Source organism: Dyadobacter pollutisoli, from assembly GCF_026625565.1.
In the GTDB taxonomy this organism is placed as follows: Bacteria; Bacteroidota; Bacteroidia; order Cytophagales; family Spirosomataceae; genus Dyadobacter; species Dyadobacter pollutisoli.
In genome coordinates this window covers 6689214-6746884 of record NZ_CP112998.1, presented here as the reverse complement: position 1 = coordinate 6746884, position 57671 = coordinate 6689214, and the positions used below count along the sequence as shown (strand labels likewise).

Sequence of the window (57671 nt, the reverse complement as noted above, 5' to 3'; positions counted from 1 at the left end):
ATCGTCATTTTTAGTCATTGATCGTCATTTGTTGTCATGGATTGTCATTTGTTGTTTTTACAAAATTTGACAATAAGTGACCACACCTGACTATAAATGACCTGACAATAAATGACCAACCTGACCTTCCTTCTACTCCACTGCAATCACTGATATTTCTACATTCACATCCTTCGGCAGGCGCGCAACCTGTACGGTCTCACGGGCAGGAGGTTCTTTGGTGAAAAAGCTTCCGTAAATTTCATTCACGGACGTAAAATCATTCATATCCTTCAAAAATATGCTCGCTTTCACGACATTAGGAAAGCCCATGCCAGCTGCGCCCAGAATATGGCCAATATTTTGCATGACCAGGCCAGTCTCAGCTTTGATGTCGCCCGACTTCGATGCCTCTGCGGCGATCTGTCCTGAAACATAAACAGTTCCGTTTACTTTAACAGCCTGGCTGTAAGGTCCGATCGGTGCCGGCGCTTTATCTGAAAATATGATTTCCTTGGACATATGTTAAATGGGATTATCCGGTAAAATTACCAAATTATGGTGTTCCTACCGCCTTAATCGGCCTGAAAAAGTGCTTTCAGTTCGGTAGCTTCTGCGGCTTTCATACGCCCGGCCAGCACAAGTCGCAGCTGTCGACGACGAAGTGCGCTCAGAAACAGTTCTTTTTCCTCGTCCGTCTCGGGTTCCAATGCCGGAACTTCAATGGGCCGACCATTCTGGTCAACAGCTACAAATGTGTAAAAAGCCCTGTTGGTACTCACACGCTGGCCTGCCGGAATATCCTCAGCCCATACTTCCAGATATACTTCCATGGAGGAATTGAATGCCCTGGTTACCTTGGCCCGCATCGTGACAATGTTGCCTAACCTTATCGGTTCGGTGAAAGATACATTGTCCACAGATGCCGTCACGACGATGCGATTGGAATGCTTTTGTGCGGAAATGGCTGCGCAAATATCCATCCAGTGCAAAAGCCGCCCTCCCATCAGATTGTTAAGTGTATTGGTATCATTGGGAAGTACCATTTCGGTCATGGTTACTTCGGACTGGTGGGTTTTTTTCGGCTTCAACATCATCATGCATTCAAATGGATTAAAACTTTGGACAACGGGTTTTCCGTCTCTCAATGGCCTGCATTCTGTTCCCGATCAGGTAAGTCGCCCGAACCTGCAGGAACAGGTAACTGTCTTTGCTTTTTGCGCTGCCACGGTTCCATCCCGGTTGCCGGGGCTGCTCGCCTATTTCGGGGGCACGGTCAGAAAGCCTGCGCGCCAGATCATTTGGAAGTTGATCAGGGTTTGGATACACCGTACTAACATCGTCCAGGTAGTCGGAATTGACAAAATTATTACAAAGCTCGACCCCAAGGCTCAGGCGCTGGGATGTTTTAAATGAAACCCCTATACCTCCTGTGAACACCAGAGGCAGGCGACTGTACTTGATGCCCTCGGTCGTTAATGGGGCAAGGCTAACCCATTCATTATCAATTTTGGCTTTTGGATTCAATAAGGTAACCCCGGCTCCACCGAAAATGTAGGGATTGATAGGAGCCTGACGATTAAAAGAAAACAGATCGAACTGCAAGCCCAGGTTCAGATCAGGATTGAATGTCTTGAATGAAAGGTTATTCTGGAAATTTTTGGAATACTTCTGATCAGCGGATACCTGATAAAACCTCAGTTCTCCGCGCGCGCTCACATGCTCAGTCAGGCGATACTGCGCACCCAGGGAAATAGACGGCCCCAAACCAAGGTGCTTCATATTAACCCCATCAGCCAGGTCACCCGTATAATAAGCGATACCAAGACCAGCCGTAACGCTCAAAACCCCGAAAGGATTGGTATAGCGGCTGCCGAACTTGTTCCTACCCTGAGCAATGGCAGCGTTTTGGAAAAAAGTCAGAAGTAGCGCAATGGAAAGTATATATTTTCTGATCATAACGTGAGCCTTTGTCGTCTGTTGAACGTTGCAAGTTGTAAAAGAAACTGATTTATCCCAAATTGTGAAAGTTATCATGGGTTACTTAACACTTCGGGATATCCTGAGGCTACTACGATTAATGTGAATACAGCTCAGGAGAACGTTGCCCGCGTCACTACCTACCGGTACCAGGATTGCCAGTAACAAAAAAACGGACCCACAAAAATGCAGGTCCGTTTGACTTTCATGGTGAATATTAAATCATTAATCTCTTTTCACTGAACTAGCTCCCGAGGTGCTGGAATGAATGTCTTTTGCTCCGCCTGAGTACCGGATGCTGCTTGCACCGCTGGCCTCTGCATTGACGGTTGCACTCGCTACTACTGCTGCACTGCTTGCTCCCGAAGCATCGATGTTAACGGTTTTGCTTGAAAACTCCCTTCCTTTAAATGAGGATGCTCCTGACACTTCGCCTGTTAGTACGTCGCCTTGTCCAACCAAAGTCAGGGAAGATGCGCCCGACAAATCGAAGCTTACTTTGGGGGCTGATAGCGCCATTGTTACCCCGGAAGCACCGGAAACTTCAATATCCATGCTTTTCACACCGGTGAATTTCGAAACATTAGCCTTGCTTGCTCCCGAAAAGTCAACTCCTTCCAGCGCAGGCATTATGATATCGACATTCACCGTTTTTCTGTTCTTGTTCCAACCATTGCCTTTGTAACCCAGGTGAAATGTTCCACCTTTTACAGACGACTCCAAATCATCCAGGTCTTCCTTGCGTCCGGAAGTAGTGATACTGAAGCCAGAACCTTGTTTTACTTCGATCTTGAATGCGCTGCCCATTGACAACTTGGTGAAACCGGAGGCCGAGAATTTGCGGGACTCCTGCGCATTTGCGTTCATTGACAATATTGCCAGCGTGAAAACCGCAGCGAAAAATACGAGTGACTTTTTCATGGTATTAATTAGATTTTTGAAAAGATGACAACACAATCTCAAAAGTTGCATGAGGTGCCACTATTCCTGTACATTAATTTTGCTGGCGCCGCTGGCGTGACGGTTCAGATTAGGTACCCTTCCAAGTTCGACCCTGGATGCACCGGATGCATCGACATCGGCATTCTGAATATTCATTTCGGTGGCTGTCACTTTACAGGCTCCGTGCGCGTCGAGATTAGCCGACTTGGCGGAACCTTTCAAAGTAGCTTTCGAAGCTCCCGAAACTCCAACAGTAAGCTGGTCCGTTTCTACATTGATCTCCGATTTCGATGCACCTGAAATATCTACATTCAACCTGGAAAGTCCTTTGAAGCCGGTAACCAGCGTTTTATTAGCGCCCGACAATGACAACGCTTCCACAGTCGGCATCGTGATCACCAGTCCGATCCGTTTCCATTTATTGCTGTCAAAAAGGCTGAACTCGGTCGAACGTTTTACTTTTAATGTACCATCTTCCACATATACTTTCAGGTCATCCACTTCCTGAGACTCCTCGCTGTCGGCAGTTACATTGTATTCGGTTCCCTGACGAATGATGATAGAGTATGCTCCGCCAATGTCTACTTTTTTGAAATCTCCAACAGGGAATTGTTTGCTATAGTTGCCACGCTCACCCAATTCGAGGTCGCTATTGTCGTCATACTCAAATGAGTATCCTGAATTATCCTGACTTTCCTCACTATCAGTACGTATGTATTTGGCAGGGATATTGGTACAGATCAATCCCGAATCACGGCGCATTTCCCAAATCAGGTTATTCCAGATAATGTCCGGGTTATTCCCAAGATCATAATGTTCGAGGTTTCGCTGATTAGTTTCCCAATGATTAAGGGAAAAATAAAAATCGCTTGTCATCACAAACTTTTTATTATAGGGAATGTTGACAGTCAGGTCAATGCGTTGGTCCCGGTAAGGTCCATGCCCAGCCAGCAATGGGCCTTCTTTAAAAAGAAACACTGAATCTTTGACATCAACATTATACACCAATCCCGATGCATTCTTTTCCGCTTCCTGGCGGCTTTTGCCACGTGCATGTAATGTTTTGTCAAGTTTAATGCTGTCAGTTGTCGTGCTATATCCCGCCAGTCTGATATCAACATCCACATACTCGTCGTCATCTCCGTAATTGTAATCGAGTGTAAGCGTGCCGACAGGTGCCCGATAAAATATGGTTTGTGCTACTTCTCCACGTTTTGCAAAATTGCGTTGATAGGAAACACCACCAATGGTGCTACCGATGATCCCTACGATCCATAGACCCAGCATCGTAAGCCACACTGATCCACCAACGATTTTTTTGTTGGACAAAAGCGTCAGACCCAGGATAAGGAATGTGATCAATGGGATAGCTGCTACCAGAATACCTGACAAAATCAAAACGCTCGGCAGTTCCTGGAAAATCAGAAAGGGAATAGGCAGATTATCAAAAGTTGTTGAATTAGTCAACCCCAATGCTACCCCTCCACCGATCACCAATGTGAGCAAGCCCAATACCGACATCGCTATCAAAAATGCTCCGATCAGAATTCTGACGATGGGACCCAGGCCCCTAAGCAGCTTCCCCAATGCTCCTATGACCAACGCAATGGCGCGGAAAGGGAAAAGCAACACTTTGGTAAGACCATGTTCTTCACCACCTTTTTCTTCCAGATTAAGGCTCTGCTTGATATTGGACTCAATATTGGAAAGCGTGATCGGCTCCCCCTGCATTTCCATTTTCTCAGTAAGCGTATTGGCAACCGGCGCAATGACCCACAATACAATGTATACCACAACTCCGGTTCCAAAAAGCAGGATAGATAAAACCCAAAGGAATCGTACTACGCCAAGGTCTACCCCGAAATAAGAGGCTACACCCGCTGCTACACCGCCCACTACTTTACGGTCCGGATCACGGTAAAATTTCTTGATCTTGGTGTCCTCTTCCAGTGTTGATGAACCGGGGAATGCTACCCACATGGCAATGTAAACCAATACCATAAACCCTGAAAACGGACCAAATTCATCCTCCATATTCAAGTCGAGCATTCCTGAACCAGCTGGCAAGCCTGCCACAGCGAAAAGAAACGCAAGCCGTACCCATATCGGATCAATGGTGAAGTAATGCGCCAGACCAGCTGCAACGCCTCCTAAAAGTTTTCTGCGTAAATCTCTGTAAAGTTTTTTCGGGGCTGTTGGCGGTGTTACCGGCTCGGTTTTCGGAGCGTTGTAAGTTGATGATGTAGCCGTTTCTGGTTGCGGTGCAGCAGCCTGTGCAGGAGCTGATTCCAATGGATCGGCCAGAATGTCTTCTGCCTGTTCAATGGCTTCAAAATCGGCTACTGTTCCCATTGCTGCGATCAGTTCATCCACATCAGAAAGTGAAATGACCTGCTTGTTTTCTGCCTTTTGCTTGTTGAAAAACCGCTCTGCAATCCTGCCTTCAATGTCGGACACGATTTCCTTGCTGTCGGCAAAAGAAGAAAAATACTTTTGTATCGAGGAAAGGTAGCTTTTCAGTTTTTCGTAACCGTCTTCCTCTATATGAAAGATGATACCACCTATATTAATGCTGATTGTCTTTTTCATGATTGAAATAATCGAATGTCTCTAAATGATCAGTTAGGGTCAGGAAGGTTCGTTGAAGCTGTTTTGCTCAATTCCTCTGTGCGATGAATCACCGTCTGTACAGATTCGGCCAGTTCAAACCATGTGGCCTGCATTGCATCCAGAAATATCTTCCCCTCATCCGTCAAAACATAGTATTTCCTTGGAGGGCCCGAAGACGACTCCACCCATTTATAATCCAGCCAGCCTGAGTTTTTTAACCTGGTAAGAAGAGGGTACAACGTCCCTTCCACCACCATGATGCGAGCGGACGTTAATTCATCCAACATATCCGAAGCGTATACTTCGCCCCTGGATATGATGTGCAGGATGCAGAATTCCAAAATTCCCTTCCGCATCTGCACTTGGGCATTTTCAATATTCATGTGGTTTCATGTGTTAATTTAAAGGAATAAGTTCATGGCTAACAGATAGAATCTAATACTCTAACAATACAAAGGTATACACAGGTACTTTGTGATGCAAGGTACCATGTTAAAAAAATATTCTACTTTGGATGAATGGTGATTTTTGCTAGCTGACCGGCGAAAAAGAACCGTCGACTTTTTGGTATCATTTTTTCAGCCATTATTATCAATAAAAAACCATCTTAACCTAGCTCATTTTGACACCGATACCGCAACTTTATATCATTGCAGCCATGAGTGAAAACCACGTAATCGGCATGCAGAACCATCTTCCCTGGCACCTCCCGGACGAGTGGGAGCATTTCAAAAAGGTGACGCATGGAAAGCCATTTTTAATGGGCAGAAAAAGTTTTGAAGCACCGGACGCATTGCATTCAACGTACCGAAATGTGATACTAACCTCTAATGCTCCTGATCATCCTGAACCCTCAACAGAATACGCAAAAGATATTTCCAGCGCACTTGCGTTACTTTCTGGCGAAAACGAAGTATTTATATTAGGTGGGGCCACTGTTTTTCGCGAAATGCTTCCCATGGTTCAAAAACTTTATTTAACTATTGTTCACGCGCAGATTGAAGGAGATGCTTTTTTCCCGGTTGTTGATCAAAAGGATTGGGAACTGACCAATACTGAATATCACGGAATTGACGATAACCACATTTATTCGTTTTCAATGAATGTGTACGTCAGAAAAACACCCGGCTGACAGGCTCTTTTAACCAGTGATAACATTACATGTATGCGCAGGATTTTTACACACACATTTTGCTTGATTTGCTTAACATTAGTACTTCCATTCTCACTCAAAGCGCAAAGGCTTTATGGGAACGAATGGATACAGCCCGATCAGGTTTATTTCAGGATACCGGTGTTCAAAACCGGGCTTTACAAGATCTCAACCCAGGAACTTGGTCAGTATGGCATTCCTATTCATGAAATTCCTGCTGCCAGTCTGCAGATGTTCCGCCGCGGGAAGGAATTGGCCATTGAGACCACTACCGATTATTCGGGTAAGTTGGGTAATGACGGTTACCTGATTTTTTTCGGAGAAAAGAATGATGGAGCTGCGGATTCGCTGCTCTACACGTCTCGGGCCGCCATGCCTCACTCCTACTACAGCCTGTATTCCGACACCGCCGCTTATTTTTTGACCTGGAAAATGGATGGCCAAGCTGGCAAAAGAATACCGGTCAATGAACCCGGAATGCAGCAGGACACGGTAGGGTACCATTTTGAAGAAGCATTTCAGCTTTTCAATTCACATTATCTACCCGGACCATTCTATCCTCCGGGCAGCAATTTCGAAAACGGTTCCGTACTCACTGCTTATGATACCGGTGAAGGCTGGACGGGACCGGAATTAAAGGAAAATCTGTCGTTTGAAATGTCCGTTCAGACTCAGAGTGTTAATATAAATCACTTTGAAAAAGCCAGAATTGAAATTCTGCTGGCAGGATGGTCACCGGGTCGTCACCTGTTTGAACTATGGACCGGTAGCATTGCAAAGCCGTTACGCAAACTCGCCGATATTGATTTTGTCGATTATAATACTCCCGTTGTCAAAGCTGAACTGCGCCCTTCTGATGTTGAAAAGGATAGTAAAGTAAATTTTACACTGATACCAATTGACAAAGGAGGCCATATTTCAGTTTCGTATTTAAAGCTGAGGTATCCACAGAAATCATCCATTGAGAACGATCTGACTCAAAAAACTTACTATTTCAATGTCGGGAAAAGAAGCTTTTGGAAGATAAAAAATGATGGCAGCGTCCAGTTCTACGATTGCTCCGATCCATTGAACGCTAAAAAGCTTAGCTACAATGAATCCGGGATCGAAATTAATGGTGCTGCAAAGGTACTAGCTGTGAGAGAGGCAATGAATGTGCATTCATGCCAGCCGGTACAATTTAGAAATATTGACTCACTATCCGTTGATTATCTAATGATTACGCATCCGCCAATGCGCCTCTCGGTGCAGGGTTCGGATCCCGTCGCAGACTATGCAAGTTATAGAGCTTCCACGGCCGGAGGAGGCTACAAACCGTTGGTTATTCATAGCTCCGAAGTATATAATGCGTTCAATTATGGTGATCCCGGGCCGCAGGGCATCAAAAATATGATCGCCTGGTTGCATCAGAAAGGTAATTTGAAATTCGTCTTTCTCATTGGAAGGTCCATTGATCCACAGAAAGCCAGAAAATTGGCCGATGCAGCACAGGTTGATATGGTACCCAATGCAGGCTGGCCCGGTTCAGACATTGCACTTGCTATGAATACCAACCCGGATTCCACAGAATGGCCGACAGTACCGATCGGGAGAGTTAATGCCGAGAATGCTCAGCAAGTGCATGACTATCTGCAAAAAGTAAAGGCAATGGAGGCAGAACCTTCCTATTCACCCTGGCGGAAAAACATTTTGCATTTGAGCGGCGGCCGGTCACGGGACGAGCTTGCATTGTTTAAAAGCTATATAAACTCATTTGAACAAAAGTTACAAAACACACCACTAGCCGCGTCGGTCAAAACGATTTCCAAAGAAACGGATGATCCGGTTGAAAAGCTGCCGGTTTATGAGCCTGTCAACAAAGGTGTTGCATTAATGACGCTTTTTGGGCATTCCGGCCTGGATGTGACGGACATCGACATTGGACTGGCCAGTGATCCCGTGTCCCGGTATCAGAATCACCCATACTATCCTGCCGTCATAGTGAATGGCTGCGCCTCCGGGAGTATTTTTTATTCAACAAAAACCCTGAGCAGCGACTGGATATTTGCGCCCAAAAGTGGGGCGGTACTCTTTCTCGCTCATACATTTAATGGTGTCTCTACTTCATTGAAACGCTATACTCACATTTTTTACGAAGTTCTGGCCGATTCTGCATTCACCAGCGCTCCTTTCGGTAGCATTCAACAAGAGGCAATCAGACGCAACATGCTGCGAGATCCTGATATACTCGATAAAATCACGGTTCAGCAAATGACCCTCCACGGTGATCCCGCTATCAGGATTTTCCCGGCCCCGTTGCCTGACGCCGATGCGATTGATAGCTCAGTCATTGCTGATAACATTCCCCCAATCTTGATTGTGACGATCGATAAAAGACAGATAACCGATCATGAGTGTGTCTCGGATCGGCCGACTCTTGGTATCGAACTAATCGATAGCAATATCGCCGAGACCAAAAGCGACACTTCCGGAATCACGGTTTGGATGAAAAAGAAATGTCAGGGTTGTGGAGAGAAGAGGATTTACCTTCGCAATGCCAGTTGCAAAAATCTTTCCCCGGGACATTCATACCTGGAACTGACTTTACCTGAACCACTGGAAATTGGCAGTTATCACCTGACCGTTCAGGCAAGAGACCAGGATCGCAATTTTGCTCCTGACTATGAGATCAATTTCAGGGTTAGTGCTTCAAATTCAGTGACTAATGTAACTGTTTCTCCTAATCCATCGGGTGAATGGTTTCGATTCGCATTGGACTTTGAAGGTTTGAATATCAGCAGGAATATGACGCTGACCATTCACGATAGCTATGGGAGAAAAGTGAAAGAATCAGTTTTTAAGCCGCACATTGGCAAAAATGAATGGTACTGGATCCCGGAACAGTTACCGGCAGGGTTGTATTTTTATTCACTGCAACCTGATCCAAACAGCCATAATCAATCGTCACAAACTACGAAGGTCATGAAGGGTAAATTGATCCGCACGAAGTAAATAGTGCACTAAATTGGTCGCTTATGCTTTGCCACGTCTCCTTTCGCCTTCGCTGACATTTTCTTTCCGTAAAAACTTCTTATTTTTGCTGAATATAAAATAATTCAATCCCTTGAAAGAATACGGTAGTAACGTACAAAAACTTGCCGACCACATTGTAAAAATGGAGGATAAGGCAAAACGCAATCTTTACGCGCACATTCTGATTGAGCTCATGCGGCAAATTCACCCGAACATGAGAGACAACCAGGACTATACCAATAAACTCTGGGACGACCTGTATATAATTTCCGGTTTTCAATTAGATGTAGATAGCCCTTTTCCGCCACCTTCGAAAGAAGCTTTGGGCAAAAAACCACTTAAAGTAGGCTATAACCAACAAAACCTAATGTACCGCCACTACGGCCGGAACATTGATTTGCTGCTCGAAAAGGCAATCCAAACTGAAAATAAAGAGGATAAACTGGCCTTCGTATCTTACATTTTCCGCCTGATGCGGTCGTTCTTCAACACCTGGAATAAGGACAATCCGGAAGATAATGTGTTACTGGTGCAGCTTGAACAACTCAGTAAGGGCAAGCTAACCGAGGAAATTGATTATATCAGAAAGAATGGCCCGGTAGACGCTGCTCCGAAAGATCGTAACAACAATAATCAGGAGCGCAACCGTGGTAACCACATAGGCGGCGGGGGTTTCAAAGCGCAGTCCAACCACAATCCTGACCGGCAGGGCGGAAACAACCAGGGTAATTCCAACAACCGAAACAGGCCGAACAACAAATTCTCAGGCCGGAACAATAGCGGTAATAACAACAACAACCGTAATAACCGTAAGAAACCTGGAATCTAGCATCCAGGTTTAATTTTATCCAGTCAAACTGCCCCCAATTCTTATATGGCTTCATTTAAAATAACCGGAGATAAACGTCTCAAGGGTGAGATTGTACCACAAGGCGCCAAAAACGAAGCGCTGCAGATTATCTGTGCAGTACTTTTAACCAAGGAACCGGTCACAATTCATAATATTCCAAATATCCGTGACGTCAATCAGCTGATCAACCTGCTGGGTGACCTGGGTGTTCGTCGTACTCGTTTGAGCGAATCGTCCATTCGTTTCGAGGCAAGTGAAATCAACCTCGATTACCTGGAATCGGATTCTTTTAAACAAAAAGCTGCTGCGCTCCGCGGATCAGTAATGCTTTTGGGGCCTATGCTGGCACGCTTCCGTAAAGGCAGGATTCCACGACCAGGTGGCGACAAAATTGGCAGAAGAAGATTGGATACCCACTTTTTGGGATTTGAAAAACTCGGTGCAGAGTTCAGCTACGACGGAGAGGACGGCGGTTTTTATAAAGTCGATGCGGCCAATCTGAGAGGTGCGTATATGCTTCTGGATGAAGCTTCTGTAACCGGAACAGCCAATGTGCTTATGGCAGCTGTGATGGCAGAAGGTACCACTACCATTTATAATGCCGCTTGCGAGCCTTATTTGCAGCAATTATGCAAAATGCTTAACCGCATGGGCGCCAAAATTTCGGGGATCGCTTCTAACTTGCTTACAGTGGAAGGCGTTACCGAACTGCATGGAACGGAGCACACGATGCTGCCTGATATGATCGAGATCGGCAGCTTTATCGGTCTTGCAGCTATGACCCAGTCTGAGATAACCATTAAAGATTGCCAAATAGCACAGCTAGGCATCATTCCTGATGTTTTTCAACGTCTTGGGATCAAAATGGAATTCCGTGGTGACGATATCTTTATCCCCGCGCAAGAACATTACCGCATTGAAAACTACCTCGACGGCTCTACATTATCGGTAGCCGATGCACCCTGGCCAGGCTTTACGCCCGACTTGCTGAGCATCATCCTGGTTACGGCCACGCAGGCGCAGGGAACTGTACTGGTACATCAGAAAATGTTTGAAAGCCGTCTGTTCTTTGTAGATAAATTAATTGAAATGGGCGCTCAGATCATTCTTTGCGATCCGCACAGAGCTACTGTTATAGGACATAACCGCGAAACACAGCTTCGTGGAATTCGAATGACGTCGCCTGATATCCGCGCCGGAGTTGCATTGCTGATCGCAGCAATGTCCGCGAAAGGAGTAAGTATCATTGACAATATCGAGCAAATCGACCGCGGCTACCAAAACATCGATACCCGTTTGAATGCGATTGGTGCGGAGATTGTGAGGTTGTAATTAAATAGGTAGAAACCTGGCAAGTCTCAAAGACTTGCCAGGTTTTATTTTTACTACTTCTTCTTATAACTACACAAGCTGTTATCCGCCTTCACATAATACGACTTGTAATTCGTCGCTTTCGGATCCATGCAGCCTTTGAGATCCAGTATTTCCACTTTTCTGAATTCTACAGGGTGACTTTCGCTTTGCAGGGAAATAGAGCCATGATCTAACAGCTTTCCGGCAATGATGATCGATGGATCATTTCCGCTCACATTACCTCCGCCGAGTTGCGGTTTATTATATTCCAATACCATTTCTCCATTTGCAAAATGCTGGATCAGCGAGTCGCCCAGTACCAGCACCTCTGCTTTTACCCATTGATCACCATTATAAGTCTGGGATTTCGAATTCACACAATGTTGCGTGATCAATTTACCATTCATTACCACATTGGTTCCGGGAGTACATAGGTTGCATGTCGTGCGAACCTTGTCATTACCGCCCAAAAGCTGAACCTCAATCGACGCAGGGAAATCCTGATCTTTACCCATTGTAGCCGCAGGCTGACCATGAACCATAATCCCGCTGTTACGCCAGGCCCATCCTTCGCCTTTCGGTGCCTGTTCTCCCACAAATCGATATTCCACTGAAATCCGGTAGTAGGAAAAGTCGCCTTTGTAAAAAATATGTCCATACTTCTGTTTGAAGTCGTCATACTTGTCATAGCGAACAACCATTTTGCCGTCTTCCACGCGGAAAGTATTGTTGTAGTTATCATTCAGGTCATATCCCCTGATCTTGATGTCCCAGCCGTCCAGGTTTTTGCCATTGAAGAGCTGCTTCCATTCTTGCTTGTCCGAATTCTTTTGTCCGATTGCAACCAGGCACAGCAGGCTGAAAAGGACCGTTAATTGTAATCTCATGAATAAGGTATGGTTAAAATGTAAACATTGGCCGGATTTTAGCTTTCTTACTTATCCAAGTCACTGTCAAAGTAAATATACTAGGAGAACAAAATCTAAAAAAAGCTTTACTTCGTACTTATTCAAATTTCTGCGTCATCTTGACAGCCTGCATCATTAAAGTCTTTACTATTTCATGAGTTTAAACATCAAGGAGAAAATAGCGGTATTCTGGTTCCGGCGCGATCTGCGGCTTCATGACAATGCCGGGCTTTACTATGCGCTACGGTCGGGGTATCCGGTTGTCCCTCTTTTTATTTTTGATAAAAACATTCTCGATGATCTTGAAAATAAGAAAGATAGCCGGGTAACATTCATTTATCAGGCTCTGGAAAGTCTGCGGGAAGAGCTTAAAGAAAACGGTTCAGACATACTCGTACATTATGGCTTTCCGACAGAAATATGGAGAAAGTTAAGTGATGAATACGACATTGCCGAAGTCTACACCAATACCGATTACGAACCTTATGCCACCGAAAGAGATCGGGAAGTTTTCAAAATTGTAAAGAAAAAAAAGACTGCTTTCAAAAGCTGCAAGGATCAGGTTATTTTTGAAAAAAAAGAGATTTTAACCGGACAAAACTCGCCGTACACCGTTTTTACACCATATAGTCGTTCCTGGAAAGAGAAAGTCAACGATTTCTATCTGTCGTCCTACCCTACCAAAAAGTATTTCAGACACTTTCTGAAATGGAAAGGAGCAGCTATGCCCTCACTGAAAGAAATGGGGTCTGAGAAAACTGAAATTGGTTTTCCTTCGGACAAGGTCAGCTCTGCATTGCTTAACCACTATCACGATCAGCGCGATTTCCCTGCAATGGAAGCAACCAGCCACATTGGTATCCATTTACGTTTTGGGACCGTCAGTATTCGTGAGCTGGCAAGAAAAGCAAAAGAGCACAGCGATACATTTCTCAACGAGCTGATCTGGCGGGATTTTTACCAGCAAATACTATGGAATTTCCCCCACGTCGGAACCGGAAAAGCTTTTCGCAGTGCCTATGATCACATTAAATGGCGGTACGATACAGATGATTTCAAAAAATGGTGTGAAGGAAAGACGGGCTACCCGCTGGTGGACGCCGGTATGCGACAGCTAAATGAAACCGGTTTTATGCACAACCGCGTGCGTATGGTCACGGCCAGTTTTTTAGCAAAGCATTTGCTGATCGACTGGCGATGGGGAGAGGCCTACTTCGCTGAAAAGCTTTTAGATTATGATCTGGCGGCCAATAATGGGGGATGGCAATGGGCAGCTGGCTCAGGAACGGACGCTGCCCCGTATTTCAGGATCTTTAACCCGGCTGCACAGGCCGAAAGATTTGATCCGAAAGGTGAATACATTAAAAAATGGGTACCGGAAATCGGTACGGATAAGTACCCAGAACCAATCGTCGATCACAAAATTGCTCGCGAGCGTTGTTTACGAGTCTACAAAGAGGCCCTGGATCAAAAGTAGGCTACTTACTTACCTCCGGCAATGACCGTCAGCATATCATCAGGTTGGAGATAGGTGTTGGCCATGAGGCGAATATCTTCACTGGTAGTCGCGTGGATCTGATCAATGTAGTGGTTGAAGAAATCTGAGGGTAATCCGTCGAGCAGCAATATTTTCTGGCGATCGGCTACTTCAAATGCAGTATTAAGCGAGCCGGCGAATTCTCCTGCCATAAAGTTTTTAACAGTGGTCAGTTCGTCTTCTCCTACCAGTTCAGTTTGCAGCTTACTGATTTCCTTTTTTATTTCATCGATGGTCTGCTGCGTAAATTCCTTTTTAACGTCGGTCCCGATCATGAAGTAACCCGCATTTCTCAATGTTACCAGATGAGAAGAAATGCCATAAGTAAGCCCTTTTTCCTCCCGAATGTTTTTCATCAAACGAGATCCAAAGTAGCCGCCCAGGATTTCATTGGTCACCAGCATTTTGAAGTAATCCTGATGGTGGCGATTGAACAATATCCGCCCCATTCTAATGGAAGACTGTACACTGTCCGGCCTGTCGACCAGCATTTCGGCTCCCTGATACGTTCCTGATGGAGCATATTGCGTTTCACTTGCCGTACCCTGAACCTGGTTTTTGCCTAATGTTTCATTTACGACTTTTACATCCTCCTCACTAACCTGGCCGGCCAATACTACCGTAAATTTACCTCCTTTGATGTATTGGTTATAATGCGCAAGAATGGCGTCGGGAGATAGCGTAGCAAGGTTATTTTCATCCTGGCTTTGCCCATAGGGGTGATCAGTTCCAAAAAGCTTAGCCCTGAATTCAGTAGTAGCCAGGTACGCATTCTTTTCTTTGCTAACCCTCAGATTCTGAATCGTAATATTTCTTAATTCCTGCAACTCCTTTTCGGGAAAAGCTGCATCCTGAATCAACTGACTTATCTGCGGCAAAACCTCCGGAAGAAAACGCGAAAGACAGTAAACGACAATTCCTATACGGTCGGAAGTATGGGTCATTTCTGTAAACGCCCCGATCTTGTCAAACGCTTCGCTGATCTCCTGGGATGTTTGCCAGTTGGTACCTTCCGGTAGCATTTTGATGGCAAAATAGGATGCGCCGATACTGTCTTCAAACCAGTTCCCGGCTTCAAAAATACATTCAAGCCTGATCACCGGCTGCTCACCAATATTGATCACGTGCAATGGAATGCCGTTATCAAGTGTGTAAGTTTTAGGCTCAGGTAAGTTAACAGAACGTATTATCTTGAAATCAGGGGCTATGGTACGGTCCAATGACATGTTGAGAGATCAGTATAAAAAAACGAATGACGTTGCAATAACGCCATTCGTTTTGAAAAAGTTAAATTTCTTGGTTCAGTTAGTTTTCCGTGTCACTCACGTCCAGTTTTTCAGCTTTGTTCAGACTAAGCGAAAGCGTGATACGCAATGTTTGGGCCAGCGGGCTATTTTGTGTAACAGGAAACAAATAAGCAAAGTCAACAGCATATTTATCCATGAAACGAGCACCTGCACCAGCAGTAAAGAACTTCTGATTTCCTTTATTTTTATTCTCGGCTGAATATCCTGCGCGTAATGCGAAGATATTGTTGTACCAGTACTCAGCACCAGCAGCAATTCCGATCTCCTGTATCTCTTCGCTGAATCCGTCCGGAGCATCTGAGAATGATCCAAACACACCTTTCAACAATGGTCTTTGATTATAATTAGTACCGTCTGGCGTTGGCACCATTAGTTTTCTTGCGTCAATTACGAAGTTAAAACGGTTGCGGCCATCGCCTGTGAATGATAATCCTGTACCTATTTTCAGGGTAGTCGGGATAAAGTTTTCAAACTCGGCACCTGAGCCGTAGTTGATCTTACCTCCCAGGTTGGAAAGTACCGCTCCCAACGACCATGTCAAGTCGCTGCCTGTATCGTCGTTTTTAAACTGTTTCTTATAGTAAGCGCTGATGTCACCCGCCGCAACACGTGCCGGTGCAATTGAAACACCATTGATCACCGAGGTTCCCGCAAGGTTGGAAGAAATGTATTTCAGCGTCAGACCCATTGAAAAGTTTTTTCCAAGCTGACGTGAGTACGTTCCGGCAAGAGCAAGCTCACGCGAGTTAAAGTATCCCATTTGAGTACCTACCGCATCACGGAGATCAAGCTCTCCATTATTCATATAATTAACTGAAAACGCAACGGCTTGTTTATCGCCTAACTTTTTGTAAGCAGTAAGGTATCCCATCCACATATCATCAACCAGGTTTCTCAACCATGGCGTATAAGAAGCTGATATACCGAAGTCTTTTGTATTATAAGGAAGCTTGGCAGCATTCCAGTAAGTAGAGTTAGCATCCGGGCTTAACGCAACCCCTGCTTCCCCCATTGCAGCGCCCCGGGCATCAGGAGCGAATGTTAAAAAAGATAGTGGTGCTGCTGGGATTCGTACGCTGTCCTGAGCTTGTGCCGAAAGTGTGCCTGATGTTAAAATAAATAGAGAAGATACTGCTACAAAAAAAAGTCTCATAGAAATTGGATTTGCGATAGGAAGTGCTTTGAATCAGCTTCTTTAAAGGGTCAAAAGTACAATGAAAGATAGTTATTACTAAAAAAATGATAAGTTTTATTATCCTAAGGAGAACGTATGAGCTTCCCGGATCGCTGGTCTACCGAATTATCTTTTAATGATCTGATCAACAACTGATATACGAGTAAAGTGTTGCCAGGGATCGAGTTTCCCAATTGTGAGGAATTTAAAGATTCCTTGATAATTGATTCACTGTTATAATATTGCCAGTTGAAAGTACCCAAACGCTTCCCGTTTTCAAGAAATATATTTAAAACTAATTCCAGATCCTCATTTACTCTATCGTGGCTGAGTTCAAATGACAGATTCTTATCGAATGGATTAGGAAAAATATTCAGAGCGTTGAGTTTAATCCCACGAGTTTTACCTACTAGAAAACCGAACGCAATTTCTGTATAGTTAGTATATGCGTCCCATACTTTTAGATGAATTACATATTTACCGGTCGGCAGATTTTCTAACGGATACGTGATCACTCCTGAGCGGTAATCGTCAAGATTGGCTGTAAAGTAATCATTCAGCGTAATGTTTAATGTATTGTTTAATGTTAAAGTAATGGCGTGACCAATACCTGCTTTGGATAAATTTATTCCGTTCTCGTCGCTGACGTGCATGATCAGTAAAGACGAGGGATCAACGGTATCGCCATCTTTAAATGATTCATTATTGAGAAATGCCGTCACCTGAGGCGGCGTTTTATCATTGCTCAGGCTCCCGCTGCCGCCCACAATCACATCCAGCTGCGTGCCTGCATCCATAGTACTATCGGATTCCACTGCATAAACATTCACCCTACCCACTCCTATCCTGTAATCAATATCTTTCGGCATCACAAACTCACACGTAAACAGGCCATTTACTACCCGTACGTTTCCATCAAACAATTTGCTGCGAAATTCGGAGTAGGTCTTCGGCGGATCCTCATTACCAAGCGTTTGAAATTCGGTTGGTTTATCGTAAACCGCAATGCGTGCAATGCCATTAAATACAGGATCTTTCAGTCCGCTTACGGGCTCATACACCTCTCCTTTAAGTGTCACTTTTTGCAATGCACGTAATGTGTCCGGTTTTTGCGCCCAGCGGACGGCCCTTTGCGCCAGGCCCAGCTTCATGGATGGGTCACCTAACAAAGTGAAATTTCTGTTGAGGCTCCCTACAAGCGATTTATTTTTAGTGTCCCTGAAATAATCACCCATTCTGCCGTTGCGACCTATTTTGATCAGGCTTTCGTAGAATGCTTTGCTCAATGTAAAGTTGGTGCTGGAATAGACCGGACGCGTTGTGCTTATTGCCCCGATGGCCGATCCCCGCGGGCTTAAAACCATAAGTTCTGCTCCTGACACAATTCCGGGATCGTCGTATCTCCCAAAATCGCAGGTCGCCGTAAATAAAAGCGGAAGATTGTTCATTCCCCGAGATGCCTGGATATCTGCCAGTGTGAGTATCTGCTCTTCTGCCCAGCCTGTCGTGCCACCGTGACCCGTATAATTAAGGATCAGGGTACCTTTATTAATGTTGTCACGAATCGCCGCATTGAGTCCAGGTGCTTTTTGTCCCAATGTGGTGGTAGTTTGAGGGAATTCATCCATAAACAACCGGGATGACAGGAAATAAGGCTGTATCAGCTTTGCCAGTTGGTCGGCGTGCTGCTGATGCACCGCGCCATCTCCGTCGTCGGCCACAAAACGGACCAGATTTTTCCAGCTTCCCGCAGATTGCCTTGACGCATAAAGAATCAATTTATCGACCACTACCTTCGCCTCAGCAGCTGACTTCACGGGTAAGCGACCAATCCCGATTTCTACGGTATGGTCTCCCGCCACCGACTCCGCCCAGGCTCCTTCGGTAGCTTCCATAAAACCATAATAGTCTTCCGACGAATAGGTCAGCACCGGATTGAGCGACTCTTTACTTTCGTAGACCGGCACCCAGTTCGCGCGTTGCTGCGGCGACTGATTTTGCATGATGTTTTTGTAGTCGTAAGTCGCATCTCCAAATAGCAACAGGTATTTCAGCTTGCCGGGTGTCTGTTGATAGAGTTGTCTTGTAAAATCGCGGATAGCCGTAATGTCCGGTCTGCCGGAAGCATACTCATTGTAAATATGATCCGTGGTGACCACCAAAGTTTCCAGACCATCATTTTCGCTTCGGAATGCACCAAGTCGTTTTGCTTCCGCTTCCCAGGCGGGCGCAGTCACGATCAGCAGGTCCGGTGTTTTAGAAGCTGCAATGTTCTGGTTATCGATACGCTGCCAGGAGACGGGTATATAGCCTTGTTCAGGTTTAAAACTAATGTACCTGCCTGTTTTTTTACCACCGGAAGCAGTAAAATCGAAAGCCCCGGTAGTATTCCGGGTTACTACAACCGAGGGTATCAAAGGATTGGAAATATTCCAAAGGTGAGCTCCTTCGATTGCATTACCGAACTGATAATGCAGCGTGTCAGCATTTTGGGGTATAAAATAATAAACCTGCTGCTGATCGTAAACGCGCAAGTACCTTTTCACCTGCAATCCCATGTAGTTCAGATAGGATTGCGCTGAATTCTGTCCATTTCGGTCGTAAGTTACCCCAACGGTAAAAAGTGTTGGCGGTGTCGCGGGAGCGGTGATAGCGTAGGTAGCTTCTGAGCGCAAGGCTTTGACGTCGTAGGTTTCGGGAGTGACAGTTCCAATGCTGCCTTCTCCGATCGCCTGCCCGTTGATCTGCCAGCGAAATTTTGTGGGTACCTGCGCTGAGCCAATGGCCGAGGTGCGCACGTTTATCCGCGAGGAAGGCACTACATCCGGCATGTTAACATCCAGATTAAAGACAGCTAGCCCTGACAAATATTCGCCCCACCATTCCCTTCCGGATTTCAGGAGGTTTGTTGCGTCTTTTTCATGATACCAGTAATCGTCATACTGATTGATCGTCGGCACATTTTTCCCGATCACAGTTGCAGCTTCCTCCACGCGCAGCCCACTCTCCTGCCCGAAAGTCAGAAAGTAGTAGCTGGTATCGCTGTAGCAATTGGTAATATGTTGTAATTCTTTCTTCTCAGCATCATAGGTAATAATATGTGGGCCTTCTGCGTAAAAATAAATGGCATCGCTTTGGTCAAATCTACCATCTTCCTCACCTTGTACCCATATTGCGTTTTCTGTCAATGCATTGGTATACCCTGCATTGTTCATTTGCGGCAACATACTTCCGCCATTCCCATAGATCCTGATTTGGCTGGGCGGAACGGTAGCTGCATCAATGCCCATTTTCTCTAAAAAAGCTGCGTCAATCCTGTGGATACCAGTTTGTGTAATAGCCATCTTGTACCAGTTTCCACCTGACAAAACTGATTTCTGGGCTTGTAAAGAAGAGCAAAGCAGGATTCCCAGACAGCTTAAAACTGAACGGATCATTGATTTCTGAAGATCAACATGCTTCAACCAATGCATGAGCTGGAATTGTGTAAAGACGCTGCGAAGCTTTGTCCGTGCAAAGGACGCGGGTTCTTCTCAAAATGCCCCTTGTGAACTGCCTGTTTTGAAAAACAAAGCTGGAACCTTCATTGAGCTGGACCAACGCCACCCTCCCGGAGTTCAATGCCTGCTCATCGTACCTTCTGATTGCATTAAAAAGTAATGTATCGCCTCCCGTGGACGCGGTCGGATTTTTAGAATAACGAAGCAAAGCGGCCAGGATATCTTCCGGAAAAATATTTTCATTCATCACCGGTTGTAAAAGCCGCTCAAATTCCCTTTTCCATTCGACGCCATGTGGAGCGACCCGCTTTTTGAAGCGACCTTTGTACAGATGATGCACCGCACAATGTGCAACCTCGTGGATGTAGGTAATCAGGAAATTATATGGATTTAAGTTTGCATTGACGGTGATCCGCGGAGTAGTACCTGGCTTTACCGTAAAGTCGCCCAGCCGGGTGCGGCGGGGACGTGAAAGAGAGAACTCGAATTTATATTGATAGTATAATTCTTCACAATAGGAACTTGCAGCCGTGGGGACCAGCAAGGCAAAGGATATATTTTTCATCCTTAAATAAAAAAAGAAAAGCTCTATTTTCATAGAGCTTTTCAAGATTTTCGACTTGTACGTCTGATTACTTAGTTGTGTCAGCAGCAGCTGAATCAGCAACAACTGAATCAACAGCAGCAGTATCAACTGCAGGAGTTTCAACAGTTACAGCAGTAGTATCAGCTGATTCGTCAGCAGGTTTGCTAGTACAAGCAGCGAAAGCTACCATCCCGGCAACAAACGCAAATGCAAAGAATTTTTTCATTTCTTGGGTGTAATTAAGGTTCGATGCAAAGGTAACATGATAAATTTGAATATTCCCAAATTTTGAGATTGTATTTTTCCAAGAACTTAAAATTTCCTTAGAAAACACCCAAATCCCTTTATTTTATCCAATAAATTCTACCATTGTTCTATTAAACACTTTCCAGTTTTCGATTGAAAGCTTTCACACAGGCTGCAACTTCCGGAAGCAGATCAGGATTTTGTTCTATTCCGTTACCTACTACTATCACATCGGCTCCGGCAGTAAGCGCCGCCTCTGCTTTTTCATAGGAATCGATCCCGCCGCCTACAATGATCGGTGTGTCGACACTGGCGCGAACTGCGGCGATGGTTTCAGGGCTTACCGGAAATTGTGCCCCGCTACCCGCGTCCAAAAATATATTTTTAAGGCCAAGAAACTCTCCGGCCAACGCGGTACACGCAGCGATACCCGGTTTGTCGCGGGGCAAAGGAACGGTATTGCTAATGTAAGATACGGTGGTAAGCCTGCCACTTTCGATGAGCATGTAGCCGGTAGGCAATACTTCAATCCCGCTTCTTTTGAGTAATGGAGCTGCTATCACATGCTGCCCGATCAGCAATTCAGCATTGCGGCCGGAGATCAGTGAAAGTAGCAGAATAGCATCCGCTGACGGATCTATATGCAGGCTGCTACCTGGAAAAAGAATGGCGGGAATATTGGTATGTTCATGAATCGCTGCTACGAGTTGATCGATGGCATAATTGGTGATCAGGCTTCCTCCTACGAAAAAGAAGTCTACACCTTGCCCAGCCGCATATTCAAGGAATTTCGGAAAAGTAGAAAAATTGATTTTATCAGGATCTAAGAGAACAGCAAACGATTTCCTTTTTTCTTCTTTTCTTGTCGAAAGGAGGTCTGCGATTTTATAATTCGCTGTTTTCATTCGGTTTTTCGTTCATCTGCAATAAAATGTTTTAGCTTCTGGCGTGCCCATCCCACAGCCAGTGTCCAGGCTAAACTTTGAACGGCTTGTCCAACCGCAAATTGGGTTTTCTTTTTTGAAATCTTGCCTTTTTGGGTGGGTATTATTGGCTCCTCAGATTTCTTTTTGTTCTTTGGTAAAACAGCGTTCATGACCAAAAAAGTAGTAGCAACCACCCCTCCTATCACCAGAGCCTGCTTTCCATACTCGGTTGCATCTTTTTTAAGATCACTCCATTGGGATTCAAGCTTGTCTCTATAAAGATCTGCGTCCTGCAGAAGTTCTTTTTTATCTTGATCCGTATCCGATGAAAACGGCTTTGTGATCTTTACGGAAGATTCTGGTGAAGAACTCATTTCATTACCTGTTTTAAATAGTGGCGTAAGAAATATTTAAAAGGAACCCAAAAATAGCAATTTGACGCAAAATTATGATTAATAATACACCGTCAGACACATTATTCTTCCTTAACCATTACAAACCGTACGATGATCCTGCGTATAAAACGTACGATCCCTTCTCGCCAGATAACGGTAATAACCAGCTTCAGAATAAATACGCCCAGTAGAATAACATATCCCAAATAGGCACTGTGAAGCCATTTATTCAGGAAAGTACCCAGTAAAATGACCACTAGTATCAGCACGGTCAATCCCAGACAAAGTAGGATCGCAGCGTAGATCGCCATCACGACCGCACGTTCTATCTTATCTCTTGTCTCAATTTTAAATAGATCGATACGAGTCTCGAAATATTTAAAAAGTGTGTCCTTGATTTCCTCTAATTGACTTAACATAAGCGGTAGCAATCAAATCATGTGTATGTATTTAAGGCCCCACAAAGGGTTGGTCTTACACACTAATCCAAAAACATACCAAGAATGGCAGAAACAACAGAAACGACCAGACCGAATAGCAAAGCGGGGATGAACCCGTTCACCGAAAATCCGTCGATCAGTGAGGACGCGAGGTAAATAATAAAGACATTGACTACGAAATAGAAGAGTCCCAGCGTGAGGATCGTAATGGGCAGCGCTAAAATCTGCAGAACGGGTTTCAGAAAAGTATTGAGTATTCCCAATACAATGGCAACAATGATGGCAGTGCCTGTGCTGGCAACCACAACCCCCGGAACAAGATTAGCCGCAACCAGGACTGCCAAAGTACTGATTACAAGACGTAGGAGTAATTTCATACGGTATCCGTTTTTATTGGTGACGGCTACGAAGTACGCTAATTACCTCATCTAAGTCAATGTTTTTTTGTTCGAGCAAGACCAAAAGGTGAAACAAAAGATCCGAAACCTCATTCTTGAAAAGATCATTGTCGTCATCCTTCGCTTCTATCACTACTTCCACAGCTTCCTCACCAACCTTTTGCGCAATCTTGTTGATCCCTCTTTTGAAAAGGCTGCTCGTGTACGACTCGTCGGAAGGGTTTAATTTTCTTTCTCGGATCACTTCCTTCTGCAGATAGTTGAGAAAAGAAGCTTCCCCGATTCGTGTATCCTGACTATTTTTTTCCCCAAAACAGGTATCGGAGCCCGTGTGGCATGTTGGTCCCGCCGGTGTAGCCTTAATCAGTATCGTATCTCCGTCACAGTCGGCGGTTATTCCGTTCACAAAAAGAAAGTTACCGGACGTTTCACCCTTCGTCCACAAACGTTGTTTGCTTCGGCTGAAGAATGTTACTGTGCCCTCCTTTTTGGTTTTGTCCAATGCTTCCGCATTCATATAACCCAACATCAGGACTTTGCTGGTATTAACATCCTGAATGATCGCTGGCACCAGCCCGTCGGCCGATTTATCAAAATCAATGGTTGAAAAGGTATCGCTCATTTTTAATAATTCATTTAGGCAAAGTTGCATTCTTTCCGGCTAATTCGTTTCATCACGTCGGCATTCTGTGTCAGATTCTTCTCCAAAAGTGCTTTTCGGCTTTACTAGCGCGTCATTCGAATCGGCAGGTTTTGCTCGTGCAGGTACTGTTTCAGATCGGGGATATCAATTTCCCGGAAGTGAAAAATACTGGCTGCAAGTCCCGCGTCGGCCTTTCCGGTCGTAAACACATCATAAAAATGTTCCATACTCCCCGCGCCTCCCGATGCGATCACCGGAATATTGGCATTGCCCGAAACAGTCGAAGTCAATTCCAATGCAAATCCGGCTTTCGTACCGTCAGTATCCATAGAAGTAAGCAAAATCTCACCTGCCCCGCGTTCCTCTACCTCTTTGGCCCAGGGGATAGTCCGTAACTTGGTAGGTTTCCTGCCCCCGTGCGTATGTACAATGTGCTCCTCCCCGTTATCCGTCGCGATGTAGCGGGTGTCTATGGCGACCACGATACATTGACTTCCAAATTCCAGCGACAGCTCATTGATCAGATCCGGATTTTTTACAGCTGCCGAATTAATTGAAACCTTGTCGGCTCCGGCATGCAGTAATGCAGAAACATCCGCAATGGACGAAATCCCGCCACCGACTGTAAACGGAATATTGATCGTATGGGCCACCCGGCGAACGAGGTCAATAAAAGTAGAGCGACCGTCAATGGTAGCCGTAATATCGAGGTACACCAGTTCATCGGCGCCATGTGCGGCATAAAGAGCGCCCAGCTCCACGGCATCCCCGGCATCCCGGAGATTTACGAAATTGACGCCTTTGACCGTCCGGCCATCCTTTACGTCCAGACAGGGAATTATCCTTTTTGTGAGCATATACTAAACTGTAAAACGTCGTAAATCGGCTAGACTAATCCTGTTTTCATAGATCGCCTTGCCAATGATCACACCATAAATATTCATTTCTGCCAGTTTCTCCACATCCTCTAATCCGCTGATTCCACCGCTGGCTATTATTTTAAGATCTGGGCATTTGTCCTGCATATTTTTATACAGGTCAAAAGAAGGGCCTTGCAGCAGACCGTCTTTCGCGACATCGGTGCTAATGGTGTATTTAACTCCTTTTTCCACCCACTTCTCCACGAAATCGTAAACCCAGATCTCCGTTCCCTCTTCCCAGCCGCTCACTGCTACCTTTTCCTTTTTGGCATCGGCTCCCAAAATGATCCTGTCTCCTCCGTAAACCGCAAGCCAGTTTTCGAAAACCTCCGGCTGCTTTACCGCAATACTACCCCCGGTCACCTGCTTGGCGCCGCTTTCAAAAACAACCTTCAGATCATCGTCCGATTGCACGCCACCGCCAAAGTCTATATGTAGTTTTGTTTTGGAAGCAATCCTTTCCAATACCTTCCAATTGATCACTTTTTTCGCCTTCGCTCCGTCCAGGTCCACCAAATGCAGCCGCTTGATGCCTGCATCTTCAAACTCCATCGCTACATCCACGGGGTTTTCGTTATATATGGTTTTCTGGCTGTAATCTCCCTGGGTAAGGCGTACACATTTCCCTTCGATCAGGTCAATGGCGGGTATAATTTCAATCATTGTCAATCAGTCGGTTAGCTCAAATTTTCAAAAAGTTCTCCATTATTTTCTGCCCGGCATCACCGCTTATTTCGCAATGGAACTGCGCTGCGTAAAAATTGTCTTTATGGAGCATTGCACTGAAAGGCTGTACATAATCACAGCTGGCTACGGTATAGTCGCAAACCGGTGCCGCGTAGCTATGTACAAAATAAACGTAGGCGTTGTCGGGAATATCGTTGGTCAATGCAGTTTTGTACCCTGAAATGTTATTCCAGCCCATATGTGGCACTTTTATTCCGGGCGCAGCAGGGAACCGTTTCACGTCTACGTCAAAGATGCCCATGCATTCAGTGTTATTTTCTTCGGAAAAACGGCACATTAGCTGCATACCAATGCATGTTCCAAAAAACGGCTGCTTCAATGACGGTATCACCTTGTCCAGACCCACTTTACGCAGATAATTCATGGTGGTACTGGCTTCTCCCACTCCCGGAAAAATGACTTTGTCGGCCGATCTGATCTCTGCCACGTCGTCGGTGTACAGGTAACTGGCCCCGATACGGTCCAGCGCGTACATCACCGACTGCACATTCCCTGCGTTATATTTGATTATTACGGTTTTCATTCAATATATGAGGTTTTGAAACCAGAATAAAAAAAGCCCGATTTAGAAAAATCGGGCTTCTGGGATACTATGTATTCAACCTTATTACAACACTACTTGCAAAAACACATCACCCAAGACGTCCGAAAGCCAGATGGCTATGATGAAAATGATGATATGTTTCAGCTCTTAACATGCCACAAATGTAAGCATAAATTGTAAAAGACGTAACGCACGATGGTAAAAAATACATTAAAATTTGCTTAGAAAATTATTTATATCTTGCGATTACAAAATGGCGTTATACCACCATGCGGAAATTCATTTCACAACTATTTTTTTTACTGATTACCTTGATCTCCTTTCCATCGCAGGCACAAACAGAGGACCTCGCGCGCCGGCTTTTTAATGTACATGAAACCTACCGCGAAGTTTCTCTTACCCAAAGACGCTTCAAGCAAAAAGATATACTACCCCTGATTTCCAAACGCCAGGGCAAGCCACTTTACCAGATTGAGCAAGTCGGCGAATCGTTCGAAGGACGCGCCATTCAGATGATCAAGGTCGGTACCGGCAAGAGAAAAGTATTGCTATGGTCCCAAATGCACGGTGACGAGCCTACTGCTACCATGGCTACCTTCGATATTTTCAATTTCCTGGAAGGCAAAAATGACGGCTTCGATAGTTTCCGCAAAGATTTATTAGAGAATACGACATTATATTTTGTTCCAATGCTCAATCCGGATGGTGCTGAACGCTACCAACGGCGGACCATGCAGGGGATTGATATGAACCGTGATGCAGCGGCACGGCAAACACCGGAAGCAGTTATTTTAAAAGGATTGGTGGATAAACTGAAACCTGACTTCGGCTTCAACTTGCATGACCAAAGCCCGCGCTATTCCGCAGGCCGCAGCCCCAAAGTGGCCACCATATCATTCCTTGCCACTTCCTACGATTACGAACTTTCGATCAATCCGGTGCGCGAACGCTCCATGCAGCTCATTGTTGGCATGAATAAAGTACTTCAAAAGTACATTCCCGGACAGGTAGCACGGTATAGCGACGATCACGAACCGCGAGGATTTGGCGATAATGTGCAGAAATGGGGTACAACACTAGTACTCATTGAATCGGGTGGCTATGTAGGTGACCCTGAAAAACAGTACATCCGCCAGCTGAACTTCATGGCTATTTTATCAGCTTTGGGAAAAATCTCCGACAATTCTTTGACCAAAGAAAACCGGGAAGAGTACTACGATATTCCCGAAAACGGACGATGGGTCTATGATCTGGTGGTACGCAATGCGACTGTCAAGCAATCCGGAAAGTCGTTTACCGCCGATCTTGGCATTAACCGGAGTGAGGTAAATTATGCCAATGCTTCCAAATTTTTCTATTACAGCAAAATCGAAGACTTTGGCGACCTGCATCCGCAGTACGGCAGCCAGGAGCTCGATGCTACCGGGCTGACCATTGAAAAAGGAAAAGTGCATCCTACCACCTACAAAAACGTTAGTGAGATTAGCAAGCTCAATGCGAAAAGCCTCCTGCGTGAGGGTTATACCTACGTGCGGCTGGCAGCGGATTCCAACACCCGCGCACTCGGACTTTACTTCACAACAGCACCTCTGCATGTGCTACGCGCAGGTCAGCCGGTGCCTACCGGAACACCGGGACTGGGTGCCACAGCCACCTTTATTCTCAAAAAAGCAGGTAAAGTAAAATATGCAGTCATCAACGGTTTTGTGCACGACCTCGACGATTTCGAAGCCGAAAAAGGACAAGGAATTATTGAATAAGTGCCTGATCTTTAACAAAAAAGCATTTTCCGAAATAACTGAGCCATAATATAGGCTTAACATTGGGGTAACATTGGCGATCTACTTTTGTGTCGAAAATAATTCTGACACAGAAAATGAATTTAAAAATTACCTCCATTTTTTTCCTCCTGTTAGCTTCAACGCTCGCCTTCGGCCAGACAGGATCCATTAAAGGCACTATCGTAGATTTTAAAACCAAAGAAGCGGTCATCGGTGCAAGTGTCGTTCTCAAAGGTTCGACTCCACCAATTGGAACAGCAACCGACATTGAAGGTAACTTCGAAATACAGAACATTAAAACAGGACCGCAGACGATCATTGTAAGTTACGTTTCTTACAAGGCCAAAGAGATCGCAGTTACGGTTTATCCCAATCAGGCCGTACTCATTAATACCACTATTGAAGAGGACGTTGCTAACCTTGAAGAGGTTAAGATCGTAGGCCAGCGCCAGTCTTTCACTGACGTTTCCGTCATCACCGAAATCAAGCAGGCTGAGCAGATTGCCGTAGGTATTTCAGCTCAGCAAATCCAGAAGTCACAAGATCGTGACGCTTCACAAGTTATACGCCGCGTACCAGGTGTTTCTATTCAAGACGACCGGTTTGTGATCATTCGCGGATTGAACGAGCGTTATAACACGGTAATGTTGAATGATGCGATCACGCCTTCTACCGAAGTAGACGTTAAATCATTTTCGTTTGACCTGATCCCAAGTACGGCCATCGATAGAATGATGATCTACAAATCCGGTGCTCCTGAACTTCCGGGTGAATTTGCGGGAGGTATCATTAAAATTTACACCAAAACGATTCCTGACGAAAACGGTTTTTCAATCAGTCTGAACACAGGATATCGCAGCAATACCACATTCCAGAAAGTGAATGATTACAAAGGAACTTCCCTGGATTGGTTGGGCTTTGGATCGGTTGACCGCATTCTTCCATCAAAATTCCCAAAGACCTCGACATTGCAGCGTGAGAACACACCTTCGGATGCTACGCTCAATGCTTTCCGCAAGCTTCCGGAGTTCTACGATGTACAGTCCAAATCTGTTACGCCAGATTTGAGAGGTTCAATCGGGTACAATCAGAAATTCCAGCTGGGAGATGCAAAACTGACGACATTCAATAATCTGAACTATTCCTCTACCCATCAGTTTTTACCAACTACCCAGTTTCGCTACCTAAGCTACGACAAGGACAAAAAGGCGTCTGAAATCCTTACTTCATACAAGGATGAGCTTTATCAGCAAAATGTAAGATTGGGACTGATGTCCAACTGGGCGTTGATTTTGAACCCTAATCACAAAATTGAGTTCAGAAACCTTTTCAACCAGCTGTCTACCAAAGAAACCAACTACCGCCAGGGTATCAATAATGACAATGGTACCGAAGTACGCAACTACGCCTTCCGTTACGAGTCTAAAAGCATTTATTCAGGACAGTTGGGCGGTACGCACGAGTTGGGCGCTAGAACCACATTGAAATGGCTTGGCGCATTCGGGTTTACCCACCGCGACGAACCTGACTACCGACGTTTTATTTCAAGCCGCACGATTGGAACTAATGATCCATTTAAAGTGGAATTGGTACCTGGTAGCAATGCAAGCTTAACAAGAGGTGCAAGATTTTACTCAACATTAGATGAATACACCAGCTCTTTCCGGGCGGACTTTGAACACCGTTTCAGAAGACGCGATTATGACGACGAAGAAAGCATGCAGATAAAACTTCGTGCAGGTGGTTACAGTGAATACAAAGACCGCTCATTCAAAGCACGCTGGTTTAACCTGACAAACTCAGGTGGCGTTTCACAGGAAGTATTGGATCAGGCTCCCGGCCAGCTTTTCGGGGCTCAAAACATCGGAGCGAATCAGCTATACTACGCTGAAAGAACCAACTTTGACGATAGATACAAGGCTCAGAATACTTTAATGGCAGGATATGTAGGCGCATACATTCCTTTCACCAAGAAATTCAATGCATCTGTCGGCTTGCGTGTTGAGCATAACGAGCAAAAATTACAAAGCCGCCAGAGAGGATCAGGAGATCGTGTAAAAGTTGACAACCCGATCCTGCGCTACCTACCTTCTGCCAACCTTGCTTTCAATTTTACAGAAAAATCATTGATCAGGCTGGCTTACTCGGTATCAGTGAACCGTCCGGAATTCAGAGAACTCGCTCCTTTTACTTATTATGACTTTAACTTCGACGTATCAAGGGTAGGTAACCCCAACCTGAAAACACCTTCGATCCAGAATCTGGATTTGCGCTACGAGTTCTATCCTAAGGATGGAGAATTGATCTCGGTTGCTGCTTTCTACAAACATTTCACAAACCCGATCGAGGCACGTATTCGCTATGCAGGTTCAGGAATCTCATTCTATGTGGATAATGCAGAATCTGCTTATACCACCGGTGCAGAAGTTGAATTCCGTAAATCATTGAAAGGAATTACGCCGGCATCTTTTGTAGATAACCTTACTATGGTTTTCAATGCCTCTGTAATCAAAAGTAATGTACTGACTGGTTTTGCAGGTCAGGAAAACGACCGCCAGCTACAAGGGCAATCGCCTTACCTGATCAATGCAGGGGTTTATTACAACGACGCTAACCGCGGATGGCAAGTGAATGCTCTTTATAATGTAGTAGGCCGCCGCATATTCCTGGTAGGAGATAAAGAATTACAACCAACAGTTTACGAGATGCCCCGCAATGTGATCGACTTGAACGTGATCAAAGCAGTGGGTGAACACCTCGAATTCAAACTGGGTATCCAGGATCTGCTCAACCAGCGTTTTCGCCTGATCCAGGATAGCAACCTCGACAAAAAGATTACCAATGCTGACGAAAGCTACCAGAGCTACCGCCGCGGAAGTTACTCGACCATTGGAGTTACTTACAAATTTTAATAGCAGACAAAGATTTTAAAACAGAATAATCAAACAATTGAATTTTATGAAAAAGGCAGGTAAACTTTTTGGCTTATTGATGCTAGGCTTGACCACGTTCGGGTACGTGTCGTGTACAAGTGACGACGATGACGAGGATCCTATCGTAGTAGTTCCAGTAGGCGAAATCAAAACGGTAACCGGGAAAATAACTACTAACACAACCTGGTCTGCAACCAACCAGTACCTATTATCAGGTTTTGTATATGTGGAAGCAGGCGCTACGCTTACGATCGAGCCAGGTACTATTATCAAAGGCGACAAGACTACAAAAGGATCCTTGATCGTTCAGCCTGGTGCGAAAATTATTGCTGTGGGTACAGCTGACAAGCCTATCATCTTCACATCTAACCAGGCGACCGGCGCTCGTAAGGCAGGTGACTGGGGAGGTTTGGTTTTGTTGGGTAAAGCACCCGTTAACAAGCCAAATGCAGTAATTGAAGGAGAAAACGTTTCTACTTTCGGTGGAACTGATGCTGCTGACAATTCGGGACAGCTTAAATATGTACGTATCGAATTTGCAGGAATTGCTTTCGAAACTGATAAAGAAATCAATGGATTGACTTTCGGCGGTGTAGGTTCCGGTACTGAGGTTGACTATGTTCAGGTTTCTTACAGCGGTGATGATTCATTCGAATGGTTCGGTGGAACGGTTAACGCAAAACACTTGATCGCATACCGCGGTCTGGATGACGATTTCGATACTGACAATGGTTTCAGCGGAAACGTACAATACGGATTTATCCTTCGCGACCCGGCTATCGCTGACCTTGCAGGTGATTCAAACGGATTTGAGTCTGACAATGATGCAGCGGGATCAACTGCTACACCACAAACTTCTGCAAAATTTGCCAACGTAACTGTTGCAATGGGCGAAGGTACTGTGAATGCTAAGTTCAACTCAGCTTTACGTCTGCGCAGAAACACATCTATTTCAGTTTATAACAGTGTATTCACTGGTGCATGGCCTCGTTCAGGTCTGCGTGTTGAAAACCCTACCACGATCGAAAACTTCACAAAAGGCACTTTGAAAGTTGACGGAACTGTACTTGCATTGACTGGAACTCCTGCACAAGGCGTACTGGAAGGAATTACCAATGCGCTGTTCATTCCGACAGGTAGCAAAAACAGCATTGCAGTAGTAGCAGACCTTAAATTGGCAACTGGATACAATTCTTTGACTGCTAAGCCAGGCGTTCTTCCTCAGGCAGGTTCTTCACTTCTGACTGGCGGCGTAACATTGCCAACAGGATTTGAAGCAAACACAGCTGTTGGTGCATTCGCAGCCACAGACTGGACTGACAAGTGGGCCAACTTCGATCCACAGAATACCAACTACGAAATCAAGAAATAAAAAGTCTTATATAATTGGTGTCAGAATTTAAAAAGGCCGGGGCTATGCTCCCGGTCTTTTTTGTTTGTCCACATATGGCCTTTGGCGACATCTTCATGCCTTTTGGCGCCCGGTATTGTTTTCCTCCAACGAAAAGAATATCTTCGGGTTCATGTTTTTTGTCTTGACAATTAATTTTGGCAGGATGCTACCTAATCTCTTATTACCACTAAATGTCCGAGTTCCAGGCGTACCTACAACTAGGTTTCAGTCACATTACCGATTCCAATGGCTATGACCATATCCTTTTTATCATGGCGCTTTGTACCGTATATACTTTAATTGACTGGAAAAAGGTGGTCATTCTGGTGACGGCCTTCACTATCGGGCATTCTATTACCCTCGCGCTGGCCACCATGGGGCTGGTAAGCATCAACCGTGACTGGATTGAACTTCTGATACCGGTTACCATCATGATCACGGCATCGCTCAATTTCTTTTACCAAATACCAAAAAGCTCTTTTAGCAAAAAAGAACAAACGTCCACGCTCAGGTATCCTCTGGCCATGTTTTTCGGGCTGATCCACGGACTCGGCTTTTCCAATTACCTTAAAACCCTGTTGGGTAAAGAAGCTCAAATATTCAACCCATTGCTAGGGTTCAATGTAGGATTGGAGCTGGGCCAGCTCATCATTGTGTTCATTATTTTGTCTGTCTCCTTCGTACTCATCGAGCTGATGCGCATTCAAAGGATCAACTGGATCAACATTCTGTCCGGTATCATATTTGGAATGGCCTTCTCCCTGATCCTGAACAACCCGTTTTTCCGCACACTGATGGGTATGTCTGTAAACTAAGAAAAAATCAATATCTCAATGATCTGCTAATTATGAAAAAAACACTTCTCCCTTTACTGACCCTGCTGATTTCCATGGCTTCTATGGCCCAGCAGCTGCCCGTTTCACCGAACTATAAGGCCAACGACCGCTTCGAACAGCTTGGCACAGTGCTTCCCACACCTAACTCTTACCGGGCAGCTTCCGGCGCTCCTGGCCGCGAATACTGGCAGCAGCGCGCGGATTACGACATTAAAGTAGAACTTGACGATGACAACCGTCGTATCATTGGTTCCGAGACCATTACTTTTTTCAATCAGTCGCCCGACGACCTGAAATACATCTGGCTGCAACTAGATCAGAACCTTTTCAAAAAAGACGGAATTGGCGCAATGTCCCGTACGGGCTCTGTGAATGCAAAAGGTATGAGCCCGGCGCAGTTACAGGCACTGAACAACGGCAGAGGTTCTAATCTGGACCCTAAAAAGGAATATGGCTATCAGATTGCAGCGGTAAAAGACAAAGCCGGAAAAGCATTGCCGTACACAATCAATGGTACCATGATGCGCATTGACCTGCCTGCGACATTGAAGCCCGGTACTTCTTTCGTTTTTGGAGTAGATTGGAGCTACTACATTACCGAATACTATGGTCGCAGCGGATATGAATATTTCCCGAAAGACGGTAACGCCAACTATTTCATCGCGCATTGGTTTCCACGTCTGGCACCTTACGACGATGTCAATGGCTGGAACCACAAGCAATTCCTTGGTCAGGGTGAGTTTGCATTGATTTTTGGAAATTACAAAGTAGCCATCACCGCCCCCGCCGACCACGTGGTAGCAGCCAGCGGCGAGTGCCAGAACTACGCACAAGTGCTGACTGCCGCTCAGAAGCAACGTCTGAAACAAGCCGAAACATCCAAAAACCCGGTATTGATCGTCACCCAGGCCGAAGCTGAGAAAGCAGAAAAACGCGAAAACAAAACGCCGGGTAAGAAAACCTGGATCTACAAAGCAGACAATGTACGTGACTTTGCATTCGCGAGCAGCCGGAAATTCATCTGGGATGCCATGCAAAGCGATGTGTACAAGGACGGCCGCAAGATCTGGTGTATGTCTATTTATCCAAAAGAAGGTAATCCGCTTTGGGAGCAATACTCGACACGCGCGGTGGCCCATACATTGAAATCATACGGCGCACGTACATTTGAATATCCTTATCCAGTGGCCATTTCCTGCCACGGCGTATCGGGCGGCGGTATGGAATATCCGATGATCAGCTTCAATGGAGGTCGTCCCGAAGAAGATGGTACATATAGCGAAGCAACAAAATATGGCATGATCGGTGTGATCATCCACGAAGTTGGCCACAATTTCTTCCCGATGATCGTCAACTCCGATGAGCGTCAATGGGCCTGGATGGACGAAGGCTTGAATACATTCTGTCAATATCTGGCAGAAAAAGAATGGGACTACAACTTCCCGACCCGCCGCGGCGAACCTAATATGATCACTGAATATATGTCGTCAGATAAATCGGTACTGAGCCCGATTATGGCTTCTGCGGAGAATGTGATCGGCCTTGGACCTAATGCTTACGGAAAACCTGCAACAGCATTGAATATTCTGCGTGAAACCGTTATGGGCCGCGAGTTGTTTGACCATGCTTTCAAAGAATATGCAACCAGATGGAGATTTAAAAGCCCTACCCCGTCCGATTTTTTTCGTACTATGGAAGATGCTTCGGGTGTAGACCTCGACTGGTTCTGGAAAGGATGGTTCTATGGCACCGAGCCTGTTGATCAGGATCTGGTAAGTGTGGACTGGTTTAGCATTGATACGCAAAACCCTGCCATTGAGAAAGAAATTGCACGCAAAGAAGCCGCTCGCAAAGCTGCAACAATGAGTAAAATGCAGGACGCCAAAACAAAAGGCGAGACTGTTGTAGCGCAGGATTCCACCATGGCTGATTTTTACAACCGCTACGACCCGTTCAAGGTCACTGAGGCTGACAAGCAGAAATATGATCAGTACCTATCCACCCTTTCGGAAGACGAGCGTCAATTGATTCAGGAAAACACTAATTTTTACACCATTTCAATAAAAAACAAAGGTGGCTTACCGATGCCTGTGATCGTGAAAATGGGTTTTGAAGACGGCACTGATTCTGTGGCCGTATATCCTGCTGAGATCTGGCGCTTCAACGATGCACAGGTTAATAAGGTAATATCTACCAAAAAGAAAGTGGTTCAATGGACATTGGATCCTTACTTCCAGATCGCCGATATCGACACCGAAAACAACGCTTTCCCAAGAATTGCGAAACCAACGCGTTTCCAGATCTTCAAACAGCAACAGACTCAAAAGGCACTAAATCCAATGCAACAGCAAGGTGCCGGAGCCGGCAAGATCAGCAGCGATCCGAAAAATTAGGACTATACCAGTTTAAAAAAACAGTTGCCTTTCTGAGCGAATCAGGAAGGCTTTTTTATGTAATTTCAAAATAGATGTTATGTAATTTCAAAGTAAAGTCTATGTAATTTAAAAATAAAAGTTATGTAATTTCAAAATTGAGTGTACATTTGTGACAGAATAATGAACTTATGAACTTCATAAACAGACACATAGCCGAATCCATTCAGATACAGCGCGACAAGTATCCAGTCATTGCTGTGACGGGCCCAAGACAGTCTGGCAAAACAACCTTATTAAAAACACTTTTCAACGACTACGAATATATTTCACTTGAAGATCCGAACAATAGAGCGTTCGCACAGGACGATCCCTTAGGATTTTTAAGCAGATACGGAAGCCGGATAATTTTGGATGAAGCGCAGCAAGCCCCGATCCTATTCTCCTACATTCAAACTCTTGTAGACATCAGCGGAAAAATGGGCCAGTTCGTACTTTCCGGTTCACAAAATTTTCACTTAATAAAGAACATCACGCAAAGCCTGGCTGGAAGAGTCGCGTTATTCAAGCTTTTACCTTTTGATTTTGACGAAATGAAATCAGATAATTTACTGGCAGAAGATTATTTGAGCGCGTGCATCAACGGCTTTTATCCCGCTATTTACGATCGTGATATCAACCCATCCGTTTTCTACGCCAATTACATGCAAACCTATGTAGAACGTGATGTGACAGAACTGGTTAACATTCGTGATACGAGACAATTCAGAACATTCCTAGGCCTCTGTGCGGCGAGGGTTGGACAATTGTTAAACTTGAATTCCTTAGCTAATGAATGTGGCATTTCACAACCCACAGCCAAGGCGTGGATCTCTATCCTTGAAAGCAGATACATACTTTTCCGGCTTCAACCTTTTTATCAAGACTTCAACAAGAGAGTTGTTAAAACTTCGAAGCTGTATTTCTACGATACAGGCCTGTTGTGCCACATTCTAGGTATAAGAAATGCGGAAGCATTGCGTGAAAGTCCATTAAGGGGAAATATATTTGAAAACATGGTCATCGCCGAGTACCAAAAGAAAAACGAGCATCAGTACCTGCATCAGGAGTACTGGTTTTGGCGGGATTCCAATGGACATGAAGTGGATATGCTGACACAAAACGGCAATGTATTTGATATCTTCGAAATAAAGGCCACTCAGACCATTATGACGGAACATTTCAAAGGAATGAATTTTTTCAGTGATATTGCCTTGAATAAAGTCGGAAAGAAAACCTTGATATACGGAGGTAATGAAGATCAGCAAAGAAGCCTTTATACGGTTTCAGGATGGAGAAATATTTAACAAACAAATTTAAAATCCTAATCCCCACAAAATGAAAATAGTAATCCTCGACGGCTACACACTAAATCCTGGTGACCTGGACTGGGCGCCGCTGCATCTGCTTGGGAACGTGACAGTATACGACAGATCCAAAGAAGATGAAATCGTAGAGCGAGCGGCCGATGCTGAGATTATTCTGGTCAATAAAGTAGTACTCTCGGAAAAGATCCTGGACCAGCTGCCCAATGTCAAATACATAGGCGTAATGGCCACAGGCTTTAACAACATTGACATTGCCGCTGCTCAAAAGCACAACATCACTGTTACCAATGTAAAAGCTTATGGCCCTGCTTCCGTGGCGCAACAGACATTTGCCTTGCTGCTCGCCCTCGTCAACCATGCCGAATTGCACAGCCAAAGCGTTTTCAACGGTGAATGGGTTTCCTCTCCCGATTTCTGCTACTGGAAAACTCCATTGACCGAACTGGCCGGAAAAACAATGGGACTCGTCGGTCTTGGTGATATCGGTTCGCAAGTCGCGAAAATTGCACTGGCCTTTGGAATGAAAGTCGTTGCTTACCGCAAAAACCCCGCTCAAACAGACAATGACGACATTAAAATGGTCACACTGGAAGCGCTTTTCAAAAGCAGTGATGTAGTCAGTTTTCATTGTCCTTTGACCGAAGAAACCAAAAATCTGATCAATGCGGAGCGGTTATCATGGATGAAACCCAATGCAGTTATCCTCAATACCGGCCGCGGACCATTGATCAACGAAGCAGACCTCGCAGAAGCATTGCACAATGGCAGCATTGCAGGAGCAGGTCTGGATGTTTTGTCGGTTGAGCCACCCAAACCAGACAATCCACTATTATCAGCACCGAACTGCATCATTACGCCACACGTAGCCTGGGCATCATTTGAAGCAAGAAAGCGGCTTCTCCAAATGGTAGCAGATAATCTGGAACATTTCATTGCAGGCAACCCGAAGAATATAGTGTCTTGATAATGTTGCAGATAAAGTGAAACATCAGCCCCCTTTTCTGGGCAAGACAGTTTAGCTACAAAATGATTATATTTGAGATAAAAAATAGAACAGATGCTCACAACGGTAGAAGGAATTTACGAAAACGGGCAGATCATCTTAAAAGAAAAACCCAAAGTAAATCATAAAGTTAAGGTCATCGTTACTTTCACTGATGAAGTGGCGGAGGATGAAAAGCAACCCAACAAGCCTCTCTCCACAAAACTCAGAGGAGCCTGGAAAGGTATTAACAAAGAAGACCAAAAGGACATTAAAACATATTTCGAAAATATCAGGAATGAATGGGAAAGAGATATCTGATCGACACCAACATTATTCCTAAATATCTGCAAGAAAGCCTCTCAGAGGACGGGCTAAGTCTAATAGATAACATCTTAGATAGCGGCGAGGCCCAAATATCGGTCATAACAAGGATCGAGCTCCTGGGGTTTTCACCTAATAGAGAAGATTTACTTCAATTCATTACCCAGTTTATAAGTGTAACGACTGAATATGAACTAACAGAACTGATTGTGCAAAAGACAATTGAGATAAGAAAATTATTCAAGGTCAAAATACCCGACGCCATCATTGCGGCAACCGCTCTCTGCCACAATTTGATTTTGCTATCAGACAATGATCCCGACTTTGGCAAGATCCTGCACTTGAAATACATCAATCCCAGAAAATACCAGGTTTAATCTGGAAACAGTAATCACTTCTTCCCCCAGTTTTTCTTCATCTTGGCGTAAGACTTCTTACTAACCGTTTTTTTGCTTTTTGGTCTGGATTTGCCTTTTTTCTTGCGGGCATTGATGTTGTTGACCAGGGAATTTTTGACGCCCAATTTATTTTTCTTCCTGCTGCCTTTTTTCGCTTTTGCCATTTCAATAAAGTTTAAGAAACGTCATTATCAATATCTGTGCCGCGTCAATAATCAACCGATCCGCATTAGATTCAGGTAGAAATGGTCTCAATTCTATTTTAAAAGAGAAAGTCTCCATTGCTTTCTCTTTTAAAAAGCTCCATACATGAAACCACAGCTAGCCCAAAAACGATGGTTCCGCATCATTCCGGTTGTTTTTGTCACATACAGCCTCGCGTACCTCGACAGGGCAAATTTTGGTTTTGCAGTAGCCGGCGGCATGGCCAAAGATCTTGACATTACCCCCAATACTTCCACATTACTGAGCTCATTATTCTTCCTGGGTTATTTCTTTTTCCAAATTCCCGGCGCACATTACGCAGCGACGCGCACAGCCAAAAAACTGATATTCATTTCACTGATCCTCTGGGGAGCACTCGCAGCTGCTACCGGGATGGTCAATGATACCACTTCGCTCATCGTGATCCGGTTTATGCTAGGCGTGGTAGAAAGTGCGGTAATGCCTGCTATGCTGATCCTTTTGAGCCAGTGGTTTACCAAAGAAGAACGCTCGCGGGCCAATACTTTCCTGATATTGGGAAATCCGGTTACGGTGCTCTGGATGTCGGTATTGTCCGGCTACCTCATCGATTCCATGGGCTGGCGGTGGATGTTTATTTTGCAGGGAGCGCCGGGCATTATCTGGGCATTTATCTGGTGGCGCCTGATCGACGAGCGTCCAATGAATGCAAACTGGCTTACGGAAGAAGAAAAACGCGCTGTGGAAGAAAAGCTTCAGGCAGAGCAAGCTGGCATCAAACCTGTTAAAAATTATGCAGAGGCTTTCAAATCCACGAAAGTGATCCTGCTATGTTTTCAATATTTACTATGGAGCGTCGGCGTTTATGGATTTGTAATGTGGCTGCCTTCCATTATCAAAGCGGCCCCCAATATGAGCATGGTGAATACGGGCTGGTTATCCGCCGTACCCTATCTTTTTGCTGTCATTGGAATGCTGGCTGCGTCCTATTTTTCAGACAAAACCGGCAATCGCAAAATATTCGTCTGGCCATTTTTATTGATCGCAGCCATATGCCTTTATGGAGCAGTATTCCTTGGGCCTGATAAGTTCTGGATCTCCTATGCGTTGCTGGTTGTAGCGGGAGGGGCGCTTTACACACCCTACGGCCCTTTCTTTGCAGCTATTGCTGAAATCTTGCCTAAAAATGTAGCTGGCGGCGCGATCGGGCTGATCAATAGTCTTGGCGCATTGGGTTCATTTGCAGGCTCCTACCTGGTAGGCTATCTCAATACCCAAACCGGGAATTTCAATGCTTCTTATACACTGATGGCGGTGGCGTTGGTACTTGCTACCATTATTTCCTTCGTCGTGATACCCACGCCTGTTCGTTCCACGCCCAAACCTGTGGATATCGGGCAATTATGACCATTCCCAACCAAGCATTTCGATGTTTTTGCTAACCTATGGTTATTTTATACAGGCCAGGTTCTTTATATCTTAATATCTAAACCCAAAGTGCATGAGAAAATTTGTAGTGCCGGTTCACCCCCGACACATTGCGTTACTGTTTTTTATTTTCCTGGGGCATTTCGTCACGGCCCAAAGTACCCCAAAAAGCCCATTTAACCTCAAAGACGGCGATCGTGTCGTATTCTTAGGTAACTCCATTTTCGAAAATGACTTTCAATACGGCTACCTGGAACTTGCGCTGACCACCCGCTTTTCTGACAAAGGCATTACATTCCGAAACCTCGGCTGGACCGGCGACAATGTATGGGGCGAGGCCCGTAGTACCTACACCAACCCTCCTACTCCCTACGAACATCTGATCGAAGACCTCACTAAGACGCAGCCAACAGTGGTATTTCTGGGATATGGCGGCGTAGAAGCACAGGAAGGACAGGCTGGTGTCGCCCATTTCAAAGAAGGGTTGAATAAATTGCTCGATAAAATCGATGAACTCGGTGCGAAAGCCGTGTTACTATCTACCATACCGGTAGTTTCCAGCGACACCTCTCAGCATATCGACAACAGAAATGCCGATCTTGAATTGTATTCCAAAGTCATTTCCGAAGTGGCAGCACAGCGTGGAAAACAGTTTATCGACATTTATAATCCAATCCTGAATACCAGCAAAAAGGAAACAATTGTCGAAAACACGGTTCATTTGAATGAACTGGGATATTACTATCTGGCAACGATCCTCGAAAAAGCCCTGGGCCTGGATGCAGCCAAAGCGACAACTGCCATCAATTTTGCAAAAGACAAATCGGAGGCATCAAATGCACGGATTGTGCCCTCTGACAAAGAAAGTACACTCGTAAAATTTATTGTTCAGGACAAGTACCTCCCTTTGCCTTCTCCCAAATCAGCGAGCTGGATCGTGGATAATGCAAGAATGGTAAGGATTTCCGGTCTGAAAAAAGGTTACTATACTTTGACATCAGAAAATAACGAGGTGGCTTCTGCTTCGGCTAAAGAATGGGAAACAGGTGTTGAAATCAGGCAAGGTCCGCAGTTCACCAAGTCCGAAGAAGTGCGGAATATGATCCTGAAAAAGAATGAGCTGCACTTTTTCCAGTACCGCCCATTGAACCAGACTTACATCATCGGTTTCCGCAGATACGAACAAGGACGCCACGTGAAAGGCCTGGAAGAGCAAAACCTGATCATCAAATGGCTTGAAGGACAAATCATACTCAACAGCGAGCCACAGGAGGTGGTTTATGAGTTGAGGAAATTGGAATAAAAACTTCGGCCGTCGGCAGTCAGACATCGGCAGAATGCTGAGAATATCAAAAATACTTAAACCCAAACGGCGTAATGCAATCGATAGCCGATTGCCGACCGCCGAAAGCCCAACATGAAAGCAACCAAGCTACTATACGGAGCATTGCTCCTGCCCATTATACTGCTGTCAACCTCTTCAAACAAGACACAGAACGTAAAAGAAGATCCGGATCCTGATGTTCAAAAGGAACTCGCCTCATTCAAAGTCGCGGAAGGTTTTGAAGTAACACTTTTCGCCTCCGACCCCATGGTCGCCAAACCGATCCAGATGAACTGGGACGCGGAAGGGCGTCTTTGGGTAGTGAGCAGTACGGTTTATCCACATTTGAAAACCGGCGAATCGGCCAATGACAAGATTTTTGTCCTCGAAGATACCGACGGCGATGGTAAGGCTGATAAGTCGACCATTTTTGCAGAAGGGCTGATTCAGCCGACCGGCATCTTGCCCGGTGACGGAGGCGTATATGTTGCCAATTCCACTGAAATCCTGCATTTCTCCGATACCGATGGCGATGGAAAAGCAGACAAGAAACGCCGGGTACTCAATGGCTTTGGAACAGGTGACACCCACCATTTGATCCACACATTCCGCTGGGGACCTGAGGGAAGAATGTACTTCAACCAGTCCATTTACATTTACAGCCACGTAGAAACGCCATTCGGCGTCAAGCGTCTCGAAGGCGGCGGTACCTGGGCGCTCAACACCCGCAACCTGGATATGGAAGTGTACCTGAAAGGACTTGTGAATCCCTGGGGCTTGCAGTTTGACCGCTGGGGACAATCCTTCCTGACCGACGGTGCAGGTGGAGAAGGTATCAATTACGGCTTTCCGGGCGCAACATTCGTGACTGCGCCGGGCGCCGCACGCATTATGCGGGGCCTGAATCCTGGTCAGCCAAAACATAGTGGTTTGGATGTGGTTTCGGGTAAACATTTGCCGGATGCATGGCAGGGAAGAATGATTACCAACGACTTCCGCGCCAACCGGATCAACAGTTTCAAGCTCGAAGAACAAGGTGCCGGTTACGCTTCCAAGCAGGCCGACGACCTGATGTGGACGGACAATGTAGCATTCCGCCCGGTGGATATTAATGTTGGCCCCGACGGCGCGATTTACGTGGCCGACTGGTACAATCCGATCATTCAGCATGGCGAAGTTGATTTTTACGATCCGCGCCGTGATCAGCAGCACGGCCGGATCTGGCGGATAGTTGCCAAAAACCGTCCATTAATTAAGAAACCACAACTAGCCAAAGCTACGACGCCGGAATTGTTAGAATCATTAAAACTGCCCGAAGAATGGACACGGCTGCAAGCCAAGCAGGTTTTGAAGTCGAAAGGAGCCAAAGAAGTAATCCCCGCCTTGCAAAAATGGGTAGCGGCTTTGGATAAGAATGATACAAATTACGAACACAATCTGCTCGAAGCATTATGGGTGTACCAAACAATGGAAACGGTTAATGAGCCGATTCTTTTAAATCTTTTGAATGCAAAAAGTCATAATGCCCGTGCTGCTGCATTGCGTGCGCTGGAATTATGGTATCCCAAAATTGCGAATGTACCTGCCTTGCTAGCAAAGGCTGTAAAAGACGAACATGCCCAGGTAAGGCTCGAAGCGGTGATCGCATTGAGAAAAACCAAGACGGCAGCTGCGGCCAAAACCGCATTACTGGCATTGGACGCTCAAATGGACGAATTTCTGGATTTTGCATTGTGGCAAACCATCCGCGAACTGGAACCGGTTTGGCTTGCAAAAGTGAAATCAGAACCTGAATTTCTGGGCGACGCCAAAAAGACGGCCTATGCATTGAAGTCGGCGACAGGTGCCGATGCGGCCACATTATTGGTGCAATTGTATCAAAAAGGCCAGGTTCCTGATGATTACCAAAGCGACGTGCTCACCTCTATCGCGGCCACGGGTAAGCCTGCTGATCTAAGTATGTTACTGGATCTGACACTTCAAAACAAGGATAAAAATACAGCTGCGCAGCTCGCGGCGCTGGAAAATGCAGCCCGGCAGCGAAATGTAAAGCCAGACCAGAACCCTGAACGCATTGCCACATTTATAGACAGCGATGATGAGGCAGTAAGCCTCGTCGCGATCCGTTTGGCAGGTTTGTGGAAGCTCGATCAGTTGAATGCAAAACTTACAGACCTGATTCAAACCGGAACACCGGAGACTAAAAAAGCCGCATTGGGAGCTTTGGCAGCAGTTGACAAAGCGAAAGCACAGAAATTAATGACAGACCTCACTAGCGCGAAAAACACACCGGAAGTACGGGTGATCGCCGCTGCTCAACTGGCAGCTGTTGATCCAAAAGCCGCAGCAGGCATCGCTACCGAGCTGATACGTACATTGCCCACAGGAACCGATCTGGCTGAGCTTTTTGTCGCATTTATAGCTACCAATCCAGGTGCAGCTGCATTGGGTGAAGCCATTGCCGCGAAAAAGATCCCGGAAGCAGCCGCCAAAACCGGTAGACAACTAGTTCGTTCCCGTGCGGGCTGGACTAGACAGAACATTGATGAAATGAAAATTCTTGTCAGTGCATTGGAAGCTTCCGGCGGATCATTACCGACTCAAAAAATGCCTCAGGACCTGAGCGATCAGCAAATTGCCAGTCTGGCCAAATTGGTAGCTGAAAAAGGTGATCCTGCCAAAGGCGAACTGATTTTCCGGAAGGCAGAATCCAGCTGCACGACTTGCCACGCGATAGGCGGAGCAGGCGGGCTGATCGGCCCTGATCTGAGCAGCTTGGGAACAAGCTCTCCTGCTGAAACCATTATCAAGTCGCTGCTGTACCCAAGCGCTTCTATCAAGGAAGGGTATGATTTGAAACGGGTTGTGAAAAAAGATGGCTCAGAAATGTTGGGCTACCTGGCTTCCGACGGTGCATCGGACGTGGTTATCCGCGATGTGACGGGCAAAGAGGTTTCCATCCCAAAAAGTCAGGTACAGGTCATGGAAAAAGTACCGGGCTCGCTAATGCCTCCGGGACTGACCGCTAGTCTGGATCAAACTGAGTTCATTAATTTGGTCGGTTTTTTGACAAAATTGGGTGAATCGGGAGATTACCGCGTTTCTAATACGCGGTTTGTGAGACGCTGGGAAACGACTCCGACCGATATTGCGCTCACTTTCAAGACGAAGCCTGACGTGCTGGTGGTTACGAGAAAGGACAAATCGAAAGTGACTTGGCAATCTGTTTACAGTAAAGTTTCGGGTGAGCTTCCATTAAATGAATTGCCCGAGATTACTGCTGTGTCCGGCAAGCGGTATAACGTTTTGCGATTTGATATTGAGGTATTAACAAAAGGAAACGTCTCGCTTGGCCTGAATGCTTCTGACGGAATAACCGCCTACACGGATTCAAAGACTTTGAAAATAGCCGACGGAACTATTACCACCGATCTTTCGCAAGGAATTCACAGCATTACGCTTTTGGTTGACAAAAGTGTTGTGAAGGCCGGCGGTTTAAAAGTGGAGCTGAAAGATGCAGCAGGCGGCGCGCAGACGAGGTTGAAGATGGGGAAATAAGGAGCACAAGACTTGGTAAGTCTTTAAGACTTGCCAAGTCTAACTAACAGTTGCATGCTGGGCCCTTTCTCGTTTTATAATTTCTGCATTGTAATTTCCTTAATATCCCGGTTAAGTCCTTTCCAGATCATTTTTCTGCTTTTAGGATCGAGCTCAATGGAATAATTTTCTCCTACCAAACCTGAATCGCGGAAGAAAAGGTCTTCTTTTTCCCAAATAATTGTACCGGCGGGAAATGCATATTCGAATAACATAAACGCCTGAGGGCCTTTTTTATCTACCAGCCTTCCAGCATTGGATAAAAGCCGGAACTGCACCGGATATGTTCTTCCCTGGAAAAGCACCTCACCCTTAACTACCGGATATCTCGCACTTTCCTGCCTTGAAACTGATTTGATGTCCAGGACGGCAAAGTCGGCGAAGGTGGTATCCTTGGTTACAGAGCCTGTCGGGTTTGGATATTTGATATCATATTCAACCTTAGCAAGGTTCCAGCGTCCGTTCAAATCCTTGGTGACCGTGTCCATTAACAGGACAGCGGCTTTGTCGAAATCGATCTTTTCGGGTGTTTCAATCCCAATTTCCGGTTCAATGTCCTTTTTAGTTTTACATTGAAACATGATAGAACCTGCTGCCAGGAGCAATGCAATGGAAACGTATTTATTTTTCATAAGGCTGGTCTTTGTGAACGGAAATGAACCAGCCCGAAGTTATAAAGCAAATATGTAACCGCAAATACATTATGATAGATTTCCCCAAAACTTAACATTGGGAAAATCTACCACTTGATTAAAAATACTGATCACGCGTTTTCATAAACGGCTGCGAATTTTTTCGCAAAGTCTTCCAGCTTATAATTTCCAAGAACCGGACGATTTTTCCAGTAATCTTCCTGCATTGTCCCATTGCGCAGCGCCTGGCCCATCTCCACATATAGTCCCGCAAAGCTCTCATTCAACCCCGCACCACGCATTCCTTCCAGCGCCTGCTCGTCGGTAAACGGAATCCAGGGAATGTTTTCTTTTCCAACAGCTTTACCAAGAATGGTTGCGATTTCACTCGGATGGCGCTCGTCGCTGGCAATGTAGGTGATCTTGTTTTCAGCTGGGCGGTTTAGCAATGCCTCTGTCGCGACCGCCGCGATATCATCAGTATCTGTCAAAACCAGCTTTTCGTCGCTGTCTCCAAAATTACTTCCGGCAATGCCAGCATGTTCGATCAATCCGGCCTGGCTGAACAGGTTGTTGAAGAAATAGGATGGGCGCAGGAAATTGGATTGTATACCTGGCAAGCTCAATAGTTTCTCTTCTAAATAACCCAGAGCGTCGATAGGGCCGGCACCCTGGCGCAAATGTGCCCCGATGCTGCTCAGAAGCACCACATATTTGATGCTGCTTCCAGTCAATGCTTCAATGTAATGGTCGGCTACCTGTAACTGGAACAGCTCATAGTTTTCGATCGCAAAGCTGCTTGGGATCATTAAATAGGCGATGTCCGCATTCTTGAATGTATCTTTCAAAAATGGTACGTCCTCTACCGAGCCAATGGCCGCATGTGCATCAAGAGCTTCAATTTCCGATTTTTTGTCAGCACTGCTGCTGATTACGGTTACGTCATGTCCGTCATTTACCAAATTCTTGATCACGGGTAAGCTGATATTTCCCAATGATCCTGTGATGATATATTTCATAATTGTTAGTTGTTTTTTGTTGGGTACAAAGCTATATTTGTACTTACTTTTAGACAAGTACTTACCCCAGAGTATGTATCATGACAAAGATCAAAGAAAACTCGACTTACAATAGCAATCGCGAGATTGTCATGCAGGAATGTCCGGTGACCTATGTGATGAATAAAATCGGCGGACATTGGAAACCGATCATCTTGTTTCATTTGCTATCGGGAAGCAAACGTTACTCGGAAATCAAGAAGGCAATGCCACATATCACCGAAAAGATGCTGATCCAGCATTTGAAACAACTGGAAAGCGATAATCTGCTCATCCGCGAGGCCAAACCGGTCGTACCTCCTTTCGTCACTTACACGTTGACCGAGGCGGGCAGCGAATTAGAGAAGGTAATTAATGCCATGGCCGAGTGGGCATTCAGGGATATGAAAAGAAATACAGCATTAGAAGTCACCTGCTAGTATATTTAGAACAAATCCTAACCCAACGACCTATGCGGCTCTCATTCTATGTTTTCTTGTTTTTATGCTTTGCTTCAAATGTTATCGCCCAAACGCCAGCTACCCTCACGTCCGACGGCGCCTGGTGCTGGTTCAGCGACCCGAGGGCGATTTATACCAAAGATGGACATGTCGTAACGGGCTGGGTAACCAAAACCGGCGACATCATTGCCGCTTCACTCAATCCGCAAAGTGGCAAAGTCGAGGAAAAGAGGCTATATACTAAACTGGAAGTAGACGACCACGACAATCCCGCATTTCTGGAACTACCCGATCAGCGGATTTTGACCCAATATACCTGGCACGGCGGTGGCAAAAATGGCATGGGCGTGATTCAAAACACGACTTCGGATAAAAACGACATTACTACTTTTTCAGACTCAATTGTTTTCAAACCACAGACGGCTGAGCTCCTCCAAAAGTTTAAACGAGAGACTTATACCTATGCTAACCCGTTCGTGCTGAGCGCGGAGAACAACAAAATTTACAGTTTTGGTCGCTGGATAGGATTTAAACCCAATTTCATTACATCAACTGATAATGGTAAAACGTGGTCGGACCCGAAGGTCGTGATCACGTCCAAAGAGCTCGACATTAATAACAGACCGTATGTGAAGTATTTTTCGGACGGTAAATCGAAAGTTCATTTGATCTTTACTGACGGACATCCACGAAACGAGCCGCTCAATTCTGTTTATTATTGTTATTATGAAAAAGACGCTTTCTGGCGGGCAGACGGCTCGAAGATTACTGATGTGGATCACCTTCCATTCAATCCCGGCGATGCATCAGTTATTTACAAAGCTACCCCCGAAACTGGCCGGGCGTGGATTTTCGACATTGTCATCAATCAAAAAGGACAACCGGTGGTCGCCTATACGCGTTACCCTACCAGTGAAAAGCACCAATATTTTTATGCTGTTTATGATGGAAAAAAGTGGAACGACCACCATTTGATCGACTCCGGAAAATGGTTTCCACAAACTCCGGAAGGTAAAGAAGAACGCGAAGAAAACTATTCCGGTGGTCTCACGATTGATCCGCTTGATCCGTCGGTCGTATACTTTTCGCACGAGATCAACAATGTATTTGAAATTTCAAAAGCCGAAACGAAAGACCTTGGCAAAAACTGGAAAATCACTCCCATTACCCGAAATTCCACCCTCGACAATGTGCGGCCGGTAATTCCAAGGTATAAAAAGAAGAGCGACACGAATGTATTGTTGTGGATGCAGAATAAGAAGTACGTGCATTACACAGATTATGATACTGGTATTTTGTGGAAGGTTTTGGTGAAGTGACGGAAGTATATTTGATCGGTTTTATGTTTTAATATTAAATCAAAGTCAAGTACACAAAACGAATCCTATACCATTATGTTCAAAAAATTATTGACGCTTTCACTCATTGTCGGAAGTGTTATTACTGCTCAGGCCCAGCAGTTCAAAGCGTTGCTATTCACTAAAACCGCTGGCTTTCACCACGTTTCTATTCATGAAGGTGTGGCGGGCATCAGGAACCTGGCCTCGAGACATAATTTTTCAGTTGACTGGCAGGAGAATGCAGACGTTTTTAATGAGAAAAGTCTGGCGAACTATCAGGTAGTAATTTTCCTGAATACAACCGGCGATATCCTGAATGACGCACAACAAGCGGCATTTGAAAAATACATTAAAAGTGGAAAAGGCTGGGTAGGGATCCACTCGGCCGCGGATACGGAATATGATTGGGCCTGGTATGGCAAAATGGTTGGTATGTATTTCAAAACCCACCCTGCACAGCAAACAGCATTTCTGGACGTGAAAGACAGCAACTTCCCGGGCTTGGAGCGTTTCCCAAAACGTTTGCTTTGGACGGATGAATGGTACGAATACAAAAAACCATACAATGCCGACGACCTGAAAATCCTGATCACATTGGACGAAAAATCATACGATCCGAAAACCAGCCAGGGCACTGGCATGGGGGCGGAACACCCAATGGCCTGGTATCACAACTACGACGGCGGCCGCGCATTTTATACGGGATTAGGACACATTGGACTGGTTTATTCTGACCAATCGTTCCTGGACCATTTGTACGGCGGGATTTATTGGGCTGCTACCGGGAAGGGTTTGAAGTAAAAAAACGGACTAGTTCGAAGCTAATGCTTCGGACAAACTATTCGCAGGCCTCCGGCCGGTCACACAAGCAGTAACATTATTGCTTAAATGACCGGCCGGAGGCCTGCGAATATCCGGCACGAAGGAAACCTTCGTACTAGTCTTGCATTTATTTCTTCACCTCAAACAACGCAATCGTATAATCGAGCAATGAAGTATTCCCAATCTTTCCGTGCCCAGGAATGACAACTTGCGTGTCGGGATATTTTGATTTTATTTTGGAGACCGTCGCCGTCCAGGCGTTGACATTAGCATCAGCCAGATTCCCTTTTGTCGCATTCAATTCTTTGATCAGACAGCCGCCAAACATTGCCTTCTCGCTTGGGAAATAGCCAATGACATTGTCACGCGTATGACCTTCACCATTGAATTCCGCAATCACTTTCCGCTCGCCCACTTTCAGTTCTAGCAGATCATTAAAGCCTTTCTGTGGGACCGGAAATTTCGCATTTGCAGCAGATGCGATCGTTTTATTGGTTGCATAGGAAAGTATCCCACGCTTGTGGAATGCATTCAAACCGGCAACGCAATCTTCATGAAAGTGCGTAGCGATAACCGCCTTCACTTTGCATTTTAAGGTATTTTCGACCCAATCGATCACCGCAGCCGAAGTGGAATCGTCGACGGGGGTGTCAAAAATAATCGCTTCCCCTTTATCAAAAACGATCATTCCATTGCAAGGCACCCGGCCGTAAGTTTCTGATTTGAAATAGCTAACGTGCCTGAAAACATGGCTTTTAACTTTCTCGATAATGAGATTGTTTGTTTCGAGGCCCTTGTCAGGATCTTGCGCAGAAGCAAAACCCGAAATGAGCATTAGAAAGCAAATGAAGTGTTGCCTGATCATAAAATTTGTTTGGAGTGATGACTAATCGCCTATGTAACTTTTAACGCAAGATAAGGCAATTTTGTGTGCGCATTTAATTCATAAAACAGACTTTGCCACGTTTTTTTTATACCTTTTCCCAAGAGAACCCTTAGTAACTTCTTATGGAACCAAACGAACTTCTGGCGAAGCTTCCCGTGGCATTTGCCGAACCCGAACTGAGGCAGGAAATGAGCCGGCATGGCAAGTATTTGGTCGTCGGGAAAGGTGATACCATTGTCCGCGAAGGGCAGTATCTCGATTTTTTACCGATCGTACTCAAAGGCGAGATCAGGGTTTTTCAGCAAAAAGAAGACCGGGAAATCCTGTTGTATTATGTGCGGGCCGGCCAAACCTGCATGATGTCGCTTTCCGCAGCGTATTTCAGCAATACCAGTGTTTCGTACGGTGTTGCGACGGAGCCGTCCGAGATCTTCGTTTTCCCTACCCGAATGGTCAGTGAATGGCAGCTCAAATATCCATCATGGAATTCGTTCCTGATCCAGACATTCCGAAGCCGGTATGAAGAGTTGCTCGGCTCGTTTGAGAGCGTTGCCTTCGACCCGATCGAAAAGCGGGTAATGACGTATCTGGCCAACCGGTCACGGCAGGAAAGCACTACTAAAATAGTAATCTCACATCAGCAGCTGGCCTACGAGCTGGGAACGACCCGGGTGGTCATTTCAAGGATATTGAAAGGCTTCGAACAGCATGGTAAGCTCAACCTTTTCAGAGGATATATCCGGTTAAAATAAATTTTGGGGTTGTGTATCTTTTGATACCGTCGTGAGCCGGTAGTGCGGATTATTTTTGCGTCACACAAAAATATATCACGATGAAAAGATCATTCATTGCCACGTATTTATTTATTAACCATTTAAAACTTTAAAAGCTATGAAAACGCTACATTGCCGCGATGCGGGATTTGATTGTGAAGGTGTTATTAAAGCCCCCACCGACGAAGAAGTACTAACTCTGGCCGCAGCGCACGCTCTTGAAGCCCACGGCGTACAGGTCACCTCCGAGCTTGCAGGACAGCTGCAAACGCTGATCAAAGACGAAAACTAACCGGCTTCCGTACCCGCAGCACTCGGTTCATCCAAGGAAAAGCTTAGTAACATTAATTCAAATTCCGGCAGGCTGGCGCTTTATGTGTCAGCCTGTTTTTTTGTACCTTACCATGAATTAAACCAAAACAGCAATGGAAATCCTCGGTAAAATCCTCGTAGGCCTCGTCGCTCTCGAACACTTCTACATCATGTATCTCGAAATGTTCGCCTGGGAAACCAAAGGCAAAGAAGTATTCAAAGGCTCCCTGGCACCGGAATTGTTCAAGCCCACGAAAACGCTGGCCGCCAATCAGGGACTTTATAACGGATTTTTAGCCGCAGGCCTGATCTGGACATTTTTCATCGAGGAGCACCATTGGAGATTCCACGTTGCCATTTTCTTTCTCACCTGTGTGATTGTGGCTGGAATTTACGGGGCTGTTACCGCCAGCAAAAAGATCTTTTACGTACAAGCGCTACCGGCGATTGTGGCGTTGGTGGTTTTGCATTTTTGAGGTAAATAGCACATAGTCGGATTTTTTTATTCTGGCCGAAAGGTTAAATTTGTTAAAAGCAAAAACACTATCTCATGAAACTGGCAGGTATCAAAACCGAATACACACCAAAAGGTAACGTAAAGCGCATAACCATTAATGCCAGCGCAAAAACCGAGCTCGTAGAAGATCTTATAGACACCATACTTTACGAGGAACGCAAGGATGGAGAATTTGTATCCCAAGACGAAGCCATGGAGTTTTTGCGGAAAAATGGCAAGGTAAAATGAGTTATACCATTTGCAATGTCCCCATACCACCACCCATTCCTAACCTTCCTCCAATCTCACCGCCAAATCCCAGCCGGCGACCTGCAAACCATCTCGGAACACCTCGCATTCCGCAAAGTTGAGAACAAAGTAACACTCCTCGAACAAGGTCGCGTCGCCAGTGAGCTATTCTTTATCTGCAAAGGCATTTTGAAAATTGTTACCAATAACGAGAGAGGAAATGCAGTAACCCAGTTCTTCCTCAAAGAAAACCAATTCTGCACCATTCTACACAGTTTCGAAAATGGCGTTCCCGCGCATGAAAGCATTGTAACGGCCATCGAATGCGAACTAGTGGTGATACCCAAGCAAAAACTCCTCGCACTTTTTGAAGCGCTTCCTTATCTCAAAGAATTGATCATGAGCATCATGCATCGGGCGTTGCTTGACAAAATCGCCATTCGCAATGCATATATGGGCGAAGATGCTTCTTCCCGGTACGAAACATTCCGCACACGCCAGCCCGAAATTGCGCTCCGCGTTCCCCTCAGCGATGTTGCTTCTTACCTAGGCATTACGCAACAATCCCTAAGCCGCATCCGCAAAAATGTGCGTTGAAACGCTTTTTACCATTTGTTAAATACTCCCGGAAAGACACATTCTACCTTTGTTTTCGTGATCCACAACATTAAAAATCGAAAACAATGGAACAGAAATCAGAGCCTTTGCAAAACAAAAAAATCGTCATTATCGGAGGAAGTGCGGGAATTGGATTTGCCGTCGCGCAGGCCGTCGCAGCTAAACAGGCGCATGTCGTAATCGTATCCAGCAACCAGGAGCGAGTTAACAAAGCCCTCGAAACATTACCCGAAAACAGTGCGGGATATGCAGTCGACGTCACGAACGAAACGCAGATTCAACAACTGTTTGAAACCATCGGGCCATTTGATCACCTGGTGTATACTGCTGGCGAAAATCTGATGCTCGGTAATGTCAGCGATACCGACGTGGCAGGAGCCCGCAAGTTTTGGGATATCCGTTATTGGGGTGCCTTCGCTGCCGTGAAACATGCTTCGACGACTATCAATCCTGGCGGCTCGATGGTACTCACGAGCGGTATCGCAAGCAACCGACCCAATGCAGGCTGGGCTCTGGGCGCGAGCATCTGTGCCGCCATGGAAGGTTTCACACGCGCCATGGCAATGGAACTGGCTCCGGTCCGCGTCAACATCGTTTCTCCCGGCGTAGTAACTACCGATTTGTGGAGTAATATGCCTGTCAGCGAGCGTGATGGATTTTATGCTTCTGTGGCCGGGTCGCTTCCTGTGAAGCATGTGGGGCAGGCGGAGGAGATTGCGCGGGCTTACGTGTATCTGATGGAGCAGACTTTTGGTACCGGGCAGACAGTGGTTGTGGATGGTGGGGGTGTGTTGGTTTGACGGGAAGATTAGTGAGGATGAGATGAGCATACTTGTCATGCTGAGCGCCCTTTTATTGTCATGCTGAGCGCAGTCGAAGCACGCCACTGGTAGGTACAACAATTTTTTGCATAGTACTCCTGCCCTTCGACTCCGCTCAGGCTGACAAAGGGCAGCAAAAAGAATAACAATGCCCTACTTCTCCAAACCCTTCTCGCGCCAATGCGTCCCATTCACGCATTTCGCCAAATCCTTCAAAGCCTCCCAATTATCCCTAATAATCGCCTCCTTTTTCTTCCTGCTCCAACCCTTAACCTGCTTCTCAAAGGCAATCGCCTTATCAACGTATTTGAATTCAAAAGCAAAGGCAAGCTCAACAGGCCGCCTGGACGCGGTGTAACATTCAGGATTAAAACCTGAATTATGTTCGGCAAGTCGGCGGTCGAGGTTGTTGGTTATGCCGGTGTAATAGCTATCATCCGCGCATTTTAGGATGTAGACAAAATAGGTTTTAGTATGCATTGGCTGCGTCGTTTTTTATTAGACGCACCAATGCAAAAAAGTAACAGTTTTCATTAACAATAAAGGCTCTCGCCTAACCAACTTTTGTCATGCTGAGCGCACCGGGCCGCCGGGCAGTCGAAGTACATGCACAACGCTATCAAGCAAAGAAACTCGCTCTCTCCATTACCCCTGGCTGCCAGCTGCTGTCTCTTCTTCTTAATGCTTTTGAAACGGTGAGGGCTTCTTGCAGGCGTTCTTCGGGGTTACTCATGAGGTCCTGGCTGTGAAAGTATTGGCCGATGATTTCCCATTCGAAAATGTCGGTTTTGGAGTCGTAGATGCCGATGGGAATGCGGTTGCCGTCGGTCATGAGGGTGCCTAGCACGTATTGCGCTTCTTCCTCCGACGAGCAGCCCACGTGTTGGTACTGGCCTTTCAACGTATAAAGTACTGAGTAACGGTTTGTTGTAAACTCCTGAGACTGGCTCTTCGACTTGTCCTGTTTTGTGTGTTTTTGTATTTGTATCATGGTAATTTCTGTTTTCAATGCCCCGTGTTTCTGTGTGGGGCTTTTCTGTGGTATTAAAATAGTTATGGAATGAGGGGAATATTTACAGTTCTTTGAATGTCTTCTATTGCCTTCAATTTGGTTAACGTGGATTGGTTGTCAATAGTTTACTGGAATTTAAGGAAGATGGAAAGTTCTTCTGATAGGGAAGGTGTTTGTTGGGATAGTGCAATTAATTGTTTTATCTGGTACCGGAAATAGATCGGCGTCTGCGGCATCAAGCGATGGGATATGAGAACAATTTAGATGAAGGGTAAATAGATTCTAGGTATGTTTTTGGTAGGAGCTTCTTTTTAACTAAGTATGGATCCAGAATGTATTATATTAGACTGATTGCTCTTCGTGGCTAAGTGAATGTTATCAAGTTTAGACTAATTTTACAGCTACCAATACCCGAAATACGATGGCAGCAGCTAATCAAATAAAGAACTTAATAAAATCATTTGGGGAGAGCGACGATAGTCGCTTCTTCACAACCGCATTACAAATCGCTGCTACTGAGGCTAGACAGGGGCATAACCTCTTTGCCCAAGAGTTGAAGGCTATTATAGATAAAGCTAAGAAAGAGCGCTCCACATCAACCATTGAAGGGAAGTCAGTTCAATTGTCTCTGCCAAAAAGGGAATTGCAGGAGCTGATCGAGGTCTTTGTTCCTAGAATAAAACTAAATGATCTAGTTTTAGATAATAATGTTAGCGCGCATCTCGAGAAGTTAATAGAAGAGCAGCAGAGGTGGGAAATTTTGAAAAAACACAATCTTGAACCTACTAGAAAACTTTTGTTGACTGGCCCTCCTGGAACTGGTAAGACAATGACTGCTCAGGCGATAGCAGGAGAGCTTGGATTAGCAGTTTACATTATTCGGCTGGATGGATTAATGTCCAAATTTCTAGGTGAATCTATTAGCAAGCTACGACTCATTTTTGACGCAATGATTGATCATCGTGCCGTGTACCTGTTTGATGAATTTGATTCAATTGGTTCTCATAGAAATCAAGGACAAGACATTGGCGAAGTAAAGAGAGTTTTGAATAGTTTCTTAATTAACATCGAGAAAGACAAAAGTAATAGCATTATTATAGCCGCCACTAACATGCCAGAGAGCCTAGATACAGCTTTATTTAGAAGATTCGACGAAATTGTATCTTATCCGTTACCAAACGAGGCTCAAATTCAGGAGGTTATTAGTAAAAATATGAGCTCTTATTCTTTCAATAGAAGGATCAATTACAAGGAAATATCGAAGATTGCTAGCGGAATGAATTATTCTGAATTAACAAAAGCATGTCGGGAAGTAATTAAAAATATGGTCTTAAAGGGAAAAGAAAATTTAGACCTTGATTTTTTCAAAACTATCCTAAAAAAGCGCAAAGAAGCCAATGGCTAATATTGAACCGAAGCCCCATGTCTATCTAGGAAATAAATACAGTACCGCCCTACCTTATAAATATCCCACAACTGTTGTTGGTCCATCCTTAGAGGTGAAAAACCAAACTAGGGCAATTCATGGACAAGCGTTGATTAGGCAGCTCAATTCATTTAGAGAGCAGTTTAGAATTAACGCGGAGTTAGACTTACCTCCTGAAATAGTTCGAGACGATGTTATTTACATTGAATTTACGTCTGAGTGGGGCTATGCTTTGCAATTTGAGAGTTTGGATCAGGATACAACAAGGACATATGATTTTCAGCTCTTAACTACAAGGGTAGAGAAAGGTATTGTAAACGGGAATGAGATGACCAGATTTCACGCGACAGTACTAGTCAAACAAGGGGCAATAAGTGCTTTTATTAGAAAAATCGAACAATATCTGGTTGAGAATATTTTCAAAAAAGATCCGGATACTGATGAAAAAATTGATACAGGCAACCCAAAAAATTATAAGCTAGTAAATAATATTAGCTCAATAAGGCTGGCAACTTTGAGGTCTTTCTGGGCTGATGAACCTGAAATACCATTTCCGAACACAAATGACAGCATTTGGTGGGAAGTATGGTTTAGGAAAAGTTCTAATGACCGCGAAAATATTGGCAGAGCATTAAATAATTTGGAAGCTGTCGGTTGTATAATCGGACGTTCGGAATTAGTTCTGACCGAGCACAGAGTACGTCTTGTCAAAGCGACCATTGGTCAGTTGACTCAATCACTTCTTTTTCTTGATAGCCTAGCTGAACTGAGAAAACCCCAGGAAGTGGCAGATTTCATCAGTCATAGGAATGTAAATAATATTGATCGAAAAGAGTATTTAGAGGATTTAATACAACGCACCGAAATATCCGATGATCTATTACCGGTTTTAGTATGCATACTGGATAGTGGAGTCAATAACCAGCATCCGGTACTAAGTCAATTGATGCCAGATGAGTTTTTATATACCTATAATGAAGCATGGGGAGTTGGTGATGGAGCTGGAAACGGCGGACATGGGACCGCCGTCGCGGCGCTGGCCATTTATGGGGATTTCGTAGACGCACTGTCAAATGCAGCAAGCATTGTGGTTAGACATTCGGTGGAATCATACAAAATATATCAGGATAATGATGCGAATGATCCAGATCTGTATGCTGCTATAACAGAGGGAGCAGTCAATACACCTCTCATTGATCGACCAGAAAATCAGAGAGTATATTGCTTAACGGTAACAGATAAAACCCTTGCATTTAGAGGCAGGCCATCTGCTTGGTCCGCAGCAATTGACAAAATAGTTTTAGGTTTATCCTTTGACCCGTTTTATCCTCAGATCATGGTGATAAGTAGCGGAAATGTATCACTACAAAGACATGAGGACTATCCAGGAGTAAATCGCGATGAATCTATTCACGATCCTGCGCAGGCATACAACGCAATTGCGGTTGGCGCTTATACTCGGAAGGATCGAATCGATGCCGCTACTGGTCTCACTGCGTTAGCGCCGAATGGTGGAATGTCACCTTGTAATTCAACTTCCTTAAACTGGGAAACGCAATGGCCAAATAAACCGGATGTAGTATTTGAAGGGGGTAATTCGTCTACGGATGGAACGAGCGTTTCCGACCATGATTCGTTAAAGCTCTTTTCAGCAGACTCCGAATATCCCAATTATGTTTTTCGTCCATTTGGAGATACTAGCGCCTCAGCGGCGCTCG

Annotated in this window: 54 protein-coding genes (1 of these 54 only partly in view); 28 read left to right on the top strand and 26 right to left on the bottom strand. The window is 45.2% G+C overall.

Annotated features, from left to right (window positions below):
* Positions 1-132 precede the first annotated feature (132 nt).
* The 6 genes from ON006_RS28015 to ON006_RS27990 form a co-directional block, all read right to left on the bottom strand.
* Complete coding sequence (locus ON006_RS28015; protein WP_244821495.1) at positions 133-501, bottom strand: Rid family detoxifying hydrolase; 369 nt, start codon at positions 499-501, stop codon at positions 133-135.
* Between the two features lie 53 nt (positions 502-554).
* Complete coding sequence (locus ON006_RS28010; protein ID WP_244821781.1) at positions 555-1073, bottom strand: acyl-CoA thioesterase; 519 nt, start codon at positions 1071-1073, stop codon at positions 555-557.
* A gap of 19 nt (positions 1074-1092) precedes the next feature.
* Positions 1093-1938, bottom strand: coding sequence for an outer membrane beta-barrel protein (locus ON006_RS28005; RefSeq protein ID WP_244821494.1), 846 nt, complete (start codon positions 1936-1938; stop codon positions 1093-1095).
* Positions 1939-2184: 246 nt separating this feature from the next.
* A complete protein-coding gene (locus tag ON006_RS28000; protein WP_244821493.1) occupies positions 2185-2880 on the bottom strand; it encodes a GIN domain-containing protein in 696 nt (231 codons plus the stop codon).
* Positions 2881-2940: 60 nt separating this feature from the next.
* Positions 2941-5490 (bottom strand): PspC domain-containing protein, encoded by a 2550-nt coding sequence (locus ON006_RS27995; RefSeq protein WP_244821492.1) that lies wholly within the window; start codon positions 5488-5490, stop codon positions 2941-2943.
* A 29-nt stretch (positions 5491-5519) separates the two neighbouring features.
* Positions 5520-5894, bottom strand: a complete 375-nt coding sequence (locus ON006_RS27990) for a PadR family transcriptional regulator (RefSeq protein WP_244821491.1) — start codon at positions 5892-5894, stop codon at positions 5520-5522.
* Between the two features lie 239 nt (positions 5895-6133).
* On the opposite strand from ON006_RS27990, the gene ON006_RS27985 reads away from it, so the two are divergent.
* The 4 genes from ON006_RS27985 (at position 6134) to murA (ending at position 11858) form a co-directional block, all read left to right on the top strand.
* Entirely contained in the window at positions 6134-6643 is a 510-nt protein-coding gene (locus ON006_RS27985; protein WP_255772926.1) for a dihydrofolate reductase, read from the top strand.
* Between the two features lie 63 nt (positions 6644-6706).
* Positions 6707-9655, top strand: a complete 2949-nt coding sequence (gene porU2, locus ON006_RS27980; protein WP_267609921.1) for a putative type IX secretion system sortase PorU2 — start codon at positions 6707-6709, stop codon at positions 9653-9655.
* Between the two features lie 112 nt (positions 9656-9767).
* A complete protein-coding gene (locus ON006_RS27975; RefSeq protein ID WP_244821488.1) occupies positions 9768-10505 on the top strand; it encodes a DUF4290 domain-containing protein in 738 nt (245 codons plus the stop codon).
* A 45-nt stretch (positions 10506-10550) separates the two neighbouring features.
* Positions 10551-11858 (top strand): UDP-N-acetylglucosamine 1-carboxyvinyltransferase, encoded by a 1308-nt coding sequence (gene murA, locus ON006_RS27970; RefSeq protein WP_244821487.1) that lies wholly within the window; start codon positions 10551-10553, stop codon positions 11856-11858.
* Positions 11859-11911: 53 nt separating this feature from the next.
* Here the strand turns inward: murA and ON006_RS27965 are convergent, their stop codons facing one another.
* A complete protein-coding gene (locus ON006_RS27965; RefSeq protein WP_244821486.1) occupies positions 11912-12766 on the bottom strand; it encodes a 3-keto-disaccharide hydrolase in 855 nt (284 codons plus the stop codon).
* Between the two features lie 175 nt (positions 12767-12941).
* Here ON006_RS27965 and ON006_RS27960 point away from each other — a divergent pair, with 175 nt between their 5' ends.
* A complete protein-coding gene (locus ON006_RS27960; RefSeq protein WP_244821485.1) occupies positions 12942-14264 on the top strand; it encodes a cryptochrome/photolyase family protein in 1323 nt (440 codons plus the stop codon).
* A 5-nt stretch (positions 14265-14269) separates the two neighbouring features.
* On the opposite strand, the gene ON006_RS27955 is transcribed toward ON006_RS27960, so the two are convergent.
* The 13 genes from ON006_RS27955 to hisH form a co-directional block, all read right to left on the bottom strand.
* On the bottom strand, positions 14270-15550 hold the full coding sequence (locus tag ON006_RS27955) for a M16 family metallopeptidase (protein WP_244821484.1): 1281 nt from the start codon (positions 15548-15550) through the stop codon (positions 14270-14272).
* Positions 15551-15629: 79 nt separating this feature from the next.
* On the bottom strand, positions 15630-16784 hold the full coding sequence (porV, locus tag ON006_RS27950; RefSeq protein WP_244821483.1) for a type IX secretion system outer membrane channel protein PorV: 1155 nt from the start codon (positions 16782-16784) through the stop codon (positions 15630-15632).
* 104 nt (positions 16785-16888) lie between these two features.
* On the bottom strand, positions 16889-20242 hold the full coding sequence (gene porU / locus ON006_RS27945; protein WP_244821482.1) for a type IX secretion system sortase PorU: 3354 nt from the start codon (positions 20240-20242) through the stop codon (positions 16889-16891).
* 13 nt (positions 20243-20255) lie between these two features.
* Complete coding sequence (locus ON006_RS27940; protein ID WP_244821481.1) at positions 20256-20870, bottom strand: SprT family zinc-dependent metalloprotease; 615 nt, start codon at positions 20868-20870, stop codon at positions 20256-20258.
* Positions 20871-20937: 67 nt separating this feature from the next.
* Positions 20938-21225, bottom strand: coding sequence for a hypothetical protein (locus tag ON006_RS27935; RefSeq protein WP_244821480.1), 288 nt, complete (start codon positions 21223-21225; stop codon positions 20938-20940).
* 43 nt (positions 21226-21268) lie between these two features.
* A complete protein-coding gene (locus ON006_RS27930; RefSeq protein ID WP_244821479.1) occupies positions 21269-22042 on the bottom strand; it encodes a phosphoglycerol geranylgeranyltransferase in 774 nt (257 codons plus the stop codon).
* Positions 22039-22437, bottom strand: a complete 399-nt coding sequence (locus ON006_RS27925; RefSeq protein WP_244821478.1) for a hypothetical protein — start codon at positions 22435-22437, stop codon at positions 22039-22041. Before ON006_RS27925 ends, ON006_RS27930 begins: the two co-directional genes overlap by 4 nt.
* A 101-nt stretch (positions 22438-22538) precedes the next feature.
* On the bottom strand, positions 22539-22877 hold the full coding sequence (locus ON006_RS27920) for a phage holin family protein (RefSeq protein WP_244821477.1): 339 nt from the start codon (positions 22875-22877) through the stop codon (positions 22539-22541).
* A gap of 62 nt (positions 22878-22939) precedes the next feature.
* A complete protein-coding gene (locus tag ON006_RS27915; protein ID WP_244821476.1) occupies positions 22940-23275 on the bottom strand; it encodes a phage holin family protein in 336 nt (111 codons plus the stop codon).
* 13 nt (positions 23276-23288) lie between these two features.
* Complete coding sequence (gene hisIE / locus ON006_RS27910) at positions 23289-23918, bottom strand: bifunctional phosphoribosyl-AMP cyclohydrolase/phosphoribosyl-ATP diphosphatase HisIE (RefSeq protein WP_244821475.1); 630 nt, start codon at positions 23916-23918, stop codon at positions 23289-23291.
* Positions 23919-24022: 104 nt separating this feature from the next.
* Entirely contained in the window at positions 24023-24796 is a 774-nt protein-coding gene (hisF, locus tag ON006_RS27905) for an imidazole glycerol phosphate synthase subunit HisF (protein WP_244821474.1), read from the bottom strand.
* A 3-nt stretch (positions 24797-24799) separates the two neighbouring features.
* Positions 24800-25522, bottom strand: a complete 723-nt coding sequence (gene hisA, locus ON006_RS27900; protein WP_244821473.1) for a 1-(5-phosphoribosyl)-5-[(5-phosphoribosylamino)methylideneamino]imidazole-4-carboxamide isomerase — start codon at positions 25520-25522, stop codon at positions 24800-24802.
* A 19-nt stretch (positions 25523-25541) separates the two neighbouring features.
* The gene (gene hisH / locus ON006_RS27895; RefSeq protein WP_244821472.1) at positions 25542-26129 is read right to left on the bottom strand and encodes an imidazole glycerol phosphate synthase subunit HisH; all 588 of its coding nucleotides are present in this window, start codon (positions 26127-26129) and stop codon (positions 25542-25544) included.
* A 290-nt stretch (positions 26130-26419) separates the two neighbouring features.
* Between hisH and ON006_RS27890 the strand changes: the two genes are divergently transcribed.
* From ON006_RS27890 to ON006_RS27850, 9 genes are all read left to right on the top strand, one after another.
* Entirely contained in the window at positions 26420-27910 is a 1491-nt protein-coding gene (locus tag ON006_RS27890) for a M14 family zinc carboxypeptidase (RefSeq protein WP_244821471.1), read from the top strand.
* Between the two features lie 116 nt (positions 27911-28026).
* A complete protein-coding gene (locus tag ON006_RS27885) occupies positions 28027-30843 on the top strand; it encodes a TonB-dependent receptor (RefSeq protein ID WP_244821470.1) in 2817 nt (938 codons plus the stop codon).
* Positions 30844-30889: 46 nt separating this feature from the next.
* On the top strand, positions 30890-32236 hold the full coding sequence (locus ON006_RS27880) for a beta-helix domain-containing protein (RefSeq protein ID WP_244821469.1): 1347 nt from the start codon (positions 30890-30892) through the stop codon (positions 32234-32236).
* A gap of 212 nt (positions 32237-32448) precedes the next feature.
* Complete coding sequence (locus tag ON006_RS27875; protein ID WP_244821468.1) at positions 32449-33072, top strand: HupE/UreJ family protein; 624 nt, start codon at positions 32449-32451, stop codon at positions 33070-33072.
* 32 nt (positions 33073-33104) lie between these two features.
* On the top strand, positions 33105-35486 hold the full coding sequence (locus ON006_RS27870) for a M1 family metallopeptidase (protein ID WP_244821467.1): 2382 nt from the start codon (positions 33105-33107) through the stop codon (positions 35484-35486).
* A gap of 170 nt (positions 35487-35656) precedes the next feature.
* A complete protein-coding gene (locus ON006_RS27865) occupies positions 35657-36811 on the top strand; it encodes an ATP-binding protein (RefSeq protein WP_244821466.1) in 1155 nt (384 codons plus the stop codon).
* Between the two features lie 31 nt (positions 36812-36842).
* The gene (locus ON006_RS27860; RefSeq protein WP_244821465.1) at positions 36843-37796 is read left to right on the top strand and encodes a D-2-hydroxyacid dehydrogenase; all 954 of its coding nucleotides are present in this window, start codon (positions 36843-36845) and stop codon (positions 37794-37796) included.
* Between the two features lie 93 nt (positions 37797-37889).
* The gene (locus ON006_RS27855; protein ID WP_244821464.1) at positions 37890-38135 is read left to right on the top strand and encodes a hypothetical protein; all 246 of its coding nucleotides are present in this window, start codon (positions 37890-37892) and stop codon (positions 38133-38135) included.
* Positions 38117-38515 carry a type II toxin-antitoxin system VapC family toxin gene (locus ON006_RS27850; RefSeq protein WP_244821463.1) on the top strand — a complete coding sequence of 133 codons (399 nt, stop codon included), beginning with the start codon at positions 38117-38119 and terminating at the stop codon, positions 38513-38515. The genes ON006_RS27855 and ON006_RS27850 overlap by 19 nt, the downstream gene beginning before the upstream one ends.
* Before the next feature lie 14 nt (positions 38516-38529).
* On the opposite strand, the gene ON006_RS27845 is transcribed toward ON006_RS27850, so the two are convergent.
* Positions 38530-38700 (bottom strand): hypothetical protein, encoded by a 171-nt coding sequence (locus ON006_RS27845; protein WP_244821462.1) that lies wholly within the window; start codon positions 38698-38700, stop codon positions 38530-38532.
* A gap of 145 nt (positions 38701-38845) precedes the next feature.
* On the opposite strand from ON006_RS27845, the gene ON006_RS27840 reads away from it, so the two are divergent.
* From ON006_RS27840 to ON006_RS27830, 3 genes are all read left to right on the top strand, one after another.
* On the top strand, positions 38846-40126 hold the full coding sequence (locus tag ON006_RS27840) for an MFS transporter (RefSeq protein WP_244821461.1): 1281 nt from the start codon (positions 38846-38848) through the stop codon (positions 40124-40126).
* 94 nt (positions 40127-40220) lie between these two features.
* Positions 40221-41450, top strand: coding sequence for a GDSL-type esterase/lipase family protein (locus ON006_RS27835; protein ID WP_244821460.1), 1230 nt, complete (start codon positions 40221-40223; stop codon positions 41448-41450).
* A gap of 114 nt (positions 41451-41564) precedes the next feature.
* Positions 41565-45029 carry a PVC-type heme-binding CxxCH protein gene (locus tag ON006_RS27830; RefSeq protein WP_244821459.1) on the top strand — a complete coding sequence of 1155 codons (3465 nt, stop codon included), beginning with the start codon at positions 41565-41567 and terminating at the stop codon, positions 45027-45029.
* Positions 45030-45103: 74 nt separating this feature from the next.
* Here ON006_RS27830 and ON006_RS27825 read toward each other — a convergent pair whose 3' ends face one another.
* Positions 45104-45700 carry a hypothetical protein gene (locus ON006_RS27825; RefSeq protein WP_244821458.1) on the bottom strand — a complete coding sequence of 199 codons (597 nt, stop codon included), beginning with the start codon at positions 45698-45700 and terminating at the stop codon, positions 45104-45106.
* Positions 45701-45831: 131 nt separating this feature from the next.
* The gene (locus tag ON006_RS27820; protein ID WP_244821457.1) at positions 45832-46719 is read right to left on the bottom strand and encodes an NmrA family NAD(P)-binding protein; all 888 of its coding nucleotides are present in this window, start codon (positions 46717-46719) and stop codon (positions 45832-45834) included.
* Positions 46720-46799: 80 nt separating this feature from the next.
* Here ON006_RS27820 and ON006_RS27815 point away from each other — a divergent pair, with 80 nt between their 5' ends.
* The 3 genes from ON006_RS27815 to ON006_RS27805 all read left to right on the top strand — a co-directional run bounded on the left by ON006_RS27815 (position 46800) and on the right by ON006_RS27805 (position 49339).
* A complete protein-coding gene (locus ON006_RS27815) occupies positions 46800-47177 on the top strand; it encodes a winged helix-turn-helix transcriptional regulator (RefSeq protein ID WP_244821456.1) in 378 nt (125 codons plus the stop codon).
* Between the two features lie 32 nt (positions 47178-47209).
* Positions 47210-48517 (top strand): BNR-4 repeat-containing protein, encoded by a 1308-nt coding sequence (locus ON006_RS27810; RefSeq protein ID WP_244821455.1) that lies wholly within the window; start codon positions 47210-47212, stop codon positions 48515-48517.
* A 75-nt stretch (positions 48518-48592) separates the two neighbouring features.
* Positions 48593-49339, top strand: coding sequence for a ThuA domain-containing protein (locus tag ON006_RS27805; RefSeq protein WP_244821454.1), 747 nt, complete (start codon positions 48593-48595; stop codon positions 49337-49339).
* A 148-nt stretch (positions 49340-49487) separates the two neighbouring features.
* Here ON006_RS27805 and bla read toward each other — a convergent pair whose 3' ends face one another.
* Positions 49488-50225, bottom strand: coding sequence for a subclass B1 metallo-beta-lactamase (gene bla / locus ON006_RS27800; protein ID WP_244821453.1), 738 nt, complete (start codon positions 50223-50225; stop codon positions 49488-49490).
* A 143-nt stretch (positions 50226-50368) separates the two neighbouring features.
* Here bla and ON006_RS27795 point away from each other — a divergent pair, with 143 nt between their 5' ends.
* The 6 genes from ON006_RS27795 (at position 50369) to ON006_RS27770 (ending at position 53494) form a co-directional block, all read left to right on the top strand.
* A complete protein-coding gene (locus ON006_RS27795; RefSeq protein WP_244821452.1) occupies positions 50369-50998 on the top strand; it encodes a Crp/Fnr family transcriptional regulator in 630 nt (209 codons plus the stop codon).
* 139 nt (positions 50999-51137) lie between these two features.
* Positions 51138-51311: a DUF1059 domain-containing protein gene (locus ON006_RS27790; RefSeq protein WP_244821451.1), complete on the top strand. Its 174-nt coding sequence runs from the start codon at positions 51138-51140 to the stop codon at positions 51309-51311.
* Between the two features lie 133 nt (positions 51312-51444).
* Complete coding sequence (locus tag ON006_RS27785; protein ID WP_244821450.1) at positions 51445-51807, top strand: DUF1304 domain-containing protein; 363 nt, start codon at positions 51445-51447, stop codon at positions 51805-51807.
* 74 nt (positions 51808-51881) lie between these two features.
* Positions 51882-52076: a hypothetical protein gene (locus tag ON006_RS27780; RefSeq protein WP_244821449.1), complete on the top strand. Its 195-nt coding sequence runs from the start codon at positions 51882-51884 to the stop codon at positions 52074-52076.
* A 15-nt stretch (positions 52077-52091) separates the two neighbouring features.
* On the top strand, positions 52092-52673 hold the full coding sequence (locus ON006_RS27775; protein WP_244821448.1) for a Crp/Fnr family transcriptional regulator: 582 nt from the start codon (positions 52092-52094) through the stop codon (positions 52671-52673).
* Positions 52674-52759: 86 nt separating this feature from the next.
* A complete protein-coding gene (locus ON006_RS27770; protein WP_244821447.1) occupies positions 52760-53494 on the top strand; it encodes an SDR family oxidoreductase in 735 nt (244 codons plus the stop codon).
* Between the two features lie 174 nt (positions 53495-53668).
* On the opposite strand, the gene ON006_RS27765 is transcribed toward ON006_RS27770, so the two are convergent.
* Positions 53669-53995: a GIY-YIG nuclease family protein gene (locus ON006_RS27765; protein WP_244821446.1), complete on the bottom strand. Its 327-nt coding sequence runs from the start codon at positions 53993-53995 to the stop codon at positions 53669-53671.
* Between the two features lie 139 nt (positions 53996-54134).
* Positions 54135-54506 carry a hypothetical protein gene (locus tag ON006_RS27760; protein ID WP_244821445.1) on the bottom strand — a complete coding sequence of 124 codons (372 nt, stop codon included), beginning with the start codon at positions 54504-54506 and terminating at the stop codon, positions 54135-54137.
* A gap of 442 nt (positions 54507-54948) precedes the next feature.
* Between ON006_RS27760 and ON006_RS27755 the strand changes: the two genes are divergently transcribed.
* Positions 54949-55932 carry an AAA family ATPase gene (locus ON006_RS27755; protein ID WP_244821444.1) on the top strand — a complete coding sequence of 328 codons (984 nt, stop codon included), beginning with the start codon at positions 54949-54951 and terminating at the stop codon, positions 55930-55932.
* A protein-coding gene (locus ON006_RS27750; protein WP_244821443.1) for a S8 family peptidase crosses the window boundary here: on the top strand, positions 55925-57671 show its 5' portion. 797 nt of this gene lie beyond the right edge of the window; the window shows 1747 of its 2544 coding nt (coding positions 1-1747); its start codon is at positions 55925-55927; its stop codon lies off the right edge, out of view. The genes ON006_RS27755 and ON006_RS27750 overlap by 8 nt, the downstream gene beginning before the upstream one ends.

Coding starts and splice junctions, on each gene's coding strand:
- ON006_RS27770 (WP_244821447.1), top strand. CDS start 52,760: ATGGAACAGAAATCAGAGCCTTTGCAAAACAAAAAAATCGTCATTATC.
- ON006_RS27915 (WP_244821476.1), bottom strand. CDS start 23,275: ATGAAATTACTCCTACGTCTTGTAATCAGTACTTTGGCAGTCCTGGTT.
- ON006_RS27930 (WP_244821479.1), bottom strand. CDS start 22,042: ATGAAAACAGCGAATTATAAAATCGCAGACCTCCTTTCGACAAGAAAA.
- ON006_RS27755 (WP_244821444.1), top strand. CDS start 54,949: ATGGCAGCAGCTAATCAAATAAAGAACTTAATAAAATCATTTGGGGAG.
- ON006_RS27825 (WP_244821458.1), bottom strand. CDS start 45,700: ATGAAAAATAAATACGTTTCCATTGCATTGCTCCTGGCAGCAGGTTCT.
- ON006_RS27815 (WP_244821456.1), top strand. CDS start 46,800: ATGACAAAGATCAAAGAAAACTCGACTTACAATAGCAATCGCGAGATT.
- porU (WP_244821482.1), bottom strand. CDS start 20,242: ATGATCCGTTCAGTTTTAAGCTGTCTGGGAATCCTGCTTTGCTCTTCT.
- ON006_RS27955 (WP_244821484.1), bottom strand. CDS start 15,550: ATGTCATTGGACCGTACCATAGCCCCTGATTTCAAGATAATACGTTCT.
- murA (WP_244821487.1), top strand. CDS start 10,551: ATGGCTTCATTTAAAATAACCGGAGATAAACGTCTCAAGGGTGAGATT.
- ON006_RS28010 (WP_244821781.1), bottom strand. CDS start 1,073: ATGTTGAAGCCGAAAAAAACCCACCAGTCCGAAGTAACCATGACCGAA.
- ON006_RS27925 (WP_244821478.1), bottom strand. CDS start 22,437: ATGAGTTCTTCACCAGAATCTTCCGTAAAGATCACAAAGCCGTTTTCA.
- ON006_RS27835 (WP_244821460.1), top strand. CDS start 40,221: ATGAGAAAATTTGTAGTGCCGGTTCACCCCCGACACATTGCGTTACTG.
- ON006_RS28000 (WP_244821493.1), bottom strand. CDS start 2,880: ATGAAAAAGTCACTCGTATTTTTCGCTGCGGTTTTCACGCTGGCAATA.
- ON006_RS27760 (WP_244821445.1), bottom strand. CDS start 54,506: ATGATACAAATACAAAAACACACAAAACAGGACAAGTCGAAGAGCCAG.
- ON006_RS27940 (WP_244821481.1), bottom strand. CDS start 20,870: ATGAAAAATATATCCTTTGCCTTGCTGGTCCCCACGGCTGCAAGTTCC.
- ON006_RS27890 (WP_244821471.1), top strand. CDS start 26,420: ATGCGGAAATTCATTTCACAACTATTTTTTTTACTGATTACCTTGATC.
- porV (WP_244821483.1), bottom strand. CDS start 16,784: ATGAGACTTTTTTTTGTAGCAGTATCTTCTCTATTTATTTTAACATCA.
- ON006_RS27775 (WP_244821448.1), top strand. CDS start 52,092: ATGTCCCCATACCACCACCCATTCCTAACCTTCCTCCAATCTCACCGC.
- hisIE (WP_244821475.1), bottom strand. CDS start 23,918: ATGAGCGATACCTTTTCAACCATTGATTTTGATAAATCGGCCGACGGG.
- ON006_RS27870 (WP_244821467.1), top strand. CDS start 33,105: ATGAAAAAAACACTTCTCCCTTTACTGACCCTGCTGATTTCCATGGCT.
- ON006_RS27795 (WP_244821452.1), top strand. CDS start 50,369: ATGGAACCAAACGAACTTCTGGCGAAGCTTCCCGTGGCATTTGCCGAA.
- ON006_RS27990 (WP_244821491.1), bottom strand. CDS start 5,894: ATGAATATTGAAAATGCCCAAGTGCAGATGCGGAAGGGAATTTTGGAA.
- ON006_RS27805 (WP_244821454.1), top strand. CDS start 48,593: ATGTTCAAAAAATTATTGACGCTTTCACTCATTGTCGGAAGTGTTATT.
- ON006_RS27780 (WP_244821449.1), top strand. CDS start 51,882: ATGAAACTGGCAGGTATCAAAACCGAATACACACCAAAAGGTAACGTA.
- ON006_RS27830 (WP_244821459.1), top strand. CDS start 41,565: ATGAAAGCAACCAAGCTACTATACGGAGCATTGCTCCTGCCCATTATA.
- ON006_RS27920 (WP_244821477.1), bottom strand. CDS start 22,877: ATGTTAAGTCAATTAGAGGAAATCAAGGACACACTTTTTAAATATTTC.
- hisF (WP_244821474.1), bottom strand. CDS start 24,796: ATGCTCACAAAAAGGATAATTCCCTGTCTGGACGTAAAGGATGGCCGG.
- ON006_RS27865 (WP_244821466.1), top strand. CDS start 35,657: ATGAACTTCATAAACAGACACATAGCCGAATCCATTCAGATACAGCGC.
- ON006_RS27820 (WP_244821457.1), bottom strand. CDS start 46,719: ATGAAATATATCATCACAGGATCATTGGGAAATATCAGCTTACCCGTG.
- ON006_RS27765 (WP_244821446.1), bottom strand. CDS start 53,995: ATGCATACTAAAACCTATTTTGTCTACATCCTAAAATGCGCGGATGAT.
- ON006_RS27880 (WP_244821469.1), top strand. CDS start 30,890: ATGAAAAAGGCAGGTAAACTTTTTGGCTTATTGATGCTAGGCTTGACC.
- hisA (WP_244821473.1), bottom strand. CDS start 25,522: ATGATTGAAATTATACCCGCCATTGACCTGATCGAAGGGAAATGTGTA.
- ON006_RS27960 (WP_244821485.1), top strand. CDS start 12,942: ATGAGTTTAAACATCAAGGAGAAAATAGCGGTATTCTGGTTCCGGCGC.
- ON006_RS27855 (WP_244821464.1), top strand. CDS start 37,890: ATGCTCACAACGGTAGAAGGAATTTACGAAAACGGGCAGATCATCTTA.
- ON006_RS27860 (WP_244821465.1), top strand. CDS start 36,843: ATGAAAATAGTAATCCTCGACGGCTACACACTAAATCCTGGTGACCTG.
- ON006_RS27885 (WP_244821470.1), top strand. CDS start 28,027: ATGAATTTAAAAATTACCTCCATTTTTTTCCTCCTGTTAGCTTCAACG.
- ON006_RS27810 (WP_244821455.1), top strand. CDS start 47,210: ATGCGGCTCTCATTCTATGTTTTCTTGTTTTTATGCTTTGCTTCAAAT.
- ON006_RS27875 (WP_244821468.1), top strand. CDS start 32,449: ATGTCCGAGTTCCAGGCGTACCTACAACTAGGTTTCAGTCACATTACC.
- ON006_RS28015 (WP_244821495.1), bottom strand. CDS start 501: ATGTCCAAGGAAATCATATTTTCAGATAAAGCGCCGGCACCGATCGGA.
- ON006_RS27785 (WP_244821450.1), top strand. CDS start 51,445: ATGGAAATCCTCGGTAAAATCCTCGTAGGCCTCGTCGCTCTCGAACAC.
- ON006_RS27790 (WP_244821451.1), top strand. CDS start 51,138: ATGAAAACGCTACATTGCCGCGATGCGGGATTTGATTGTGAAGGTGTT.
- ON006_RS27995 (WP_244821492.1), bottom strand. CDS start 5,490: ATGAAAAAGACAATCAGCATTAATATAGGTGGTATCATCTTTCATATA.
- bla (WP_244821453.1), bottom strand. CDS start 50,225: ATGATCAGGCAACACTTCATTTGCTTTCTAATGCTCATTTCGGGTTTT.
- ON006_RS27850 (WP_244821463.1), top strand. CDS start 38,117: ATGGGAAAGAGATATCTGATCGACACCAACATTATTCCTAAATATCTG.
- ON006_RS27965 (WP_244821486.1), bottom strand. CDS start 12,766: ATGAGATTACAATTAACGGTCCTTTTCAGCCTGCTGTGCCTGGTTGCA.
- hisH (WP_244821472.1), bottom strand. CDS start 26,129: ATGAAAACCGTAATAATCAAATATAACGCAGGGAATGTGCAGTCGGTG.
- ON006_RS28005 (WP_244821494.1), bottom strand. CDS start 1,938: ATGATCAGAAAATATATACTTTCCATTGCGCTACTTCTGACTTTTTTC.
- ON006_RS27845 (WP_244821462.1), bottom strand. CDS start 38,700: ATGGCAAAAGCGAAAAAAGGCAGCAGGAAGAAAAATAAATTGGGCGTC.
- ON006_RS27840 (WP_244821461.1), top strand. CDS start 38,846: ATGAAACCACAGCTAGCCCAAAAACGATGGTTCCGCATCATTCCGGTT.